This is a genomic window from Pseudomonas citronellolis, from assembly GCF_029335315.1.
Taxonomy (GTDB): domain Bacteria; phylum Pseudomonadota; class Gammaproteobacteria; order Pseudomonadales; family Pseudomonadaceae; genus Pseudomonas; species Pseudomonas citronellolis_A.
Genome location: NZ_JARJLT010000370.1, coordinates 1 through 57,671 on the forward strand (window position 1 = coordinate 1; position 57,671 = coordinate 57,671).

Annotated in this window: 47 protein-coding genes (1 of these 47 running past the window's edge); 18 read left to right on the plus strand and 29 right to left on the minus strand. The window is 67.2% G+C overall.

Annotated features, from left to right (window positions below; all coding sequences use genetic code 11):
* Nucleotides 1–833, minus strand: an 833-nt coding sequence (locus tag P3W75_RS27920; protein WP_276230560.1) for a 23S rRNA (adenine(2030)-N(6))-methyltransferase RlmJ, incomplete at its 3' end; no start/stop codon positions are given.
* 133 nt (nucleotides 834–966) lie between these two features.
* Between P3W75_RS27920 and P3W75_RS27925 the strand changes: the two genes are divergently transcribed.
* From P3W75_RS27925 to P3W75_RS27960, 8 genes are all read left to right on the plus strand, one after another.
* Nucleotides 967–2,769, plus strand: a complete 1,803-nt coding sequence (locus P3W75_RS27925; protein WP_276230561.1) for an acyl-CoA dehydrogenase — start codon at nucleotides 967–969, stop codon at nucleotides 2,767–2,769.
* A gap of 423 nt (nucleotides 2,770–3,192) precedes the next feature.
* Complete coding sequence (locus P3W75_RS27930) at nucleotides 3,193–4,935, plus strand: potassium/proton antiporter (protein WP_276230562.1); 1,743 nt, start codon at nucleotides 3,193–3,195, stop codon at nucleotides 4,933–4,935.
* A gap of 93 nt (nucleotides 4,936–5,028) precedes the next feature.
* Nucleotides 5,029–8,391, plus strand: a complete 3,363-nt coding sequence (gene mscK, locus P3W75_RS27935) for a mechanosensitive channel MscK (RefSeq protein WP_276230563.1) — start codon at nucleotides 5,029–5,031, stop codon at nucleotides 8,389–8,391.
* A 63-nt stretch (nucleotides 8,392–8,454) separates the two neighbouring features.
* Nucleotides 8,455–9,915, plus strand: a complete 1,461-nt coding sequence (gene selO, locus P3W75_RS27940) for a protein adenylyltransferase SelO (RefSeq protein WP_276230605.1) — start codon at nucleotides 8,455–8,457, stop codon at nucleotides 9,913–9,915.
* Nucleotides 9,916–10,038: 123 nt separating this feature from the next.
* Complete coding sequence (locus P3W75_RS27945) at nucleotides 10,039–11,316, plus strand: bifunctional O-acetylhomoserine aminocarboxypropyltransferase/cysteine synthase (RefSeq protein ID WP_276230564.1); 1,278 nt, start codon at nucleotides 10,039–10,041, stop codon at nucleotides 11,314–11,316.
* A gap of 52 nt (nucleotides 11,317–11,368) precedes the next feature.
* A complete protein-coding gene (gene trxC / locus P3W75_RS27950; protein WP_276230565.1) occupies nucleotides 11,369–11,803 on the plus strand; it encodes a thioredoxin TrxC in 435 nt (144 codons plus the stop codon).
* Nucleotides 11,804–11,905: 102 nt separating this feature from the next.
* Nucleotides 11,906–12,349 carry a YiiD C-terminal domain-containing protein gene (locus P3W75_RS27955; protein WP_276230566.1) on the plus strand — a complete coding sequence of 148 codons (444 nt, stop codon included), beginning with the start codon at nucleotides 11,906–11,908 and terminating at the stop codon, nucleotides 12,347–12,349.
* Nucleotides 12,350–12,424: 75 nt separating this feature from the next.
* Nucleotides 12,425–13,225, plus strand: coding sequence for a universal stress protein (locus P3W75_RS27960; RefSeq protein WP_276230567.1), 801 nt, complete (start codon nucleotides 12,425–12,427; stop codon nucleotides 13,223–13,225).
* Between the two features lie 60 nt (nucleotides 13,226–13,285).
* Here P3W75_RS27960 and P3W75_RS27965 read toward each other — a convergent pair whose 3' ends face one another.
* Together P3W75_RS27965 and P3W75_RS27970 are read right to left on the minus strand one after the other, a co-directional pair.
* Nucleotides 13,286–14,053, minus strand: coding sequence for a ParA family protein (locus P3W75_RS27965; protein ID WP_276230568.1), 768 nt, complete (start codon nucleotides 14,051–14,053; stop codon nucleotides 13,286–13,288).
* A 90-nt stretch (nucleotides 14,054–14,143) separates the two neighbouring features.
* On the minus strand, nucleotides 14,144–15,037 hold the full coding sequence (locus P3W75_RS27970; RefSeq protein ID WP_276230569.1) for a LysR family transcriptional regulator: 894 nt from the start codon (nucleotides 15,035–15,037) through the stop codon (nucleotides 14,144–14,146).
* Between the two features lie 182 nt (nucleotides 15,038–15,219).
* On the opposite strand from P3W75_RS27970, the gene P3W75_RS27975 reads away from it, so the two are divergent.
* Both P3W75_RS27975 and gabP read left to right on the plus strand, forming a co-directional pair.
* A complete protein-coding gene (locus tag P3W75_RS27975) occupies nucleotides 15,220–16,542 on the plus strand; it encodes an MFS transporter (RefSeq protein ID WP_276230570.1) in 1,323 nt (440 codons plus the stop codon).
* A gap of 261 nt (nucleotides 16,543–16,803) precedes the next feature.
* Entirely contained in the window at nucleotides 16,804–18,198 is a 1,395-nt protein-coding gene (gene gabP / locus P3W75_RS27980; protein ID WP_276230571.1) for a GABA permease, read from the plus strand.
* Between the two features lie 128 nt (nucleotides 18,199–18,326).
* Here the strand turns inward: gabP and hemE are convergent, their stop codons facing one another.
* From hemE to P3W75_RS28035, 11 genes are all read right to left on the minus strand, one after another.
* Nucleotides 18,327–19,391 (minus strand): uroporphyrinogen decarboxylase, encoded by a 1,065-nt coding sequence (gene hemE, locus P3W75_RS27985; protein ID WP_276230572.1) that lies wholly within the window; start codon nucleotides 19,389–19,391, stop codon nucleotides 18,327–18,329.
* Nucleotides 19,392–19,619: 228 nt separating this feature from the next.
* Complete coding sequence (locus tag P3W75_RS27990; RefSeq protein ID WP_276230573.1) at nucleotides 19,620–21,038, minus strand: FAD-dependent oxidoreductase; 1,419 nt, start codon at nucleotides 21,036–21,038, stop codon at nucleotides 19,620–19,622.
* A gap of 27 nt (nucleotides 21,039–21,065) precedes the next feature.
* The gene (gltB, locus tag P3W75_RS27995) at nucleotides 21,066–25,511 is read right to left on the minus strand and encodes a glutamate synthase large subunit (protein ID WP_276230574.1); all 4,446 of its coding nucleotides are present in this window, start codon (nucleotides 25,509–25,511) and stop codon (nucleotides 21,066–21,068) included.
* A 223-nt stretch (nucleotides 25,512–25,734) separates the two neighbouring features.
* Entirely contained in the window at nucleotides 25,735–27,417 is a 1,683-nt protein-coding gene (locus P3W75_RS28000) for an AAA family ATPase (protein ID WP_276230575.1), read from the minus strand.
* A 6-nt stretch (nucleotides 27,418–27,423) separates the two neighbouring features.
* A complete protein-coding gene (aroB, locus tag P3W75_RS28005; protein WP_276230576.1) occupies nucleotides 27,424–28,530 on the minus strand; it encodes a 3-dehydroquinate synthase in 1,107 nt (368 codons plus the stop codon).
* Between the two features lie 51 nt (nucleotides 28,531–28,581).
* Nucleotides 28,582–29,100, minus strand: a complete 519-nt coding sequence (gene aroK, locus P3W75_RS28010) for a shikimate kinase AroK (RefSeq protein WP_276230577.1) — start codon at nucleotides 29,098–29,100, stop codon at nucleotides 28,582–28,584.
* Between the two features lie 8 nt (nucleotides 29,101–29,108).
* A complete protein-coding gene (gene pilQ / locus P3W75_RS28015) occupies nucleotides 29,109–31,202 on the minus strand; it encodes a type IV pilus secretin PilQ (RefSeq protein WP_276230578.1) in 2,094 nt (697 codons plus the stop codon).
* 56 nt (nucleotides 31,203–31,258) lie between these two features.
* Nucleotides 31,259–31,783: a type 4a pilus biogenesis lipoprotein PilP gene (pilP, locus tag P3W75_RS28020; RefSeq protein WP_276230579.1), complete on the minus strand. Its 525-nt coding sequence runs from the start codon at nucleotides 31,781–31,783 to the stop codon at nucleotides 31,259–31,261.
* Entirely contained in the window at nucleotides 31,780–32,433 is a 654-nt protein-coding gene (gene pilO / locus P3W75_RS28025) for a type 4a pilus biogenesis protein PilO (protein WP_276230580.1), read from the minus strand. The genes pilP and pilO overlap by 4 nt, the downstream gene beginning before the upstream one ends.
* On the minus strand, nucleotides 32,430–33,029 hold the full coding sequence (gene pilN / locus P3W75_RS28030; protein WP_276230581.1) for a type 4a pilus biogenesis protein PilN: 600 nt from the start codon (nucleotides 33,027–33,029) through the stop codon (nucleotides 32,430–32,432). Before pilN ends, pilO begins: the two co-directional genes overlap by 4 nt.
* Complete coding sequence (locus P3W75_RS28035; protein WP_276230582.1) at nucleotides 33,029–34,093, minus strand: pilus assembly protein PilM; 1,065 nt, start codon at nucleotides 34,091–34,093, stop codon at nucleotides 33,029–33,031. The genes pilN and P3W75_RS28035 overlap by 1 nt, the downstream gene beginning before the upstream one ends.
* 185 nt (nucleotides 34,094–34,278) lie before the next feature.
* On the opposite strand from P3W75_RS28035, the gene P3W75_RS28040 reads away from it, so the two are divergent.
* Nucleotides 34,279–36,720, plus strand: coding sequence for a penicillin-binding protein 1A (locus tag P3W75_RS28040; RefSeq protein ID WP_276230583.1), 2,442 nt, complete (start codon nucleotides 34,279–34,281; stop codon nucleotides 36,718–36,720).
* A gap of 177 nt (nucleotides 36,721–36,897) precedes the next feature.
* Here P3W75_RS28040 and P3W75_RS28045 read toward each other — a convergent pair whose 3' ends face one another.
* From P3W75_RS28045 to tkt, 8 genes are all read right to left on the minus strand, one after another.
* Nucleotides 36,898–37,389, minus strand: a complete 492-nt coding sequence (locus P3W75_RS28045) for a M48 metallopeptidase family protein (protein WP_276230584.1) — start codon at nucleotides 37,387–37,389, stop codon at nucleotides 36,898–36,900.
* A 61-nt stretch (nucleotides 37,390–37,450) separates the two neighbouring features.
* Nucleotides 37,451–38,221 carry a class I SAM-dependent methyltransferase gene (locus tag P3W75_RS28050; RefSeq protein ID WP_276230585.1) on the minus strand — a complete coding sequence of 257 codons (771 nt, stop codon included), beginning with the start codon at nucleotides 38,219–38,221 and terminating at the stop codon, nucleotides 37,451–37,453.
* Nucleotides 38,222–38,264: 43 nt separating this feature from the next.
* A complete protein-coding gene (locus P3W75_RS28055; RefSeq protein WP_276230586.1) occupies nucleotides 38,265–38,690 on the minus strand; it encodes a hypothetical protein in 426 nt (141 codons plus the stop codon).
* Between the two features lie 68 nt (nucleotides 38,691–38,758).
* On the minus strand, nucleotides 38,759–39,823 hold the full coding sequence (gene fba / locus P3W75_RS28060; protein WP_208316674.1) for a class II fructose-bisphosphate aldolase: 1,065 nt from the start codon (nucleotides 39,821–39,823) through the stop codon (nucleotides 38,759–38,761).
* A gap of 93 nt (nucleotides 39,824–39,916) precedes the next feature.
* Nucleotides 39,917–40,258 (minus strand): MliC family protein, encoded by a 342-nt coding sequence (locus P3W75_RS28065; RefSeq protein WP_276230587.1) that lies wholly within the window; start codon nucleotides 40,256–40,258, stop codon nucleotides 39,917–39,919.
* A gap of 340 nt (nucleotides 40,259–40,598) precedes the next feature.
* Nucleotides 40,599–41,762, minus strand: a complete 1,164-nt coding sequence (locus tag P3W75_RS28070) for a phosphoglycerate kinase (protein WP_276230588.1) — start codon at nucleotides 41,760–41,762, stop codon at nucleotides 40,599–40,601.
* 27 nt (nucleotides 41,763–41,789) lie between these two features.
* Complete coding sequence (epd, locus tag P3W75_RS28075) at nucleotides 41,790–42,836, minus strand: erythrose-4-phosphate dehydrogenase (RefSeq protein WP_276230589.1); 1,047 nt, start codon at nucleotides 42,834–42,836, stop codon at nucleotides 41,790–41,792.
* 94 nt (nucleotides 42,837–42,930) lie between these two features.
* Entirely contained in the window at nucleotides 42,931–44,928 is a 1,998-nt protein-coding gene (gene tkt, locus P3W75_RS28080) for a transketolase (RefSeq protein WP_276230590.1), read from the minus strand.
* 242 nt (nucleotides 44,929–45,170) lie between these two features.
* Between tkt and P3W75_RS28085 the strand changes: the two genes are divergently transcribed.
* The 3 genes from P3W75_RS28085 to ligB all read left to right on the plus strand — a co-directional run bounded on the left by P3W75_RS28085 (nucleotide 45,171) and on the right by ligB (nucleotide 49,227).
* Nucleotides 45,171–46,172: an ArsR/SmtB family transcription factor gene (locus P3W75_RS28085; RefSeq protein WP_276230591.1), complete on the plus strand. Its 1,002-nt coding sequence runs from the start codon at nucleotides 45,171–45,173 to the stop codon at nucleotides 46,170–46,172.
* Between the two features lie 17 nt (nucleotides 46,173–46,189).
* Nucleotides 46,190–47,380 carry a methionine adenosyltransferase gene (gene metK / locus P3W75_RS28090; protein ID WP_276230592.1) on the plus strand — a complete coding sequence of 397 codons (1,191 nt, stop codon included), beginning with the start codon at nucleotides 46,190–46,192 and terminating at the stop codon, nucleotides 47,378–47,380.
* Nucleotides 47,381–47,562: 182 nt separating this feature from the next.
* Nucleotides 47,563–49,227 carry an NAD-dependent DNA ligase LigB gene (ligB, locus tag P3W75_RS28095; RefSeq protein ID WP_276230593.1) on the plus strand — a complete coding sequence of 555 codons (1,665 nt, stop codon included), beginning with the start codon at nucleotides 47,563–47,565 and terminating at the stop codon, nucleotides 49,225–49,227.
* A 4-nt stretch (nucleotides 49,228–49,231) separates the two neighbouring features.
* Here ligB and P3W75_RS28100 read toward each other — a convergent pair whose 3' ends face one another.
* On the minus strand, nucleotides 49,232–50,533 hold the full coding sequence (locus P3W75_RS28100) for a ferredoxin reductase family protein (RefSeq protein ID WP_276230594.1): 1,302 nt from the start codon (nucleotides 50,531–50,533) through the stop codon (nucleotides 49,232–49,234).
* Between the two features lie 177 nt (nucleotides 50,534–50,710).
* On the opposite strand from P3W75_RS28100, the gene P3W75_RS28105 reads away from it, so the two are divergent.
* Nucleotides 50,711–51,454 carry a metallophosphoesterase gene (locus P3W75_RS28105; RefSeq protein WP_276230595.1) on the plus strand — a complete coding sequence of 248 codons (744 nt, stop codon included), beginning with the start codon at nucleotides 50,711–50,713 and terminating at the stop codon, nucleotides 51,452–51,454.
* Here the strand turns inward: P3W75_RS28105 and P3W75_RS28110 are convergent.
* A complete protein-coding gene (locus P3W75_RS28110) occupies nucleotides 51,433–52,428 on the minus strand; it encodes an alpha/beta hydrolase family esterase (RefSeq protein WP_276230596.1) in 996 nt (331 codons plus the stop codon). The two genes, P3W75_RS28105 and P3W75_RS28110, sit on opposite strands and share 22 nt — an antisense overlap.
* Nucleotides 52,429–52,578: 150 nt before the next feature.
* Between P3W75_RS28110 and P3W75_RS28115 the strand changes: the two genes are divergently transcribed.
* Entirely contained in the window at nucleotides 52,579–52,965 is a 387-nt protein-coding gene (locus P3W75_RS28115; protein ID WP_276230597.1) for a DUF1090 domain-containing protein, read from the plus strand.
* Nucleotides 52,966–53,023: 58 nt separating this feature from the next.
* On the opposite strand, the gene P3W75_RS28120 is transcribed toward P3W75_RS28115, so the two are convergent.
* The 3 genes from P3W75_RS28120 to P3W75_RS28130 form a co-directional block, all read right to left on the minus strand.
* Nucleotides 53,024–53,482 carry a c-type cytochrome gene (locus P3W75_RS28120; RefSeq protein ID WP_276230598.1) on the minus strand — a complete coding sequence of 153 codons (459 nt, stop codon included), beginning with the start codon at nucleotides 53,480–53,482 and terminating at the stop codon, nucleotides 53,024–53,026.
* Nucleotides 53,483–53,626: 144 nt separating this feature from the next.
* Complete coding sequence (locus P3W75_RS28125; RefSeq protein WP_276230599.1) at nucleotides 53,627–54,013, minus strand: MAPEG family protein; 387 nt, start codon at nucleotides 54,011–54,013, stop codon at nucleotides 53,627–53,629.
* Nucleotides 54,014–54,110: 97 nt separating this feature from the next.
* Complete coding sequence (locus tag P3W75_RS28130; protein WP_276230600.1) at nucleotides 54,111–54,941, minus strand: EamA family transporter; 831 nt, start codon at nucleotides 54,939–54,941, stop codon at nucleotides 54,111–54,113.
* Between the two features lie 154 nt (nucleotides 54,942–55,095).
* Between P3W75_RS28130 and P3W75_RS28135 the strand changes: the two genes are divergently transcribed.
* Both P3W75_RS28135 and P3W75_RS28140 read left to right on the plus strand, forming a co-directional pair.
* Entirely contained in the window at nucleotides 55,096–55,710 is a 615-nt protein-coding gene (locus tag P3W75_RS28135) for a LemA family protein (RefSeq protein WP_276230601.1), read from the plus strand.
* A gap of 2 nt (nucleotides 55,711–55,712) precedes the next feature.
* Entirely contained in the window at nucleotides 55,713–56,603 is an 891-nt protein-coding gene (locus tag P3W75_RS28140) for a TPM domain-containing protein (RefSeq protein WP_430765419.1), read from the plus strand.
* Between the two features lie 3 nt (nucleotides 56,604–56,606).
* Here the strand turns inward: P3W75_RS28140 and P3W75_RS28145 are convergent, their stop codons facing one another.
* A complete protein-coding gene (locus P3W75_RS28145) occupies nucleotides 56,607–57,383 on the minus strand; it encodes an ABC transporter ATP-binding protein (protein ID WP_276230603.1) in 777 nt (258 codons plus the stop codon).
* The coding region annotated (locus P3W75_RS28150; RefSeq protein ID WP_276230604.1) for an ABC transporter permease crosses the window boundary (this coding region is incomplete at its 5' end): on the minus strand, nucleotides 57,383–57,671 show 289 of its 805 nt. 516 nt of the annotated region lie beyond the right edge of the window. The genes P3W75_RS28150 and P3W75_RS28145, both read right to left, overlap by 1 nt.

The following is a 57,671-nucleotide window of genomic DNA, read 5'->3' on the forward strand; positions in this document are numbered from 1 at the left end:
TCTTCGATCAGCCAATCCAGGCGCCAGCCGCCCTCGCTCTGCGCCAGCACCTCGGCCAGCCACGGCAGCAGCTCGCGCAGTTCGTCCTCCAGCGGCCACGGCGGGTTGACGATGGCCAGCCCGGAACCGTTCAGGCGCTCGGCGCTATCCGCCGGGTGCACCAGCAGCTCGGCGCGCAGCAGCTTCGGCGCCTTGCTGCGCTCCAGGCCCTGGTAGAAACGCTTGAGCTGGCGCTCGTCCTTGATCGGGTACCAGATCGCCACCACCGTCTGGCGCATCCGCCCGATGGCTTCCTCCAGCGCGGCGACGCAGCGCTCCAGCTCATCGGCCTGCTCGAAGGGCGGGTCGATCAGCATGACCCCGCGCTTCTCCTGCACCGGCAGCAGCGCCCGCGGCAGCAGCCAGCCGTCGCCCTGGTGCACGGCGATGCGCCGCTCGCCGCCCATGTTGGCCTTGAGCAGGCGGCCGTCCTCCGGGTGCAGTTCGTTCAGGTGCACGCGGTCCTGCGGGCGGGTCAGGCGCCGCGCCATCTCCGGCGAGCCGGGGTAGTACTGCAGCTCGCCGTCGGGGTTCATGGCGTCCACCACCGCCAGGTAGTCGGCCGCCAGTTCCGGCAGGTCGTCGCGCTGCCACAACCGGCCGATGCCCGATTCCCATTCGCCGGTGCGGCTCGCCTCGTCGCCCTGCAGGTCGTACAGGCCGATGCCGGAGTGGCTGTCGAGGTAGGCGTAGGGCGTGTCCTTGCGCGCCATCAGGGCGAAGATCCGCGACAGGACCAGGTGCTTGAAGACATCGGCGTGGTTGCCGGCGTGGTAGGCGTGACGGTAGTTCATGGACGGCAGGCTCCTTGGGGGCGTGCAGTTTATCCGCACGGGCATTGTTTTAGGCCTTTATCACGCTCATGGATGTTGCTGTGCTGCTTCTATTCACCAGACTAGACTGCGGCCATCTCCCTGGAGGCCGACCATGTCCGAGACCCTGCTCAGTTCCCGCAACCTCGCCTTCGAGCTCTACGAAGTGCTCGACGCCGAAGCCCTGACCCAGCGCGAGCGCTTCGCCGAGCACAACCGCGAGACCTTCGACGCCGCCCTGGCCACCGCCCGCGGCATCGCCGAAGAACTGTTCGCCCCGCACAACCGCAAGAACGACGAGCACGAGCCGCAATACGTGGACGGCGCCGCGGTGCTGATCCCCGAGGTCAAGCCGGCGGTGGACGCCTTCAACGAAGCCGGCTTCCACAACGCCACCCGCGACTTCGAGCAAGGCGGCATGCAGCTGCCGAACCTGCTCTCGCGGGCCTGCTTCGCGCACTTCCAGTCGGCCAACATCGCCACCTCGTCCTACCCGATGCTGAGCATGGGCGCCAGCCACCTGATCGAGTCCTTCGGCAGCGACGAGCAGAAGCGCCTGTACCTGCAGCCGATGATCGACGCGCGCTTCTTCGGCACCATGGCGCTCACCGAGCCGCACGCCGGCTCGTCGCTGTCCGACATCCGCAGCCGCGCCGAACCCCACGCCGACGGCAGCTACCGGATCAAGGGCAACAAGATCTTCATCTCCGGCGGCGACCACCCACTGTCGGAAAACATAGTCCACATGGTGCTGGCCAAGCTGCCGGACGCCCCCGCCGGGGTGAAGGGCATCTCGCTGTTCATCGTGCCGAAGTTCCTGGTCAACGAAGACGGCTCCCTCGGCAAGCGCAACGACGTGACCCTGGCCGGCCTGTTCCACAAGATGGGCTGGCGCGGCACCACCTCCACCGCGCTGAACTTCGGCGACAACGACGACTGCGTCGGCTACCTGGTGGGCAAGCCGCACCACGGCCTGGCCTACATGTTCCAGATGATGAACGAGGCGCGCATCGGCGTCGGCATGGGCGCCATCATGCTCGGCTACGCCGGCTACCTGTATTCCCTGGAATACGCCCGCGAACGCCCGCAGGGCCGCCCGGTGGACGCCAAGGACCCGACCTCGGCGCAGGTTTCGATCATCGAGCACACCGACGTCAAGCGCATGCTGCTGACCCAGAAGGCCTACGTCGAAGGCGCCTTCGACCTCGGCCTGTACGCCGCGCGCCTGGTCGACGACAGCGAGACCCTGGCCACCCCGGATGCGCGCAAGCAGGCCCACGAGCTGCTCGACCTGCTGACCCCGATCGTCAAGTCCTGGCCCTCGGAGTTCTGCCTGAAGGCCAACGAGCTGGCCATCCAGATCCTCGGCGGCCACGGCTACACCCGCGAATACCCGGTGGAACAGTACTACCGCGACAACCGCCTGAACCCGATCCACGAGGGTACCCACGGCATCCAGTCGCTGGACCTGCTGGGCCGCAAGCTGACGCAAAACGACGGCGCCGGCCTAAAGCAACTGACCCGGCTGATCCACCAGGCCTGCGAGCGCGCCCGCGCGCACGCCTCGCTGGACGCCCTGCGCCAGCCGCTGGAGCAACTGCTGACGCGCCTGTCGGAAGTCACCCTGGCGCTGCTCGGCGACCTGATGCAGGGCAAGGTGGCCCAGGGCCTGGCCAACTCGGCGCTGTACCTGAAGGTGTTCGGCCATACCGTGATCGGCTGGCGCTGGCTGGAGCAGGCGATCCGCGCCGAGGAAGGCCTGGCGGCCGGAAACACCGCCGACGAGGACTTCTACCGCGGCAAGCTGCAGGCCGCGCGCTACTTCCTGACCTGGGAAGTGCCGTCCTGCCACCACGAGCTGGCGCTGCTGGAAGGCCGCGACGATACCTGTTCGAGCATGCGCGACGCCTGGTTCTGAGTCCGCGTGCACTTTCGAGCCCCGGTCACGTCCGGGGCTTTTTTATGCGCCAAACCCTGGTGACAGGCTGCCTTTCGTAGGAGCGAGCTTGCTCGCGAACGGTGGGCCCTCTCACGAAGGTGCCAGGATGACATCTGGCTTCCCGCCATGCCAATCGGCCCCCTCTCCCTTCAGGGAGAGGGTTGGGGAGAGGGGCGGAGCCCTGCCCTGCACACCGATGCAATCGGGATACTCCGTTCGCGAGCAAGCTCGCTCCTACAGGGGATCCGGCATCGGTGAAAGGCCCTCTGAAAGCTCGCTGAAAGGCGCCGCAATTAGCCTTTGACAGCCTTGCAAATCCGCAGGTTAGAATCCCTTGGCATGCGGCCTGCATCCTTCCCGGTAGCGTCGCCCCTCCCCTTGCCCGCCAGGAGAACCCGCACCTTGGATGCCGTCTCGATCAATACCTATTTCCTGGTCGGCGCGGTGCTGGTGGGCATGAGCATCCTGGTCAGCTCGCTGTCTTCGCGACTGGGCATCCCGATCCTGGTCATTTTCCTCGCGGTGGGCATGTTCGCCGGCACCGACGGCCCCGGCGGCATCGGCTTCTCCAACTACCCCACGGCCTACCTGGTGGGCAACCTGGCGCTGGCGGTGATCCTCCTCGACGGCGGCCTGCGCACCCGCGTGGCGAGCTTCCGCGTGGCGCTCTGGCCGGCGTTGTCGCTGGCCACCGTGGGCGTGCTGGTCACCGCCGGGCTCACCGGCCTGGCCGCCGCCTGGCTGTTCAAGCTGACCTGGATGGAAGGCCTGCTGATCGGCGCCATCGTCGGCTCCACCGACGCCGCGGCGGTATTCTCGCTGCTCGGCGGCAAGGGCCTGAACGAGCGGGTCACCGCCACCCTGGAAATCGAGTCCGGCAGCAACGACCCCATGGCGGTGTTCCTCACCGTCACCCTGATCGACATGCTCGCCCACGGCCAGAACGAGCTGAGCTGGGGCTTCCTCGGCCACCTGCTGAGCGAGTTCGGCATCGGCGCCGTGCTCGGCCTGGGCGGCGGCTGGCTGTTGCTGCAGGTGATCAACCGCATGCACCTGGCCAGCGGCCTCTACCCGCTGCTGGCGATCAGCGGTGGCCTGCTGATCTTCGCCCTGGCCAACGCCGTGCACGGCAGCGGCATCCTCGCCATCTACCTGTGCGGGCTGGTGCTGGGCAACCAGCCGATCCGCTCGCGCCACGGCATCCTGCACATGCTCGACGGCATGGCCTGGCTGGCGCAGATCGGCATGTTCCTGGTCCTCGGCCTGCTGGTCACACCCCACGACCTGCTGCCCATCGCCGTGCCGGCGCTGGGCCTGGCGCTGTGGATGATCGTCTTCGCCCGGCCGCTCTCGGTGCTCCTGGGCCTGGCGCCGTTCCGCGCCTTCCATGGCCGCGAGAAGGTGTTCATCGCCTGGGTCGGCCTGCGCGGCGCGGTGCCGATCATCCTCGCGGTGTTCCCGCTGATGGCCGGCCTGCCCAACGCCCAGCTGTTCTTCAACGTGGCCTTCTTCATCGTCCTGGTCTCGCTGCTGGTGCAGGGCACCAGCCTGCCCTGGGCCGCCCGCCTGCTGCGGGTGGTGGTGCCGCCGGACCCGGCGCCGATCTCCCGCGCAGGCCTGGAAGTGCACCCGACCAGCGAGTGGGAGCTGTTCGTCTACCACCTGAGCAAGGAAAAGTGGTGCATCGGCGCGGCCCTGCGCGAGCTGAAGATGCCCGAAGGCACCCGCATCGCCGCGCTGTTCCGCGGCACCCAACTGCTCCACCCGTCCGGCAGTACCATCCTCGAAGCCGACGACATCCTCTGCGTGATCGGCCACGAACACGACCTGTCGGCCCTCGGCAAGCTGTTCAGCCAGGCCCCGGATCGCGGCCTGAGCGCACGCTTCTTCGGTGACTTCGTGCTCGAAGGCGACGCCCAACTGGCGGCGGTCGCCTCGCTCTACGGCCTCAAGCTCGAAGGCGTCGACGGCGAGCAGAGCCTGGGCCGCTTCATCGCCCACGAGATCGGCGGCCAGGCGATCATCGGCGACCAGGTCGAGTGGAATGGCCTGACCTGGACCGTGGCCGCCCTGGACGGGAACAAGATCCGCAAGGTGGGGGTCAAATTCCCCGAAGGTCGCCCGGGCCCCGGGCTGTTCCTCTAAGCCGCCCGCACGACTGACGGCGCCGGCCTCGCTTGCTGGCGCCGCCGGGCACACACTACGCTCACTGCAACTTACCGAAAGCCGCCCGCGACCATGCCATTTCCGCTGCGTAACCTGCTCGCCGCCGCCCTGCTGGGTGGCTGCCTCGCCGTCCTGCCCGTGCACGCCGAGGACACCAACCAGCCGCCGTCGGCCGACGCCGTCCAGCAGAGCCTCGACGGCCTGGCCGAACGCAAGCTGGCCGACGCCGACCTGAAGGTCACCAAAGCCAGCCTGGAGCACACCCTCAAGCTGCTCGGCGCCCGCGACGACAGCGAGAAGCAGTTGGCCGACCTCAAGGCCAACCTCGCCGATGCGCCGCGCCAGATCATCGAGAACCAGCGCAGCCTGGCGCGGCTGAAGGCCAGCAGCGAGAAGCCGGCGACCCAGCGCTACGCCGGCGAGAACCTCAGCCGCCTGGAAATGCTGCTCAACGACCGCTCGACCCAACTGGCCGACTGGCAGAAGCAACTGACCGACGCCAAGAGCCAGTACATCACCGCGCAGACCCGCCCGGAGCGCACCCAGTCCGACATCAGCGCCGCGCAATCGCGGCTGCTGGAAATCGGCAACCTGCTCAAGCTCGGCCGCGAGGCCGGCAAGCCAATCGCCGCCGAGCGGCGCAACGAGCTGCTCGCCGAACAGGCCTCGCTGAACGCGCAGATCCTCCTGCTGCGTCAGCAGCTGGCCGGCAACAACCTGTTGCAGGACCTGGCCAACAGCCAGCAGGACATGCTCAACGAGCAGATCGCCCGCGCCGAGCGCGAGACCCTCGAACTGCAGACCATGATCAGCGACAAGCGCCGCGAGCAGTCGGAGAAGACCGTCGCCGAGCTGGCCAAGGACAGCAGCCAGGGCTCCGGCAGCGACAGCCTGCTGAGCCAGGAAAGCGCCACCAACCTGAAGCTGTCCGACTACCTGCTGCGCACCACCGACCGCCTCAACGAGCTGACCCGGCGCAACCTCGAGGCCAAGCAGCACCTGGACAACCTGACCCAGCTCGACCAGACCCTCGACCAGCAGATCAACGTGCTGCGCGGCAGCCTGCTGCTGTCCAAGGTGCTCTACCAGCAGAAGCAGTCGCTGCCGAAGATCAAGACCGACCAGGAGCTGGCCGACGAGATCGCCGACCTGCGCCTGTACCAGTTCGAGCTGAACCAGAAGCGCGACGAGCTGGCCAATCCGCAGCTGTACATCGACAAGCAGCTGGCCCTGCAGCCGCAGGAAAGCCTCACCCCGCAGCTGCGCCAGGACCTGGCCAACCTGGTCGACACCCGTGGCGAGCTGATGGAGCGCCTGAACCACGAGCTCAACGCCGTGCTCAACGAGGCCATCACCCTGCAGCTGAACCAGAAGCAGCTCAAGGACACCAGCGACAACCTGCGCGCCACCCTCGACGAGCAGATGTTCTGGATTCCCAGCAACCGCCCGCTGGACCTGTCCTGGTTCAAGATGACCCCGACCCTGCTGCAACACCAGCTTTCCGAGGTGCCCTGGGGTTCGGCGGTGGTCGAGGTGGGTGAAGGCCTGATCGACCGCCCGCTGCTGTTCCTGCCGTTGCTGCTGCTGATCGCCGGGCTGCTGTGGAAGCGCCGCTTCCTCTACGACAAGCTGGCGTCGATCAACGACGACATCGGCCACTTCAAGCGCGACAGCCAGCTGCACACGCCGCTGGCCATCCTCCTGGCGCTGCTGCTGGCGCTGCCCGGCACCCTCACCCTGGCCATCGCCGGCCTGGCGCTGATGCTCGACGCCCGTGGGCAGAACGCCACCCTCGGCGCCGCGCTGCTGCAGATGGCCGAGGTCTGGCTGGTGTTCTACGCCGCGCACCGCATCCTCAGCCCCGGCGGCATCGCCGAACGGCATTTCCACTGGAGCCAGGCCCAGGTGCGCTTCAGCAGCAAGCTGATCCGCCGCCTCGGCGTGGTGGTCATGGCCCTGGCCGCGGTGGTCACCGTGGCCGAGCGCCAGCCCGGCAGCCTGGCCGACGACGTCATCGGCATCGCCGTGGTGCTCGGCAGCTTCGCGGTGATGACCTGGCTGATGGCCCGCATGCTCTTCGCCAGCCCCAGCACCAGCCGCCCCTCGGCGGTGAAGATGATCGTCGGCGTGCTGTTCACCGCGCTGCCGGTGATGCTCTTCGTCGCCGTCTGCTTCGGCTACTACTACACCGCCCTGCGCCTGAGCGACCGGCTGATCGACACCCTGTTCCTGCTGATGGTCTGGGTGGTCATCGAGGCCACCTTCGTCCGCGGCCTGAGCGTGGCGGCGCGGCGCCTGGCCTACCAGCGCGCCCTGGCCAAGCGACAGAACCCGGCCAAGGAGAGCGCCGACGGCGGCGAGGCGGCGGAAGAGCCGACCCTCGGCATCGAGGAAATCAACGAGCAGTCCCTGCGCCTGATCCGCCTGGGCCTGCTGATCGGCTTCGTGGTCGCGCTGTACTGGGTCTGGGCCGATCTCATCAGCGTCGCCGCCTACCTGGACAACGTCACCCTCTACCAGTACACCGGCGGCACCGGCGACAGCGCCACCAGCCTGCCGATCAGCCTCGGCGACGTGATCATGGCGCTGGTCATCGCGGCGGTGACCACGGCCCTGGCGCGCAACCTGCCGGGCCTGCTGGAGGTGCTGGTGCTGCAGCGCCTGAGCCTGGCCCAGGGCAGCGCCTACGCCATCACCACGCTGCTCTCCTACGCCATCAGCGGCGTCGGCATCGTCAGCGCGCTGTCGACCCTCGGGGTCAGCTGGGACAAGCTGCAATGGCTGGTGGCCGCCCTCTCGGTGGGCCTGGGCTTCGGCCTGCAGGCGATCTTCTCGAACTTCGTCTCCGGCCTGATCATCCTCTTCGAGCGCCCGGTGCGCATCGGCGACACCGTGACCATCGGCAACCTGTCCGGCACCGTCAGCCGCATCCGCATCCGCGCCACCACCATCACCGACTTCGACCGCAAGGAAATCATCGTCCCGAACCAGACCTTCATCACCGGGCAACTGGTGAACTGGTCGCTGAGCGACACCGTGACCCGCGTGACCATCAAGATCGGCCTGGCCTACGAAAGCGACCTGGCCCTGGCGCGCAAGCTCATGCTCGAAGCCGCCCGCGCCAACCCGCGGGTACTGCGCGACCCGGAGCCGTCGCTGTACTTCCTGGCGATCAGCGCCAGCACCTTCGACTACGAGCTGCGCTTCCACGTGCGCGAGCTGGGCGACCGCAACCCGGCGGTGGACGAGCTGCTCACCGCCATCGCCCTGAGCTTCCGCGACCACGGCGTGGAAATGGCCTTCAACCAGCTCGACGTGTTCGTCAAGAACGGCGAGGGCAAGGAAATCCACCTGGCGCAGAACATCGCCCAACTGCCGCTGGCCCTGCCCGGCGCGCCCGCCAAGGACCAGGACCCGCCCCTGCCCAAGCCCTGAGTCTGGACGGCCGCGGACAAGTCCGAGCACAATGCTCGGACTTACCGGAGCCCGCCTGTGACCGTGAAACAGCTCGACGAACTGACCTTCGACAACCGCTTCGCCCGCCTGGGCGACGCCTTCTCCACCGAAGTCCTCCCCGATCCCATCGAGAACCCGCGCCTGGTGGTGGCCAGCCCCGCCGCCATGGCCCTGCTCGACCTCGACCCGGCGCTGGCGGACGCGCCGGTGTTCGCCGAGATCTTCGCCGGGCACAAGCTGTGGTCAGAAGCCGAACCGCGGGCGATGGTCTACTCCGGCCACCAGTTCGGCTCCTACAACCCGCGCCTGGGCGACGGCCGCGGCCTGCTGCTGGGCGAAGTGCTCAACGACGCCGGCGAGCACTGGGACCTGCACCTCAAGGGCGCCGGGCAGACCCCCTACTCGCGCATGGGCGACGGCCGCGCGGTGCTGCGCAGCTCGATCCGCGAGTTCCTCGCCAGCGAGTACCTGCACGCCCTGGGCATCCCCAGCAGCCGCGCGCTGTGCGTCACCGGCTCGGACACCCCGGTGTGGCGCGAAACCCAGGAGCGCGCTGCCATGCTCCTGCGCCTGGCCCCCAGCCACGTGCGCTTCGGCCACTTCGAATACTTCTACTACACCCAGCAGCACGACAAGCTGAAGGAGCTGGGCGACTTCGTCCTGGCCAACCACTTCGCCGCCTGCCTGGAGCAGCCGCAGCCCTACGCCGCGTTCTTCCGCGAGGTGGTCGAGCGCAACGCCGAGCTGATCGCCCACTGGCAGGCCTACGGCTTCTGCCACGGGGTGATGAACACCGACAACATGTCGATCCTCGGCATCACCTTCGACTACGGCCCCTACGCCTTCCTCGACGACTTCGACGCCAAGCACATCTGCAACCACTCCGACGACGCCGGGCGCTACAGCTTCAACAACCAGGTACCCATCGCCCACTGGAACCTGGCGGCCCTGGCCCAGGCGCTGACGCCGTTCGTCGACGTGGACGAGCTGCGCGAGGCCCTCGGCCTGTTCCTGCCGCTGTACCAGGCCCACTACCTGGACCTGATGCGCCGCCGCCTGGGCTTCGTCACCGCCGAGGATGGCGACCTGGCGCTGGTGCAGAGCCTGCTGCAGGCCATGCAGAGCGGCGCGGTGGACTACCAGCTGTTCTTCCGCCGGCTCGGCGAGCAGGCGCCGGAGGCGGCGCTGGCGGTGGTCCGCGAGGACTTCGTCGACCTCGCCGGCTTCGACGCCTGGGCAGCCGAGTACCGCGCCCGCGCCGAACGCGAGGGCGGCGGCCAGGACGAGCGCCGCGCCCGCATGCACGCGGTGAACCCGCTGTACGTGCTGCGCAACTACCTGGCCCAGGAGGCCATCAGCGCTGCCGAGCAGGGCGACTACTCGGTGGTCCGCGAGCTGCACGACGCCCTCAGCCGCCCCTTCGAGGAACAACCGGGCCGCGAGCACCTCACCCGGCGCCCGCCGGACTGGGGCCGGCACCTGGAGATCAGTTGTTCTTCTTGAAGCAGTTATAAGCTCAAAAGAAAGCGATCTAGCGGCGCCGACCGGGCGTTGAGCCCGGTCATTGACCGGGCGCGGCGCCGCTCGCATCCTCAGGCTTTTCTGCCCACCAAGGATGCTCGAACAATGAAACTGGAAACCCTGGCCATCCACGCCGGCTACAGCCCCGACCCGACCACCAAGGCGGTGGCCGTGCCGATCTACCAGACCACTTCCTACGCCTTCGACGACACCCAGCACGGCGCCGACCTGTTCGACCTCAAGGTGGCGGGCAACATCTATTCGCGCATCATGAACCCCACCAACGACGTGCTCGAGCAGCGCGTCGCCGCCCTTGAGGGCGGGGTCGGCGCGCTGGCCGTGGCCTCGGGCATGGCCGCCATCACCTACGCCATCCAGACCGTGGCCGAAGCCGGCGACAACATCGTCTCGGTGGCCAAGCTCTACGGCGGCACCTACAACCTGCTGGCGCACACCCTGCCGCGCTTCGGCATCCAGACCCGCTTCGCCCCGCACGACGACGTGGCCGCGCTGGAAGCGCTGATCGACGAACGCACCAAAGCGGTGTTCTGCGAGTCCATCGGCAACCCGGCGGGCAACATCGTCGACCTCCAGGCCCTGGCCGACGCCGCGCACCGCCATGGCGTGCCGCTGATCGTCGACAACACCGTGGCCACGCCGATCCTCTGCCGCCCCTTCGAGCACGGCGCCGACATCGTGGTGCACTCGCTGACCAAGTACATCGGCGGCCACGGCACCAGCATCGGCGGCATCGTCGTCGACTCCGGCAAATTCCCCTGGGCACAGCACAAGGCGCGCTTCCCGCTGCTCAACACACCCGACCCGTCCTACCACGGCGTGACCTACACCGAGGCCTTCGGCCCGGCGGCGTTCATCGGCCGCTGCCGCGTGGTGCCGCTGCGCAACACCGGCGCGGCGCTGTCGCCGTTCAACGCCTTCCTCATCCTCCAGGGCCTGGAGACCCTGGCGCTGCGCATGGAGCGCCACTGCGACAACGCCCTGGCCGTCGCCCAGTACCTGGAACGGCATCCCCAGGTGGCCTGGGTGAAATACGCCGGCCTGGCCGAGCACCCCGAGCACGCCCTCGCCCAGCGCTACATGGGCGGCAAGCCGGCGGCGATCCTGTCGTTCGGCATCCAGGGCGGCGCCGAGGCCGGCGCGCGCTTCATCGACGCGCTGAAACTGGTGGTACGCCTGGTCAACATCGGCGACGCCAAGTCGCTGGCCTGCCACCCGGCCTCCACCACCCACCGCCAGCTCAACGCCGAGGAACTGGCGCGCGCCGGAGTGAGCCAGGACATGGTGCGGCTGTCGATCGGCATCGAGCACCGCGACGACATCATCGCCGACCTGGAACAGGCCCTGGCCGCCGCCGCGGCTTGATATCCGCCGGGCGCGGCTCCAGATAGGGGGAATCCCCTTCCGGAGCCGCGCCATGTCCGATCCCCTGCTGATTCCCTGCCCCCACTGCGGCGGCCTCAACCGCCTGCCGGCCGAGCGCCTGGGCGACCACCCGCGCTGCGGCCGCTGCAAGAACGACGTGCTGCCGGGCGCACCCTTCGCCGTCGACGAGGCCGGCTTCGCCGCCCAGCTCAAGGGCGACCTGCCGCTGCTGGTGGACGTCTGGGCCGACTGGTGCGGGCCGTGCAAGGCCTTCGCGCCGACCTTCGAGCAGGCCGCCGCGCGCCTCGCCGGGCGCTGCCGCCTGGCCAAGCTGGACAGCGAAGCCAACCCGCGCCTGGCCGGGCAGCTGGGCATTCGCTCGATCCCCAGCCTGATCCTGTTCAAGGACGGCCGCGAAGTGGCGCGGCAGAGCGGCGCCATGCCCTTGCCGCAACTCCTCGACTGGCTCGCCCGCCAGGGGTTGTAGCGCGCGCGACCGCTTCGGTCAGCGCGCCTGAGCGAAGCGGTCATTGCCCGCGCCGGTGGCCCGGCTAGGCTTGCTGTACTCCCAGCACAGCGAGACCAGCCCATGCTCTTTCCCGAAGAATTCGTCCGCCGGATGACCGAAGAGCACATCGCCTTCGTCAAGCGCACCGGGCTCAAGGCGGAAATCCTCGAACGCGGCCACGTGCGCCTGCGCATGCCCCTGAAGGGCAACGAGAACCACCTGGGCACCATGTACGCCGCCGCGCTCTTCACCCTGGCCGAAATCCCCGGCGGGGTGCTGCGCCTGACCTGCTTCGAGAGCCACAACTTCTACCCCATCGTCAAAGAGGCCAGTCTGCGCTTCCGCCGCCCGGCCACCAGCGACGTCTGGGTAGACGCGCGGCTGGGCGACGCCGAGATCGAGCGTATCGCCGAGGAAGCCACGCTCAACGGCAAGGCCGAGTACGTGCTGGACCTGCAGTTGAAGGACGACCAGGGCGAAGTGGTGGCCGAGAGCCATGCCGTCTATCAGTTGCGCAGCCGCTGAGTCGCAGGCTTGCCGTGGGTCAAGGCGCCCCGGCGGCGCTGAGTCAGAGTGGTGGGACCGCCGGAGGAGCCCACCATGCCCAAGCACATCCTGGTCGCCCACGACCTCAGCGTCGAAGCCGACGTCGCCGTGCGTCGCGCCGCGCAACTGGCCGCCGCGCACGACGCCAGCGTGACCCTGCTGCATGTCATCGAGGAATACTTCCCGCAACCGATGCTCGACACCGCCCGCGAGGCCGCCGAAATCGCGCTGCGCGACAGCGCCATCAGCGCCGGCCTGGAGCCGAACCGGCTGCTGGTGCGCCAGGGCCGCGCCGCCGCCGTGATAGTCGCCACCTGCGGCGAACTGAATGCCGACCTGCTGGTACTGGGCACGCACCACCAGCAACTGCTCGAGCGCTTCGAAGGCACCACCCTGGAACAGGTGATCCGCCATTGCCGGGTGCCGGCGCTGCTGGCCGTCGACCCGGCGATGCAACCCTACCAGCGTGCGCTGAGCGCCCTGGACTTCTCGGTCGGCGCCTGCAACGCCTGGCGCGGCGCCTGCGAGCTGCTCGACGCCGGGGCGCAACTGCTGAGCCTCCACGCCTACAGCCCGGGACGCGAGGCCAGCACGCATCTGGAAGAGCAGCAGGCACTGCTGGAACAGTTGATTCGCGACGAAGCCGGGCAATGCCCGGGGCCGCTGCCGCAGTGCCAGTGCCGGATCAGCCGCGAGCCGATCGGCGACGCCCTGCAGCGCGCCATCGAAGAATACCGGCCACAATTGCTGGTGCTTGGCAGCCGCGGACGCAACGCCCTGCAACGGGCGCTACTGGGCAGCACGGCGCGTTACTACCTGCGCCGGCCGCCCTGCGATCTCCTGGTCAGCGCCTGAGAGCCGGTCTGCGATCTGCTGCGCGTCGGCACAACTGCGTTAAAAACAGGCGCTGAAGGATCAGGCCTCCAGCAGGTTGTGCAGGTCGACGAACTGTTGCGTCAGCTTGTGCCGGGGGTCGAGGTAGATCAGCGGAGTGCAGGCCTGGTGCGACTCGCGCATCTTCACCGATGCCATCAGGTACACCGGCAGCACCGGCAGCTCTTCCTCCACCAGTTCGTCCAGCAACTGCTGCGGCAGGCTGGCGCGCGGCTGGAACTGGTTGACCACGATGCCCTCGACCTCCAGATCCTCGTTGTGGTCCTCCTTCAGCTCCTCGATCTCGCGCAGCAGGCCGTACAGCGCCTGGCGGGAGAAGCTGTCGCAATCGAAGGGGATCAGGCAGCGGTCGGCGGCGATCAGCGCGGAAACCGTGTAGAAGTTCAGCGCCGGCGGGGTGTCCAGGTAGATCCGGTCGTAATCCTCGGCCAGCTCATCGAGCAGTTTGCGCAGCTTGTTGATCTTGTGCTTGGCCTCCAGCTTGGGCTGCAGGTCGGCCAGCTCGGCGGTGGCGGTGACCACGTGGAGGTTGTCGAACGGGGTCTCGTAGATGTCCACCTTGCCCTTGCGCGTGAACGGGCCGCTGGCCAGGGTCTGCTTGAAGAAATCGGCGATGCCCATGGGCACGTCCTCGCCGGTCAGGCCGGTGAGGTAGTGGGTGGAGTTGCCTTGCGCATCAAGGTCCACCAGCAGCGTACGGTAGCCTTCGGCGGCGCTCACGGCGGCCAGGTTGCAGGCAATGCTCGACTTGCCAACCCCGCCCTTCTGATTGAAAACCACGCGACGCATTGAGCAACCCTCCAAGCCGTTCAAGAGACCCCGGATTCTATGCAATGCCCATGACGAGGGCGAGCACTTGCGCGTGCCATCCGGCGCTCTCTAGGCCGACGCGCCACGGGTCACCAGCTCGATGAAGGCCAGGGCCGCCGGCGAGCGCTCGCTGCGGCGTCGCACCAGCCATACCGAGCTGGTCGCGCCGGGGTCGAGCAAGGTGCGGTAGACCACCCCGTCCACCCGCGTGCGGCGGAACGAGCCGGGCAGCATGGACACCCCCAGCCCCGCCGCCACCAGGCCGATGATGGTCATCGCCTCGCCGGCTTCCTGGCTGATGCGCGGGGTGAAGCCGGCCTGCCGCGCCAACGCCTGCAGCTGATCGTAGAGCCCGGTGCCGTAGCTGCGCGGGAAGAACACGAAGGGCTCGTCGGCCAGCGCCGCCAGCTCCAGCCCCTCGACCGAGTCGCGGGCCAGCGGGTGGTCGGCGCGCAACACCGCCACCAGCGGCTCGCTGAACAGCTCCACGGCCTCCAGCGAGGCCGGCAGCTCGAAGGAACGGATCACCCCCACCTGCAGGCGCTCTTCCTGCAACGCCTCGACGATCTGCCGACTGCTCATCTCCTGCAGGTCCAGGTGCACCTCGGGGTAGGCCTGGCGGAAAGTGTGGATGCTGCGCGGAATGGCCGAGGTGAAGGGCGCCGAGGCGGTGAAACCGATGCGCAACTCGCCCAGTTCGCCCTGGTGCGCGCGGCGTGCCAGGAGCACCGCGCGGTCGACCTGGGCCAGCACCTGGCGGGCTTCGTCGAGAAACAGCCGGCCGGCCTCGGTCAGCGCCACCCGGCGATTGGTGCGCTCCAGCAGGCGCGCGCCTATCTCTTCTTCCAGCGCCTGTATCTGCTGGCTCAGCGGCGGCTGGGAGATCCCGAGGGATTCGGCGGCGCGGCCGAAGTGCAGCTCTTCGGCGACGGCGATGAAGTAGCGCAGGTGGCGCAATTCCATGGAAGCGGCCTCATTGAGTCGAATTACATATCAAATGGGTCGATCAATATATTGGAAATAATAAAAGCCGTTCCTTATCCTTTCCACACAAGCCCAATAACAACTTTCCACTCTCTGCCTGCCGGCCGTGTGAGCCCTTTCCGCTCGCCGCGCGGCACCCCCATCCAGATTCGAGGTGAGTTGTGAGTTCATCCGCCTTGCGGGCTTCGTCAGATTCCGAACCCGCGTTGCTGCAGGCCGCCGAAGCGGCCAACCGGTCGTTGGCCAGCGCCGTGAACGACATCGAAAGCTACATCGAGAAAGGCACCCCGGCCTTCATGCGCACCTCGCTTGCGCTGTTCTCCGGCGGTTTCGCCACCTTCGCCCTGCTCTACTGCGTGCAGCCGATGATGCCGGTGCTGTCGCAGACCTTCGCGCTCACCGCCGCGCAAAGCAGCCTGGTGCTGTCCATCGCGACCATCATGATGGCCCTCGGCTTGCTGGTTACCGGGCCGATCTCCGACGCCATCGGGCGCAAGCCGATCATGGTCGCCTCGCTGTTCTGCGCCGCCCTGTTCACCCTGGCCAGCGCGGTGATGCCGACCTGGCACGGGGTGCTGGCCATGCGCGCGCTGGTCGGCCTGTCGCTCAGCGGCCTGGCCGCGGTGGGCATGACCTACCTGAGCGAGGAAATCCACCCGCAGCACATCGGCCTGTCCATGGGGCTGTACATCAGCGGCAACGCCATCGGCGGCATGAGCGGGCGGCTGATCACCGGGGTGCTGGTGGACTTCATGTCCTGGCACGCCGCCATCGCCATCCTCGGCGGCCTGGCCCTGATCGCGGCACTGGTGTTCTGGCGCGTGCTGCCGGAATCGCGCAACTTCCGCCCGGCGGCGCTGAACCTCAGGCAACTGGCCGACGGCTTCGGCTCGCACCTGCGCGACGCCGGCCTGCCCTGGCTGTTCCTCGAAGGCTTCCTGCTGATGGGCGCCTTCGTCACCCTGTTCAACTACATCGGCTATCGCCTGCTGGCCGACCCTTACCACCTGAGCCAGGCCGTGGTCGGCGTGCTCTCGCTGGTCTACCTGGTGGGCATCTACAGCTCCGCCTGGGTCGGCTCCCTGGCCGACCGCCTGGGCCGGCGCAAGGTGCTCTGGGCGGTGATCGTGCTGATGCTCGGCGGCCTGCTGCTGACCCTGCTGCCGCCGTTGCCGCTGATCGTGCTCGGCATGCTGCTGTTCACCTTCGGCTTCTTCGCCGCGCACTCGGTGGCCAGCAGCTGGATCGGCCGCCGCGCCCTCAAGGCCAAGGGCCAGGCCTCGTCGCTGTACCTGTTCAGCTACTACCTGGGCTCCAGCGTGGCCGGCACCACCGGCGGGGTGTTCTGGCACCACTTCGGCTGGACCGGTGTGGGCCTGTTCATCGCCGCGCTGCTGAGCGTCGCCGTGCTGGTGGCGCTGCACCTGGCGCGCCTGGCGGTGTTACCGCGAACCCTTCCCGCCCTCACCACCCCGCACAACTGAGTAGTTTCTACACACTTATCATCAGCAATGTCGGTGATGAATACGCCAGCGTCGCCGACAGATATGACAAGACCATGACCACAACGCCTCTAGACCGGGGCGTTGTGGAACTTCTACCCAAAAATTTCGCGCCTACGACCAAGGTCGTAACAAAATATGGCGCGCATCTTGCGTTCAGCAAAAGGAACACCTCGTTGGATTATCAAAACAGCTTCGGCTGCGCAGGACGCAATTCCCTTCCTTTCTCGCTGTAGGTAACGCATGAGCAGTACCCCATCCGCCGGTCTGGCCCAGGGCCTGAAGAACCGTCACGTCACCATGCTGTCCATCGCCGGAGCCATCGGCGCCGGCCTCTTCGTCGGCTCCGGCCACGCCATCGCCGAAGCCGGCCCGGCCGTCATGATTTCCTACCTGGTCGCCGGCCTGCTGGTGGTCCTGGTGATGCGCATGCTGGCCGAAATGGCCGTCGCGCAGCCGGACAGCGGCTCCTTCTCCACCTACGCCGACCGCGCCATCGGCCACTGGGCCGGTTTCACCATCGGCTGGCTGTACTGGTGGTTCTGGGTCCTGGTGATCCCGCTGGAAGCCAACGCCGCCGCGGCAATCATCCACGCCTGGTTCCCCGGCGCGCCGATCTGGGTCCTGGCCTTCGTGATCACCTCCGCGCTGACCGTAACCAACCTGTTCAGCGTGAAGAACTACGGTGAGTTCGAATTCTGGCTGGCGCTGATCAAGGTCTGCTCGATCGTTGCCTTCCTGGTGCTGGGCTGCGCGGCCATCTTCGGCTTCTCGCCCAACAGCGAAGTCTCCGGCATCGGCCACCTGACCAGCGAAGGCTTCCTGCCCAAGGGCTGGGGCGCCGTGCTGGCCGCGCTGCTGACCACCATGTTCTCGTTCATGGGCTCGGAAATCGTCACCATCGCCGCCACCGAATCCAAGGACCCGGCGCAGCAGATCACCCGCGCCACCAACTCGGTGATCTGGCGTATCGCGCTGTTCTACCTGCTGTCGATCATGATCGTGGTCTGCCTGGTGCCATGGAACGACCCGCGCCTGGTGAGCATGGGCTCCTACCAGACCGTGCTGGAGCACCTGCACATCCCGTACGCCAAGCTGATCGTCGACATCATCGTCCTGGTCTCGGTGACCAGTTGCCTGAACTCGGCGCTCTACACCGCCTCGCGCATGATGTACTCGCTGAGCAAGCGCGGCGACGCGCCGAAGATCGCCCAGGTGACCAGCGTCAGCCGCACCCCGGTGTACGCCGTGCTGCTGTCCACCGCCATGGCCTTCCTGTGCACCTTCGCCAACTACCTGGCCCCGGCCGAAGTGTTCAACTTCCTGCTGGCCAGCTCCGGCGCCATCGCCCTGCTGGTGTACCTGGTGATCGCCATTTCGCAGCTGAACATGCGCAAGAAGCTGCTCGCCCAGGGCCACCAGCTGACCCTGAAGATGTGGCTGTTCCCCTGGCTGACCTGGGCGGTGATCATCTTCATCGTCGCCGCGCTGGTGATCATGATGATCCGCCCGGATCACCGCATGGAGGTGGTCGCCACCGCCCTGCTGACCATAGTGGTCGTCTGCTCCGGCCTGCTGGTGTCGAACCGTCGCAAGGCCCAGCAACGCGCCACCGGTGTCGTCGCCGACGCCGCCTGACGCACAGCACCCATGAAAAAGCCCCGCCATTGGCGGGGCTTTTTTGTTGGCCGGGGTTCGCGAGCAAGCTCGCTCCTACAGGAGACCCGCTCTTCGTAGGAGCGAGCTTGCTCGCGAATCAATCCGCCTTAGTGATACTGCGCCGACAACTCGTGCACCGCCTCGAAGAAGGCGCCAGCGTGGGCCGGGTCGACTTCCGGGGTGATGCCGTGGCCGAGGTTGAACACATGACCGCTGCCATTGCCGTAGGCACCGAGGATGCGCCCCACTTCACGGCGGATCGCCTCGGGGTTGGCGTACAGCACCGACGGGTCCATGTTGCCCTGCAGCGCGACCTTGTCGCCGACGCGGGCGCGGGCGCTGCCGATGTCGCAGGTCCAGTCCAGGCCCAGGGCCTCGGCGCCGACCTCGGCCATGGACTCCAGCCACAGGCCGCCGCCCTTGGTGAAGAGGATCACCGGCACGCGGCGACCGTCGTGTTCACGGATCAGGCCGTCGACGATCTTCTGCATGTAGGCCAGGGAGAACTCCTGGTAGGCCGCCGCCGACAGGCTGCCGCCCCAGGAGTCGAAGATCTGCACCGCCTGGGCGCCGGCCAGGATCTGCCCGTTGAGGTAGCTGGTCACCGACTGCGCCAGCTTGTCGAGCAGCGCATGCATGGCCTGCGGGTTGTCGTAGAGCATCGCCTTGGACTTGCGGAAGTCCTTGCTGGAGCCTCCTTCGACCATGTAGGTGGCCAGGGTCCAGGGGCTGCCGGAAAAACCGATCAGCGGCACCCGGCCGTTCAGCTCGCGGCGGATGGTGCGCACCGCATCCATCACGTAGCCCAGGTCCTTTTCCGGATCCGGAATCGGCAGCGCCTCGATATCGGCCAGGCTCGACACCACCTTCTTGAAGCGCGGGCCCTCGCCGGTCTCGAAGTACAGGCCCTGGCCCATGGCGTCGGGAATGGTGAGGATGTCGGAGAAGAGGATCGCCGCGTCCAGCTGCGGGTAACGCTCCAGCGGCTGCAGGGTGACCTCGCAGGCCAGCTGCGGGTTCATGCACAGGCTCATGAAGTCGCCGGCCTTGGCGCGGGTGGCGCGGTACTCCGGGAGGTAGCGGCCGGCCTGGCGCATCATCCACACCGGGGTGACGTCGACGGGCTGCTTGAGCAGGGCACGGAGGAAGCGATCGTTCTTCAGGGCGGTCATGGCGGCATCCGACAGAAAAGTGCAGGCATTTTCGCAAAGCCCAAAGCAAAAGGCACGGCGGGTGCCGTGCCTTTTGTCCATCGCGACAGTTTGTCGCTGCGACCCTCGGTGATTTAAGCGTCGCGAGCGACGCTCAGGCAAGGCGGAAACAGGTGAGGAAGCGGAGTTTGCTGCAGCAAATAAGCATTCCGAAGCTGTTTCCAACGCAGCCTGAGCTAGCGCAGCAGCTTAAACGCCGAGGTAGTCGAGGATGCCTTCGGCGGCCGTTCTGCCTTCGAAGATCGCCGTCACCACCAGGTCGGAACCACGGACCATGTCGCCACCGGCGAAGATCTTCGGGTTGCTGGTCTGGTGCTTGAACTGCGCGGCGGCCGGGGCGATGACGCGGCCCTGGCTGTCGATCTCGACCTGGTGCTGGTCGAACCAGGGCGCCGGGCTCGGGCGGAAGCCGAAGGCGATCAGCACGGCCTCGGCCGGGATGATCTCCTCGGAGCCCGGGATCGGCTCGGGGCTGCGACGGCCACGGGCGTCCGGCTCGCCGAGACGGGTCTCGACCACCTTCACGCCTTCCACCTTGTCCTCGCCGACAATGGCGATGGGCTGGCGGTTGAAGAGGAATTTCACGCCCTCTTCCTTGGCGTTCTTCACCTCTTTGCGCGAGCCGGGCATGTTCGCTTCGTCACGGCGGTAGGCACAGGTCACGGCCTTGGCGCCCTGGCGGATCGAGGTGCGGTTGCAGTCCATCGCGGTGTCGCCACCGCCCAGGACCACCACGCGCTTGCCCTTCATGTCGACGAAGTCCTCGGGGGACTTCTCGAAGCCCAGGTTGCGGTTCACGTTGGCGATCAGGAAGTCCAGCGCGTCGTGCACGCCGGGCAGGTCTTCGCCGGGGAAGCCACCCTTCATGTAGGTGTAGGTGCCCATGCCCATGAACACGGCATCGTACTCATCGAGCAGTTGCTCCATGGTGACGTCCTTGCCGATCTCGGTGTTCAGGCGGAACTCGATGCCCATGCCGGTGAAGACTTCGCGACGACGGCTCAGCACGGTCTTTTCCAGCTTGAACTCGGGGATGCCGAAGGTCAGCAGGCCGCCGATTTCCGGGTTCTTGTCGAACACCACCGGGGTCACCCCGTTGCGCACCAGCACGTCGGCGCAGCCCAGGCCGGCCGGGCCGGCGCCGATCACGGCGACACGCTTGCCGGTGGGCTTGACCTTGGACATGTCCGGGCGCCAGCCCATGGCGAAGGCGGTGTCGGTGATGTACTTCTCCACCGAGCCGATGGTCACCGCGCCGAAGCCGTCGTTGAGGGTGCAGGCACCCTCGCAGAGACGGTCCTGCGGGCACACCCGGCCGCAGACTTCCGGCAGGGTGTTGGTCTGGTGCGACAGCTCGGCGGCGGCCAGGATGTTGCCTTCGGAGACCAGCTTCAGCCAGTTGGGGATGAAGTTGTGGACCGGGCACTTCCATTCGCAGTACGGGTTGCCGCACCCCAGGCAGCGGTGCGCCTGGTCGGCGGCCTGCTGGGGTTTGAACAGATCGTGGATTTCCACGAACTCGCGCTTGCGCTGGCGCAGCAGTTTCTTCTTCGGATCCTTGCGCCCGACTTCGATGAACTGGAAGTCATTGTTGAGACGTTCAGACATTTCTAGACCTCTTCAGACTTCAGGCGCTTATTGCGGGTTGGCACGGGTGCTGGTCAGCAGGGAACCGAGGCTCGCGGCCTTCGGTTTCACCAGCCAGAACCGACGCAGGTAGTCGTCGAGGTTCTCCAGCAGGTTCGCGCCCCACTCGCTCGCCGTTTCCTCGACATATTCAACCAGGACCTTGCGCAGATGGCTGCGCTGGGCCTCCATCGCCTCGCCGCTGATCCGCTGGATTTCCACCAGCTCGTGGTTCACGCGGTCGACGAAGGTGTTGTCCATGTCCAGGACATAGGCGAAGCCCCCGGTCATGCCGGAGCCGAAGTTGTAGCCGGTCTTGCCCAGTACGCAGACGAAACCGCCGGTCATGTACTCGCAGCAGTGATCACCGGTGCCTTCCACCACGGCGTGGGCGCCGGAGTTGCGCACGCCGAAGCGCTCGCCCGCGGTGCCGGCGGCGAACAGCTTGCCGCCGGTGGCGCCGTACAGGCAGGTGTTGCCGATAATGGCCGACTCCTGGGTCTTGAACGGGCTGCCTTTCGGCGGGGTCACCACCAGCTTGCCGCCGGTCATGCCCTTGCCCACGTAGTCGTTGGCGTCGCCTTCCAGGTACAGGTGCAGGCCGCCGGCGTTCCACACGCCGAAGCTCTGCCCTGCGGTGCCCTTGAAGCGGAAGGTGATCGGCGCCTTGGCCATTCCCTGGTTGCCGTGGACGCGGGCGATTTCGCCGGACACGCGGGCACCGATGGAACGGTCACAGTTGCACACGTCCAGCGCGTACTCGCCACCCTTGGCGCCCTCGATGGCGCCACGGGCCAGCTCGACCATCTTCTCGGCCAGCAGGCCCTGGTCGAACGGCGGGTTCTTCTCGACTTCGCAGAACTGCGGCTTCTCGGCCGGGATCAGGTCGCTACCCAGCAGCGGGGTGAGGTCGAGGTTGCCCTGCTTGGCGGTCTCGCCGGGCAGGACTTCCAGCAGGTCGGTACGCCCGATCAGCTCCTGCAGGCTGCGCACGCCCAGGCGCGCCAGCCACTCGCGGGTTTCGCTGGCGATGAAGGTGAAGAAGTTCACCACCATCTCCACGGTGCCGATGAAGTGATCCTTGCGCAGCTTGTCGTTCTGGGTGGCCACGCCGGTGGCGCAGTTGTTCAGGTGGCAGATGCGCAGGTACTTGCAGCCCAGGGCGATCATCGGCGCGGTGCCGAAGCCGAAGCTCTCGGCGCCGAGGATGGCCGCCTTGATCACGTCCAGGCCGGTTTTCAGGCCGCCATCGGTCTGCACCCGCACCTTGCCGCGCAGGTCGTTGCCGCGCAGGGTCTGGTGCGCCTCGGCGAGGCCCAGCTCCCACGGGCTACCGGCGTACTTGATGGAGGTGATCGGCGATGCGCCGGTGCCACCATCGTAGCCGGAGATGGTGATCAAGTCGGCGTAGGCCTTGGCCACGCCGGCGGCGATGGTGCCGACGCCCGGCTCGGACACCAGCTTCACCGAAACCAGCGCCTGCGGGTTGACCTGCTTGAGGTCGAAGATCAGCTGCGCCAGGTCCTCGATGGAGTAGATGTCGTGGTGCGGCGGCGGCGAGATCAGGGTCACACCGGGCACCGCGTAGCGCAGGCGGGCGATCAGGCCGTTGACCTTGCCGCCGGGCAGCTGGCCGCCCTCGCCGGGCTTGGCGCCCTGGGCCACCTTGATCTGCAGGACCTCGGCGTTGACCAGGTATTCCGGGGTCACGCCGAAGCGGCCGGTGGCCACCTGCTTGATCTTCGAGCTCTTCAGCGTGCCGTAGCGCGCCGGGTCCTCGCCACCCTCACCGGAGTTGGAGCGCCCGCCCAGGCGGTTCATTGCCTCGGCCAGGGCCTCGTGGGCTTCCGGCGACAGTGCACCGAGGGAGATGCCGGCGGCGTCGAAGCGCTTGAAGATGGACTCCAGCGGCTCGATGTCGTCGAGGCTCAGCGGTTGCGTGCTGGGCTTGACCTTGAGCAGGTCGCGGATCATCGACACCGGACGGTTGTCCACCAGCGCGGTGTATTCCTTGAACTTCTCGTAGTCACCCTGCTGCACGGCGGCCTGCAGGGTGTTCACCACGTCCGGGTTGTAGGCGTGGTACTCGCCGCCGTAGACGAACTTCAGCAGGCCACCCTGCTGGATCGCCTTGCGGTTGTTCCAGGCCTCGCCGGCGAGCAGCTTCTGCTCGTTCTCGAGATCGAGGAAGCGCGCGCCCTGGATGCGGCTCGGTACGCCCGGGAAGCACAGGCCGGTGACCTCGTCGGCCAGGCCGATGGCTTCGAACAGCTGGGCGCCACGGTAGGAGGCGACGGTGGAGATACCCATCTTCGACAGGATCTTCATCAGGCCCTTGGAGATGCCCTTGCGGTAGTACTTGAACACCTCATAGAGGTCGCCCAGCACTTCGCCGGTGCGGATCAGGTCGGCCAGCACCTCGTAGGCGAGGAACGGGTAGACCGCCGAGGCGCCGAAGCCCACCAGCACTGCGAAGTGGTGCGGGTCACGGGCGGTGGCGGTTTCCACCAGGATGTTCGAGTCGCAGCGCAGGCCGGTCTGCACCAGGCGGTGGTGCACGGCGCCGACGGCCAGGGCCGCGTGCACCGGCAGCTTGCCGGGGGCGATGTGGCGGTCGGAAAGCACCAGCAGCACCTTACCGGCGCGCACGGCTTCCTCGGCCTGGTCGGCGATGTTGCGCACGGCCGCTTCGAGGCCGACGGACTCGTCGTAGTTCAGGTCGATGTGATGGCGGTCGAAGCCCGGACGCTCCAGGTTCATCAGGGTCCGCCACTTCGCCGGGGAGATCACCGGGGTGGTCAGGATCGCCTGGTTGGCGTGGTGCGGCGACTCTTCGAAGATGTTCTGCTCGACGCCCAGGCAGGTTTCCAGGGACATCACGATGGCTTCGCGCAGCGGGTCGATCGGCGGGTTGGTGACCTGCGCGAAGACCTGGCGGAAGTAATCGTAGGGCGAGCGGATGCGCTTGGAGAGCACCGCCATCGGGGTGTCGTCGCCCATCGAGCCGACCGCTTCCTGGCCCTGCTCGGCCAGCGGGCGCAGTACCTGGTCACGCTCCTCGAAGGTGACCTGGAACATCTTCATGTACTGCTTGAGCTGGTCGCTGTCGTAGCTGGCCACGCCCTGGTCGTCTTCCAGGGTCGCCTGGATGCGCAGCGCGCTCTGGCGCAGCCACTGCTTGTACGGGTGGCGCGACTTCAGGCGGTTGTCGATGTCCTCGGTCTGCAGCAGCTGACCGGTCTCGGTGTCGACCGCGAGGATCTGCCCCGGGCCGACCCGGCCCTTGGCCAGCACGTCTTCGGGCTGGTAGTCCCAGACGCCGATTTCCGAAGCCAGGGTGATGTAGCCGTTCTTGGTGGTGACCCAGCGGGCCGGGCGCAGGCCGTTGCGGTCGAGCAGGCAGACGGCGTAGCGGCCGTCGGTCAGCACGACGCCGGCGGGACCGTCCCACGGCTCCATGTGCAGCGAGTTGAATTCATAGAACGCGCGCAGGTCGGCGTCCATGGTCTCGACGTTCTGCCAGGCCGGCGGAATGATCATGCGCAGGCCACGGAACATGTCCATGCCGCCGGTGACCATCAGTTCGAGCATGTTGTCCATGCTCGAGGAGTCGGAACCCACGCGGTTCACCAGCGGGCCAAGCTCGTCGAGGTTCGGCATGAACTCGTTGACGAACTTGCTGCGCCGGGCCTGGGCCCAGTTGCGGTTGCCGGTGATGGTGTTGATCTCACCGTTGTGCGCCAGCAGGCGGAACGGCTGGGCCAGCGGCCACTTCGGCAGGGTGTTGGTGGAGAAGCGCTGGTGGAAGACGCAGATGGCGGTCTTCAGGCGCTCGTCGGAAAGGTCCGGATAGAAGGCGGCGAGGTCCGCCGGCATCATCAGGCCCTTATAGATGATGGTCTTGTGCGAGAAGCTGCAGACGTAGTGGTCGGCGTCGGCGGCGTTGGCCACCGAGGAGCGCCGACGGGCGCAGAACAGCTTCACGGCGAAGTCCTGGTCGGACAGCCCTTCGCCGCCGACGAACACCTGCTCGATCTGCGGCAGGCGCTCCAGGGCCAGGCGGCCGAGCACGCTGGTGTCGATCGGCACCTTGCGCCAGCCGACCAACTGCAGGCCTTCGGCCTCGATCTCGCGATTCATGTTCGCGCGAGCGGCCTCGGCTTTCACCGGGTCCTGGTTGAAGAAGACCATGCCCACCGCGTACTGGGTGGGCAGATCGGTCGCGAATTCGGCCTTGGCCACCGCACGCAGGAACTCATCGGGCTTCTGGATCAGCAGCCCGCAGCCGTCCCCGGTTTTCCCGTCCGCGTTGATCCCACCTCGGTGGGTCATGCAGGTCAGTGCTTCGATGGCGGTTTGCAGAAGCTCATGGCTCGGCTCGCCCTGCATATGGGCGATCAGGCCGAATCCGCAGTTATCCTTGAACGTCTCAGGATGGTACAGACCTGCTTTCATAGGGAACTCTCACCGGCAAAACTTTTTTTAATTCAGCGACTTCACCTGGCTTCTCGCTCAAGCGGCAAGTTTCCGACAGGCAAAGGGAGGCCATTGTACATAGGTACAAGGCGGGTCACAAATTTTTGGCGAGAGGCTGAAAGCGGATGTCGCATTTCTGAAAGAAAAAACCCGCCAGTCGTGCTTGTGACTGGCGGGTTCTTTCAATTTCGCAACATGTAGATCAATGCGCGCCGGCGATTTCCTGCTGGATGCTGGCGAAGGTGCGCGGCCACGGTTTGGACGCCTGCACCTTGGCCGACAGGCCTTTCACCGCGGACTGGGCGGCGCTGCGGCTGGGGAAGCTGCCGTAGGTCACCACGTAGAACGGCTTGCCCTGCAGGGTCTTGCGGAAGTAGCGGTAGTCGCCACCACCCTGCTGGCGGATGAACGCCTGGGCGCTGGCTTCGGAGCCGGTACCCAGCACCTGCACAGCATAATGCGCCGCCGGCTGCGAACGATACCACTGACTGCCGGCGCCGCCAGCACTGGCGGCTTTCGCCGGAGCGGCCGCAGGCTTGCTTGCCGCGGCCTTGGCCACGACCTTGGTCTCGGCGGCCTTGGTGGCAGGCTTGGCGACGGGCTTCACCGGCTCGGCCTTGGCCACTGGCTTGCTCACCGGAGCCGGGGTCGGCACCGGAGCGGAAACCACCGGCTGCGCCGGAGCGCTCGCCAGGCTCGGCGCCGGCGGCACCGGATTCAGCGGCTGCGGCGCGGTCCTGCCGGCCAACGGGGCAACCGGCGGGGCCGAGGTGGTCACGGTCGGCGGCACGCCCGGCACAGGCATGGCGCCTTCATCGGCGTCTTCCTGACCGCCAGCCTGGGCCATCGGCTCGCGAATCACCGGCTGCGCTTCACCCACCAGCGGCAGCGGCACCGGCTGGTTGGAGCCAGCGAACTCGACCGAGGGCGCGGAACCCGGAGCCGGCGCCTGGGCGGCGCCCGGCTGCGCGGCGGAGCCCAGCGGCAGCTGCGCGGAAGCCTGGGTGGCGGCGCTGTCGGGCTTGCTGGTACGGCCCTGCATGAACCAGGCGGCGACCACGCCGATGGCGACCACGCCGAGGATCAGCAGGTGCTTCTTCGGCAGACGCAGGCCGGCGCCGGGCGCCGCCTTGCGGGCGCCGCCACGGTCGGCCAGCATCGCCTCGATCAGGGCGTCGCGGGCCACCTGGTTGATCGACCCCGGCCAGCCGCCGGATTGTTCGTGGATGTCGGCCAGCAGATCATCGGAAATCAGTTCGCCGCCCTGGCCGGCGCCTTCCAGGCGCTGCCCCAGGTACTCGCGGGTCTCTTCTTCGGAATAAGGCGCCAGCTCGATGGCGTGGAAGCGCTCTTCGCCTTCGGACAATGCCTCCAGGCGCGGCAGCAGCGCCGGCTCGCCGAACAGGAAGACATGCAGGCGCGCCTCGCTGTTGCCAGCCGCCAGCAGCAGGAGCACTTCAAGGGCGCCATCGCGCAACTGCTCGGCGTCGTCGACCAGCAGGTAGACGTCCTGCCCGGTGATCGCCAGTTGCGCGACCTTGGCCAGGATCGCCTCGATGCTCACCTGGGTGATGCCCAGGCCCTGGGCCAGTTGGCGCATCAGGGTCGCCTCGTCGGCCGCCGAACGGCCGGAAATGACCACGCTGGACACCGCATCCTTGTTGGTGCTGGCCACCAGCGCCTGGCGCAGCAGCGTCTTGCCGCTGCCCAGGGGGCCGGTCACCGCCAGCAGCAGGTGGCTGTAGCGCGCCAGGTGGTGCAGCTGGCCCAGCACCGGCTTGCGCTGTGCCGGGAAGAACTTGAAGCCAGGCACCCGGGGAGCGAAGGGGTCGTGGCTGAACTGGTAGTGGGCCAGGAAGGCCTCATCGGCATGCAAGCTGGACATGGGACCTCAATGTTTTCCCAACTGATCGACCAGGGCCTGGTAATCAGTACGCAGGGTTTCTTCCAGAATTTCACGAGGGAAGTCCGCAGTCACCACCGCATCCCCCAGCCCTTTGAGCAACACCAGGCGCAGACGGCCGTCGAGCACTTTCTTGTCCACCGCCATGTGCTCGAGGAAGTCCTCGGCACGCATTTCCTTCGGCGGCACGACCGGCAGCTTCGCCCGCTGCAGCAGGCGGATACCGCGATCACGCTCGGCGGCGCTCAGCCAGCCCAACAGATGCGACATCTGAAGTGCCATCACGGTTCCCGCCCCAACCGCCTCGCCGTGCAGCCAGACACCGTAGCCCATGTGGGTCTCGATGGCGTGACCGAAGGTATGGCCGAGGTTGAGGGTGGCGCGCACGCCGGATTCCCGCTCGTCGGCACCGACCACGCGGGCCTTGGCCGCGCAGGAGCGCTCGATGGCTTCAGCGAGGGCGGCGGAATCGAGCGCCAGCAGCGCTTCGACATGGGCTTCCAGCCAGGCCAGGAAGGGCTCGTCGCAGATCAGGCCGTACTTGATCACCTCGGCCAGGCCGGCCGACAGCTCGCGGGCCGGTAACGTGTGCAGCGAGGCCGCGTCTATCACCACCGCCTGCGGCTGGTAGAAGGCGCCCACCATGTTCTTGCCCAGCGGGTGGTTGATCCCGGTCTTGCCGCCAACCGAGGAGTCCACCTGGGACAATAGTGTGGTCGGCACCTGGATGAAGTCGACGCCGCGCTGGTAGCAGGCGGCGGCGAAGCCGGTCATGTCGCCGATCACCCCGCCGCCGAGGGCGATCAGGGTGGTCTTGCGGTCATGCCGGGCCTGCAGCAGGGCGTCGAAGATCAACTGCAGCGTTTCCCACTGCTTGAAGGCCTCGCCATCGGGCAGGACCACGGCGATCTGCGCGTAGTCGGCCAGCGTCTTCTGCAGGCGCCCGAGGTAGAGCGGTGCGATGGTCTCGTTGGTGACGATGGCCACCTGGCGCCCGCGGATGTGCGGCGCGAAGTGGCGCGGATCGTCCAGCAGCCCTTCGCCGATATGGATCGGGTAGCTGCGGTCGCCGAGATCGACAGTGAGTGTGCGCATGAAGCCCCCAGGCAGGAAAGGGCACTAGGATACCGCAGAACCGGGCGCCCTTTAATGGCGCTCCAGCCTGCGCAGGCGATCGAGTATTTCCAGCACCACCATACGCGGCGGGCGCTCGTCGGTCTCCACCACTACGTCGGCGACTTCCCGGTAGAGCGGATCGCGCAGAGCCATGAGGTCACGCAGGATCTGCCCCGGGTTGGGCTTCTGCAGCAGCGGCCGATTCTTGTCGCGGGCGGTGCGGGCGATCTGCTGGTCAACCGAGGCGTGCAGGTAGACCACCTTGCCGCCAGCCTTCAGCGCGGCGCGATTGGCCTCGCGCATCACCGCGCCGCCGCCGGTGGCGATCACCACGCCATCGCCGTCGCAAAGCTCGACGAGCATGGCGGTTTCCCGCTCACGAAAGCCGCCCTCCCCCTCGACATCGAATATCCAGGGGATGTTGGCTCCGCAGCGCTGTTCGATCTCCTTGTCGGAGTCCTTGAATTCGAGATGCAGCTCTTTGGCGAGAAGACGCCCGATGGTGCTCTTTCCAGCCCCCATCGGGCCTACCAGGATCAGGTTGGGCACGGCATTGATCAACGATCGATAGCAATGGCCTGATTATTCATGATCCGCGGGGTAAGGAAAACCAGAAGCTCGTTCTTGGTGTCCGTCACATAGTCATTCTTGAACAGGCGGCCGACGACCGGCACGTCACCAAGGAACGGCACCTTGGAGGTGGTCTTGGTCTGGGTGTTGGAGAACACCCCACCGATGACGATGGTTTCGCCGTCGTTGACCAGTACCTTGGCGTTGACCTCGTTCTTCTTGATCGGCGGAACGCCGAGCAGCGCGTTCTGGTAGTCCGGCTCGTCCTTGTTCACCTTGACCTGCATGATGATGCGGTTGTCCGGGGTGATCTGCGGGGTCACTTCCAGGGACAGCGCGGCCTCCTTGAAGGATACCGAGGTGGCGCCGCTGGAGCTGGCCTCCTGGTATGGAATCTCCGAACCCTTCAGGATCTTCGCGGTTTCCTTGTCCGAGGTGACCACCTTCGGCTGCGACACCACTTCACCGTTGCCGGTCTTCTCCATGGCGTTGAGCTGCAGGTCCAGGGTGGTGTTGTCGGTGACGAAGCCGATACCGATGCCCGAGGTCGGGGTCGCGGTGCTCACGCCCAGGTCGACGAAGGTGTTGCCAGTACCATCGGAATTAGTGCCGCCAGAGATGTTGAAGTTGCCGCGGTTGTTCAGCGACCCGCCCCACTGCACACCCAGTTCCTTGGTGTAGTCGACGCTGGCTTCGACGATGCGCGCTTCGATCATCACCTGGCGCACCGGAATGTCCAGTTGCGAGACGATACGGCGCAGTTCATCCAGGCGATCCTGGGTCTGGTAGGCGATGATGGCGTTGGTGCGATCATCCACCGTGATCGAGCCACGATTGTCACTACCCGCAGCCGCGACGGCGCCCGGCGCGGAGCTGATGCCGGTGACCGACTGGAACAGCTTGGCGATATCCGAAGCCTTGGCGTAGTTCACCTGGATAAGCTCGCGACGCAGCGGTGCCAGTTCGGCGATCTGCTTCTGCGCTTCCAACTCCTGGCGCTCGCGCGCGGCGATCTCGTCGGCCGGCGCCACCAGCAGCACGTTGCCGACCTTGCGCTTGTCCAGACCCTTGGTCTTCAGCACCAGATCCAGCGCCTGGTCCCAGGGCACGTTCTGCAGGCGCAGGGTGATGTTGCCCTGCACGGTGTCGGACGCCACCAGGTTGAGGTCGGTGAAGTCGGCGATCAACTGCAGCACCGAGCGCACATCGATGTCCTGGAAGTTCAGCGACAGCTTCTCCCCGGTGTAGGCGAAGGTGTCCTTCTTGCGCTTCTCGGCATCGCTGGCAGTCATCGGCTTGATGCTGACGGTCATGCGGTTATCGGTCTGGAATACCAGGTAGTCGTACAGACCGCTCGGTTCGATGACCACGCTGGCCTTGTCGCCGGCGGCCGAGGCGTTGACGAACTGCACCGGAGTGGCGAAGTCCTTCACGTCCAGGCGCACGCGCAGGCTATCCGGCAGCTGGGTACGCGGGAAGTCCAGGCGGATCTTGCCACCTTGCTCCTGGATATCCGGGCTGACGCTCGGGTCGGACAGGTCGATGACCACATTGCCTTCGCCCTGCTCACCACGCTGGAAGTCGATATTGCGAATCGCCTTGCCCGCCGGGATGTACGGTTTGGCCTGGGCCGGACGCGGGCTGGCCGCGTAGCTCGGCGCCGCAGCCGGCATCGCACCAGCTACCGACGGCGACGCGGCGGCACCCTGGCCCACCACGATGAACAGGTTATTGCCCTGGGCACGCGTGGAATAAGGCACCAGGGTGCTCAGATTGATGATCAACCGGGTGCGATCCTTGGCCTCGACCACGGTCAGGCTGCGCGCGTTGCCCACGCCCAGCTCGCGATTCTTGCTGCCCAGCTTGTTCTGCACACCCGGCAGGTCCAGCGCGATGCGCGCCGGTTGCTCGATGGTGTAGCCGCGCGGCGCGCCCACCGGCTCGTCGAAGCCCAGCTTGAGCTCCACACGATCTCCGGGCAACGAGGCCACGTCGACGCTCTGCAGGTTGGCGGCGAGCAGGCTCGGCGCGAAAAAGCCGGCCAGCAGGGCGAAGCCAAGGCGGGTCATAGTTCTGTTCATCGTCGTCTGTATCCGTCGTGCAGACAGCAGTTTGTTCTTCATGGTCATCCCCGCCCTTAGGAGCGTTCCTTGAGGGTCAGGCTGCGCGGACGCTCCAGCCAACCACCCTCACCGTCAGGAACGATCTCGACTACATCGATCTTGGCTTCGCTGATGGAAACGATCTTCCCATCGTTGCGCCCCAGGTAATCCCCGACTTTCACGCGGTGCACCCCTCCCGCACCGCGCACGAGGGCGAAGGTGCCCTCCTGGTTGGACAGGGTCCCCACCATTTCGAAGGTCTCGATATTGAAGCCTTCGAGGAACTGCTTGACCCGGGTCTCGTCGGGCTTGACCACCTTGGAGCCCTTCTGCTTGACCGCCAGGTCGATTTTCACCGGCGGCTGGAAGGGGCTGCGCAGGGTCGAGGCGTTATAGGTGAACGCCTCATACGGCTGGAATTTCGGCAACGGTTCGATTGCGCCCTTAGGCCGAGCCCGAACCTCGTCCATGTAGGCCTGTAGATCGGCGAAGTCACCCCCAGAGCCACAACCATTCAAGCTCAGCAATACAAGGGCACAGAGTGTCAGGCGAGTCTTCATTTCTTCGCCCCCGCCTTGGTGGCCGGCTTGGCCTGCACACCACTGTCGTTATAGCGGTAGGTCTTTGCCAGGATAGTCATGCGCAGCTTGGTCGTACTGTCCGCACTCACGGGCTTGATCTCGAAGTCGTGCAGGGTAACGATCCGCGGCAGGCTGGAAACACCGCTGACGAAAGTCGCCAGGTCGTGGTAGCCACCGACCACGCTGATCTGTATCGGCAGCTCGATGTAGAACTGCTGGGTCGCTTCCGGCAGCAGCTTGATCTCTTCGAACTCCAGGCCGCTACCCAGGCCGGTACGAGTGATGTCCTCGAGCAGCCCGGGCACCTCGGTATCGCTGGGCAGCTGACGCAGCAGGGCGCCGAAGGACTCTTCCATCTCCTTCATCTGGGTCTTGTAGGCGTCCAGGTTGGCGGCCTGGAACGCCTTGGTGGCGAACTGCTGCTTGAGCGTATCCTCTTCCGCACGACGCTGGTCCAGTTCGCTGCGCAGGTCGCTCAGGTGGAACTGGTAGCCAAGCACCAGGACCAGGACCATCAGCAGGGCGCCAGCGACAACCTTGACCGCTGCCGGCCATGAACCGACGTTGCTGAAGTCGAGATCGTTGATATCGATCTTGCGCAGGCCTTCCAGGGATTCGGCCAGACTCATTTCTTGGCTCCTTGCGCGACTGCCTTCTTGTCCTGCTCCTTCGCCTTGTCAGCTGGCTGCGTCTGCTGCACGGTCAGCTGGAAGGTGTTGGCCTGGTCCACCGCCCCCTGGGTGACGGCCTTCACCTCGGTGAGGGTGGGTGCGGTCAGCCAGTCGGAAGCGTCCAGGTTGCGCATCAGGTTGGAAACCCGGTTGTTGGACTCGGCGGCGCCGGCAATGGAAATGCTGTGACCGGTCATCTTCAGCCCGGTGAAGTACACGCCGTCGGGCAGGGTGCGCGCCAACTGGTCGAACACCCGACCGATGATCGGACGGTTGCCCTGCAGGTCCTGAATGATCTTCATCCGTTCCAGCAACTGCTGGCGACGGGTCTTCAGCTCGCTGATCTCCTTGATGCGCGCGTCCAGCACGGTGATTTCCTTGCGCAGGAAGTCGTTGCGCGCGCTCTGGTTCTCGATCGCCGAGCTGAAGTACTGGTCACCCAGGAACACCAGCGCGCCGGATACCAGCAGCACGCCGCCCAGTGCGACCAGGAAGCGCTGCTTGCGCTCCTCGCGCAGCTGCTCGCGCCATGGCAGTAGGTTGATGCGTGCCATCAGTCGAAACTCCTCATCGCCAGACCGCAGGCAATCATCAGCGCCGGCGCGTCACTGGCCAGCGCTCCCGCATTCACCTTGTTGCTCAGCACCATGTCGGCGAAGGGGTTGGCCACCAGCGTCGGAGTGCCGATCTTCTGCTGGATCAGCCGGTCCAGGTCGGGGATCGACGCCGTACCGCCGGCGAGCAGGATGTAGTCGACGTCGTTGAACTGGCCGGCGGCGAAGAAGAACTGCAGGGAACGGGAAACCTGTTGCACCACCGCGTCCTTGAACGGTTGCAGGACTTCGCTGTCGTAGTCATCCGGAAGACCGCCCTGCTTCTTGGCCAGGCCGGCTTCTTCCACCGACAGGCCGTAGCGGCGCTGGATTTCTTCCGTGAGCTGACGCCCGCCGAACAGTTGCTCGCGGGTATAGATGGTGCGGCCGTGGTGGAGGACGCTGAGGGTGGTCATGGTGGCGCCGATGTCGACCACCGCCACGGTCAGCTCGTCGGCGTTGCCGCCCAGCTGGTCACCGAGCAGCTCGAAGGCGCGTTCCAGGGCGTAGGCCTCGACGTCGACCACCTTGGCGGTGATCCCGGCCAGCGCCAGCGCCGCCTCGCGGACCTCGACGTTCTCCTTGCGGCAAGCCGCCAGCAGGACGTCGACCCGCTCGGCGTTGCGCGAGGACACGCCCTGCACCTCGAAGTCGATGGCGACTTCCTCGAGGGGATAGGGAATGTACTGGTCGGCTTCGATCTTCAGCTGGTTTTCCAGCTCGTCGTCGGAAAGTCCGCCGTCCATCTCGATGGTCTTGGTGATGACCGCCGAGCCGGCGACCGCCACGGCAGCCGTCTTCACGCCGGTGCGCGCCTTGGCGACCACCCGCGACAGCGCCTGGCCGACCCCCTCCAGTTCGGCGATGTTTTTCTCGACCACCGCGTTCGGCGGGAGCGGCTCGACGGCGTAGGCCTCTACCTTGTAGCGCCCGCCCGAGCGGCTCAATTCGAGAAGTTTGACCGAAGTCGAACTGATGTCGATCCCCAGCAGTGTATTCGCTTTCTTGTTGAAGAGCCCTAGCACGACTGATTTCCTATCAGCATCCGAGACTTACGGACGATTTATGTTTTTTGACATTAGATACCAGACTTGACACCTGCGCAAATAGCTCGCCGGCAAAAAAACTGCTTATAATGTGAACAGCTTTTCCCTTTTTACCGCGCCTTTCGTTTAACTCTTTCTTTTCTCTGGAAATCCAAGACCTTCCAATGCGCCTGCTGAAGTTTCTGTGGTGGACTTGCGTCACCATTTTTTGTGGAGTGCTACTCGGTTTAAGTGGCGCCTACCTGTATCTCAGCCCCAGCCTGCCTTCGGTCGACGCCCTGCGCAACGTGCAGCTGCAGATTCCGCTCCGGGTCTACAGCAGTGATAACAAATTGATAGCAGAGTTCGGCGAGATGCGCCGGACGCCCATTCGCTTCGCGGAAATCCCCCCGGATTTCATCCACGCGTTGCTGTCCGCCGAGGACGACAATTTCGCCAACCATTATGGCGTGGACGTGAAGAGCCTGATGCGCGCTGCCGCGCAATTATTGTCGACCGGGCACATCCAGACCGGTGGTAGCACCATCACCATGCAGGTGGCGAAGAACTACTTCCTCACCAACGAGCGCAGCTTCTCGCGCAAGATCACCGAGATCCTCCTGGCCCTGCAGATCGAGCGCTCCCTGACCAAGGACGAGATCCTCGAGCTGTACGTCAACAAGATCTACCTGGGCAACCGCGCCTACGGCATCGAGGCCGCGGCGCAGGTCTACTACGGCAAGTCGATCAAGGAGCTGAGCCTGGCGCAGATGGCGATGATCGCCGGCCTGCCCAAGGCGCCCTCGCGCTACAACCCGCTGGCCAACGCCACCCGCAGCATGGAGCGGCGCAACTGGATTCTCGAGCGGATGACCAAGCTCGGCTTCATCGACCAGGCCCGCTACCAGGCCGCCATCGCCGAGCCGGTGGGCGCGTCGTACCACGTCGCCAGCCCGGAACTCGCCGCCCCCTACATCGCCGAGATGGCTCGCGCCGAGTTGGTCGGCCGCTTCGGCAGCAACGCCTACACCGAAGGCTATCGGGTCTACACCACGGTGCGCAGCGATCTCCAGGAGAACGCCAACAGCGCCCTGCGCGACGGCCTCCAGGAATACGACCAGCGCCACGGCTACCGCGGCCCCGAGGCGCGCCTGCCGGGCAAGGGCCTGGACGCCTGGCGCATCGCCGTGACCCAGCAGCGCCCGATCGGCGGCCTGGAACCGGCCATCGTCACCAGCGTCGAGAAGAGCGGCGTCATGGTGGTGCTGCGCGACGGCAAGGAAGAGACCATCGGCTGGGACGACATGAAGTGGGCCCGCCCCTTCCTCAGCAGCAACAGCATGGGGCCGGCGCCGCGCCAGCCCGGCGACGTGCTCCACGCCGGCGACGTGATCCGCGTGCAGCGCAAGGACGACGGCGCCCTGCGCCTGAGCCAGGTGCCGGCGGCGCAGAGCGCACTGGTCTCGCTGAACCCCGACAACGGCGCCATCATGGCCCTGGTCGGCGGCTTCTCCTTCGAGCAGAGCAGCTACAACCGCGCCACCCAGGCCAAGCGCCAGCCCGGCTCGAGCTTCAAGCCGTTCATCTACAGCTGCGCGCTGGACAACGGCTTCACCGCCGCCAGCCTGGTCAACGACGCGCCCATCGTGTTCGTCGACGAGTACCTGGACAAGGTCTGGCGGCCGAAGAACGACACCAACACCTTCCTCGGCCCGATCCCGCTGCGCGAGGCGCTGTACAAGTCGCGCAACATGGTCTCGATCCGCACCCTGCAGGCCCTCGGCGTGGAGCGCGCGCGCCAGTACATCAGCCGCTTCGGCTTCGATGTCCAGGAACTGCCGCCGAACCTGTCCATGGCGCTGGGCACCGCGACCCTGACGCCGATGGAGATCGCCGGCGCGTGGAGCACCTTCGCCAACGGCGGCTACAAGATCAGCCCCTACGTGGTCGACCGCATCGAGAGCCGCGACGGCCAGCTGCTGTACCAGGCCACCCCGCCCAGCGTGCCGGTGCAGGATGACGCCCAGCTCGCCAACAAGGACGCCACCGCCCAGCCGGCGGCCGCCCCGGTTGCCGCGGACGACGATCCGGCCCACGCCAGAACCACCTTCGAACCGACCCCGGCCGAGCGCATCATCGACGCCCGCACCGCGTACATCATGACCAGCATGCTGCAGGACGTGATCAAGCGCGGCACCGGTCGCCGCGCCCTGGCGCTCAAGCGCGACGACCTGGCGGGCAAGACCGGCACCACCAACGACTCCAAGGACGCCTGGTTCTCCGGCTTCAACGCCGACTACATGACCACCGTCTGGGTCGGCTTCGACCAGCCGGAAAGCCTCGGTCGCCGCGAGTTCGGCGGCAACGTGGCGCTGCCGATCTGGATGCGCTACATGGGCGCGGCGCTCAAGGACAAGCCTTCGCACACCCTGCCCGAGCCGGCCGGGCTGGTCAGCCTGCGCATCGACCCGGTCAGCGGTCGCGCCGCGCCGCCGGGCACGCCGGGCGCCTACTTCGAGCTGTTCAAGAGCGAGGACACCCCGCCGCCGATGAGCGAGCTGGGTAGCGGTGGCACGCCGGGCACGCCCTTGCCGGCGGACGAAGGCACACCGATGGACCTGTTCTGACCCTGAAAGCCCCTCACCAGAGGGGCTTTCAGTTTCTGTGTGAAAACTCTGTAAAGACTAATGGCAATACGCCAAGTATTTGATTAGTCTGGAAACGCGGCGGAGAGAAGCGCCTGCGCGATCGACCCCATCCGATTGCCGGGCGCTTCCCGCGGCAACCCCTTCAGCGCTGCGCGCTCAGCCCAGCTCGCGCCAGGTCAGGTACACCCGCAGGTCGAATTCCAGCTGGTGGTAGCCCGGCAGCATGTATTCGCACAGCTGGTAGAACGCCTTGTTGTGATCACGCTCGCGCAGGTGCGCCAGTTCGTGCACCAGGATCATCTTGAGGAACTCCGGCGCCGCCTCCTTGAACAGCGACGCCACGCGGATCTCCTTCTTCGCCTTCAGCTTGCCGCCCTGCACCCGCGAGATCGCCGTGTTCAGCCCGAGGGCGCGCTGCACCACATCCAGCTTGCTGTCGTAGAGCACCTTGTCCACCGCCGGAGCGTTGCGCATGTGCTCCTGTTTGAGCTGCATGGCGTAGGCGTACAGCGCCTTGTCGCTCTGCACCTCGTGGCGCCCGGGGTAGCGGCGCTGCAGGTAGTCGCCCAGGCGCTGCTCGGCGATCAACTGGCGGATCTGCTCCTGCAGCTGCTGCGGGTAGGCCTGGAGGTAACGAAGCGGTTGCATGGCGGAAGGATCGCGAACGGGGGCGCGCAGTCTAGCCGATCCGCGCGCCCCGGGGCATGGCTCAGTCCAGCACCGCCGCCGAATAGGCCTCGGTGCGATAGGGGAAGGCCACCTCGGCCTGACCCTTGAGCGTCGGGTGGGTGGCGATCAGTTCCTGCAGACGCTGCTCGACCCGCGCCTTCTGCTCCGCCGGCAGCGCCGCGATGAAGCTGATCGACAGGGTGCGCGCGATGATCACCTGTTCCGGCGGGCCGACATGCCGGTAGCTGAACTCGCGCAGCTGCAGCGGGCCGAAGGGCGCACCGGCAAAGGCGCGGCGCCATTCGCCGGTATGGAAGCGCGGCGTGCTGCCCTCGTAGGGCGCGACTATGTGCGTCAGCTCGGCGACCCAGTCGACGCGCTCGTCGCGCACGTTCCAGACCAGCCCCAGATGACCGCGCGGGCGCAGTACGCGGTGGATCTCGCGCAGCGCCGCCGGGGTAGCGAACCAGTGGAACGCCTGGGCGCAGAGCACGGCGTCGAGGCTGGCGTCGGCCAGCGGGATGCCTTGGGCGGTGCCTTCCAGCACACGCACGCCCGGCAGTTCGTCACGCAGTCGCTCGCGCATCGCCGCTACCGGCTCGACCGCGGCGACCTCGGCGCCGGTACGCAACAACAGGCGGGTGAACTTGCCGGTGCCCGCACCGAGGTCGGCCACCTGGCTGGCGGCGTTGATGTGCAGGTTGCCGTCGAGCCAGCCGAGCAGCTCGTCGGGATAGTCGGGACGCCCGTGGGCGTAGGTCTGGGCTTCCTGGCCGAAGCCCTGCTGGGCGCTGGCGTGAACGCTGTCCATGGTACGGCTCTCCGAGACGGGATCGCCCTCCGGTATAGCACACTCAGCGCAGGCGGCAGGCCTTGCCGTCAAGGTAGTCGCGGTAGCAGGCGAGCAACCGGGCGTCGCTGATCTTGCAGCGCTTCTGCCGGCACTGGCTGTGGAACTCGAAACGCCCGCCGTCAGGCTCGGCGAGCTGGATGCGCAAGGCCGGCCAACCCTTGCTCGACGCCTTTTCCGGCGTCGTCAGCAGGCGACCTTCGCTGACCACCAGCGGCGCACCGGCCTCGGCGTAGTCGAAGACGAACAGCAGCGAGCGCGAGGTCTTCAGCGTGCATTCGGTGTGGCTGAGGCAGTTCTGCGCATCCACCGGCAGGCTCACCAGCGGCGCTCGTGGCGCAGGGGCCTCGCCGGGCGCGGGCGGGCTCGGCGGCTGCGCCGCGCAACCGGCGAGCAGGGCCATCAGCAGGGGAATCAGCCAACGCGACATGGCGGTTTCTCGCTCCGTGGATACGAAAGAGCCCCGCCGGGGCGGGGCTCTTCAGAGGTGGCGCCAGGTCAGTTGACCTTCGGCTCCAGCTCGCCCTTGGCGTAGCGCTGGAACATGCCTTCCAGGGAGATCGGCTTGATCTTGGAGGCGTGGCCGGCGGTACCGAAGGCTTCGTAGCGGGCGATGCACACGTCGCGCATGGCTTCGATGGTCTTGGCGAAGTACTTGCGCGGGTCGAACTCGCTCTTGTTCTGCGCCAGGAAGCGACGGATGGCACCGGTGGAGGCCAGGCGCAGGTCGGTGTCGATGTTGACCTTGCGTACGCCGTACTTGATGCCTTCGACGATTTCCTCGACCGGAACGCCGTAGGTTTCCGGGATTTCGCCGCCGAATTCGTTGATGATCGCCAGCCAGTCCTGCGGTACCGAGGACGAGCCGTGCATCACCAGGTGGGTGCCGGGAATGCGCGCATGGATCGCCTTGATGCGATCGATGGCGAGGATGTCGCCGGTCGGCGGCTTGGTGAACTTGTAGGCGCCGTGACTGGTGCCGATGGCGATGGCCAGGGCGTCGACCTTGGTTTTCTTGACGAAGTCGGCGGCCTCTTCCGGGTCGGTCAGCAGTTGACTGTGGTCCAGCACGCCTTCGGCGCCGACGCCATCTTCCTCGCCGGCCATGCCGGTTTCCAGGGAGCCCAGGCAGCCCAGCTCGCCTTCCACGGACACGCCGCAGGCGTGGGCGAACGCCACGGTCTGCTGGGTCACGCGGACGTTGTAGTCGTAGTCGGCCGGGGTCTTGCCATCTTCCTTCAGCGAGCCGTCCATCATCACCGAGCTGAAGCCCAGCTGGATGGAGCGCTGGCAGACGTCAGGGCTGGTGCCGTGGTCCTGGTGCATGCACACCGGGATGTGCGGGAATTCTTCGATGGCCGCCAGGATCAGGTGGCGCAGGAAGGGCGCGCCGGCGTATTTGCGGGCGCCAGCCGAAGCCTGCACGATCACCGGGGAGTCGGTCTTGTCGGCCGCTTCCATGATGGCGCGCATCTGCTCGAGGTTGTTGACGTTGAAAGCCGGGACGCCGTAGCCGAACTCGGCGGCGTGGTCCAGCATTTGGCGCATGCTGATGAGTGCCATGTTTTCACTTCTCCCAGGAAGTTGGGCTCGTTCTATGGTTCGACAGCCTGCCGCAGGGACAGGCCGCATTCAAGTCTGTTACGCCGCGCGGTGCTAGCGTGCGCGGCAGCCGCGGCCGATCAGGTCGTTGCTTTCCACCCAGTAGATCAGCCCCTGGTCGCCGGTAACGCTGAAGCCGACCAGCCCGTCGCTATAGAAAGCGCCGGAGCCGCCGGGTTCCTCCTCCAGGTGGTGGACAACGTCGTCCTCACCCAGGCGCAGGTCCAGCACCGACGAACGGGTGCCCTCGACGTAGCGCCAGATCACCACCGCGCCGCTGTCGCAGGTCCAGTGGTTCCAGCCGCCGGCCTTGGCGGAACCCGCGCCGCTGCCGGCGGGATGGCTGGAGCAACCGGCCAGCGAGGCGCACAGGGCCAGGGCGAGATAACGCTTCATCGGGCAATTCTCCCTCTCGGCGGCAATGCCGCAACTCCATTCAGCCCCGCGCCGGCGCCCCGCTGTTCAAGGGCAGTCCACCGGTTTATCGGCAGGGGTCGGATCGCCGGTGCTCAGGCTCTCCACTCGCTCGCGGTTCTGGTCGCTCGGGACCATCACCGCGGGCGGGCTGACCATCTCGCAGGTAGCGGGGCGATCCCCGCCAGCGCTGCATCCGGCCAGTATCAGGCAAATCGCAAGACCAGGGGCGACATGGGGCATGCTTGCTCTCCTTTCTTCCGGTTCCCTGGGTTGTGACCCACGAAACCGGCGAGAGGTTTGCCCCAAATCGCCCGCGGCCTCACTGCTTGGCGCGCTGCTCCAGCACTTCGACCGCCGGCAGGACCTTGCCCTCGACGAACTCGAGGAAGGCGCCGCCACCGGTGGAGATGTAGGAAATCTGCTCGCCGATACCGTATTTGTCGATGGCCGCGAGGGTGTCGCCGCCACCGGCGATGGAGAATGCCGGGCTTTCGGCGATGGCCTTGGCCAGGGTCTTGGTGCCTTCACCGAACTGGTCGAACTCGAAGACGCCCACCGGGCCATTCCACAGGATGGTCTTCGAGGATTTCAGCAGTTCGGCGAATTGCGCGGCGGTCTGCGGGCCGATGTCGAGGATCATGTCGTCATCGGCGACGTCGGCGATGGCCTTGATGGTCGCGACGGCGCTTTCGGCGAACTCCTTGGCGACCACCACGTCGACCGGCAGCGGCACGCTGACCTTGGCCGCGATGGCCTTGGCGGTGTCGACCAGGTCGGCTTCGTACAGCGACTTGCCGACCTTGTAGCCGGCCGCGGCGAGGAAGGTATTGGCGATGCCGCCGCCGACGATCAGTTGGTCGCAGATCTGCGCCAGGCTATTGAGCACGTCGAGCTTGGTCGACACCTTGGAGCCGGCGACGATCGCCGCCATCGGGCGGGCCGGGTTGCCCAGGGCCTTGCCCAGCGCGTCCAGCTCGGCAGCCAGCAGCGGGCCGGCCGCGGCGACCTTGGCGAACTTGGCCACGCCGTGGGTCGAGCCCTCGGCGCGGTGGGCGGTGCCGAAGGCGTCCATGACGAAGACGTCGCACAGCGCGGCGTACTTCTGCGCCAGCTCGTCGGCGTTCTTCTTCTCGCCCTTGTTGAAGCGTACGTTCTCGAACAGCACCAGCTCGCCCGGCTTGACCTCGACGCCGTCAAGATAGTCGCGCACCAGCGGCACGTCACGACCCAGCGCCTTGCTCAGGTAGGCGGCGACCGGCTGCAGGCTGTTCTCCTCGGAGAACTCGCCCTCGGTCGGGCGGCCCAGGTGCGAGCAGACCATCAGCGCCGCGCCCTTCTCCAGGGCCAGCTTGATGGTGGGCAGCGCGGCCAGGATGCGCGCGTCGCTCTTCACCACGCCGTCCTTCACCGGCACGTTGAGGTCCTCGCGGATCAGCACGCGCTTACCTTGGAGGTCGAGGTCGGTCATTTTCAAAACGGTCATGACATCAGTCCTGTCTGGGCTGTTTGTTTAACGTTCACTGGCGGCGACCCGCAGGAAATGCCCCGCGGTGTCGAGCATACGGTTGGCGAAGCCCCACTCGTTGTCGAACCAGGCCAGCAGGTTCACCAGGCGCGGGCCGGAAACCCGGGTCTGGCTGCCGTCGACTATCGCCGAGTGCGGGTCATGGTTGAAATCACAACTGGCGTGGGGCAATTCGGTGTAATCCAGCAGACCTTTCAGCGGCCCGCTGGTGGCGGCCTCGCGCAGCACCCGGTTGATTTCCGTGGCGGTGGTGTCGCGGGAAACCTGCAGGGTGATATCCAGCGCCGAGACGTTCACCGTCGGCACCCGAATGGCTTTGGCCTGGATGCGCCCGGCAAGTTCCGGCAGCAGGCGTTCGATACCGCGCGCGAGCCCCGTGGAAACCGGAATCACCGACTGGAAGGCCGAGCGCGTGCGGCGCAGGTCCTCGTGGTGGTAGGCGTCGATCACCGGCTGGTCGTTCATCGCCGAGTGGATGGTGGTGATCGACACGTACTCGATGCCCACCGCCTCGTTCAGCAGCTTGAGCAGCGGCACGCTGCAGTTGGTGGTGCAGGAGGCGTTAGAGACCAGCCTCTCGGCGCCACTGAGCTGCTGCTGGTTGATGCCGAAGACCACGGTGGCGTCGATGTCCGCCTCGCTGGCCATCGGCTGCGAGAACAGCACGCGCGGCGCGCCGGCGGCGAGGAAGCGCTCGCCATCGGCACGGCTGTGGTAGACCCCGGAGCATTCCAGCACCAGGTCGATGTCCAGCGCCGCCCAGTCGATCGCCTCGGGCTCGGCCTGGCGCAGCACCTTCACGCAGTCGCCGCCGACGTGCAGGCAGCCATCGGCCACGCTCACCTCGCCGGGGAAGCGGCCGTGGGTGGAGTCGAAACGGGTCAGGTATTCCAGGCTCGGCAGGTCGGCCAAATCGTTCAGCGCGACGATGGAAAAGCCGGCGCTGGCACCGCGCTCGTGGAGGGCACGGAACACGCAACGGCCAATGCGGCCATAGCCATTGAGGGCGACACGGTAAGGGCGCTTGGACATTGTTATCCCTTGGAGCCGGACCATGCAGGAGCGAGCTTGCTCGCGAAGCGAACCCGAATGTTCGCGAGCAAGCTCGCTCCTACGAAGAGCCTGTTCAGGCGTCGAGCAGCTCGGCGGCCACTTCCAGCACGTTGTCGACGGTGAAGCCGAAGTGCTCGAACAGCGCCGGGGCCGGGGCCGACTCGCCGAAGGTGGTCATGCCGATCACGCGGCCTTCCAGGCCCACATACTTGTACCAGTAGTCGGCGTGGGCGGCTTCGATGGCGATACGCGCGCCGACCTGCACCGGCAGCACGCTCTGCTTGTAGCCGGCGTCCTGCTGCTCGAAGACGCTGGTGGACGGCATGGAAACCACGCGCACCTGGCGGCCTTCGGCGCTCAGCTTGTCGTAGGCCTGCACGGCCAGGCCGACTTCCGAGCCGGTGGCGATCAGGATCAGTTCCGGCTCGCCGGCGCAGTCCTTGAGCACGTAGCCGCCACGGGCGACGTTGGCCAGCTGCTCGGCGTCGCGCGCCTGGTGCGGCAGGTTCTGGCGGCTGAAGATCAGCGCCGACGGGCCGTCGTTGCGTTCGATCGAGTACTTCCAGGCAATCGCCGACTCGACCGCGTCGGCCGGGCGCCAGGTGTCCAGGTTCGGGGTCAGGCGCAGGCTGGCCAGCTGCTCGATCGGCTGGTGGGTCGGACCGTCCTCGCCCAGGCCGATGGAGTCATGGGTGAACACGTAGAGCACGCGTTGCTTCATCAGGGCGGACATGCGCACCGCGTTGCGAGCGTATTCCATGAAGATCAGGAAGGTCGCGCCGTAGGGGATGAAACCGCCGTGCAGGGCCACGCCGTTCATGATGGCGCTCATGCCGAACTCGCGCACGCCGTAGAACACGTAGTTGCCCGAGGCGTCCTCCGGGGTCACGCCCTTGCAGCCCTTCCACAGGGTCAGGTTGGAACCGGCCAGGTCGGCGGAGCCACCCAGCAGTTCCGGCAGCAGCGGGCCGAAGGCGTTCAGCGTGTTCTGGCTGGCCTTGCGGCTGGCGATGGTCTCGCCCTTGGCGACGACGTCGGCGACATAGGCGGCGGCCTTCTCGGCGAAGTCGGCCGGCAGCTCGCCGGCGACGCGGCGCTTGAACTCGGCGGCCAGTTGCGGGTGGGCGGCCTCGTAGGCGGCGAAGCGCTTGTTCCACTCGGCCTCGCGGCTGGCGCCGGTTTCCTTGGCGCTCCACTCGGCGTAGATGTCGGCGGGGATTTCGAAGGGTGCGTGCTTCCAGCCCAGCGCGGCGCGGGTGGCGGCCACTTCGTCGACGCCCAGGGCAGCGCCGTGGCTCTCTTCCTTGCCCTGCTTGTTCGGCGAGCCGAAGCCGATGATGGTCTTGCAGCAGATCAGGGTCGGCGCGTCGCTCTTGCGCGCGGTGTCGATGGCGGTCTTGATCTCGTCGGCGTCATGCCCGTCGACGTTGCGGATCACCTGCCAGCCGTAGGCTTCGAAGCGCTTCGGGGTGTCGTCGGTGAACCAGCCGTGGACTTCGCCGTCGATGGAGATGCCGTTGTCGTCGTAGAAGGCGATCAGCTTGTTCAGGCGCAGGGTGCCGGCCAGGGAGGCGACTTCGTGGGAAATGCCTTCCATCATGCAGCCATCACCGAGGAAAGCGTAGGTGAAGTGGTCGACCACGGCGTGACCTTCGCGGTTGAACTGCGCGGCCAGCACCTTCTCCGCCAGGGCCATGCCCACGGCGTTGGCGATGCCCTGGCCGAGCGGGCCGGTGGTGGTCTCGACGCCGGCGGTGTAGCCGTACTCCGGGTGGCCCGGGGTGCGCGAGTTCAGCTGGCGGAAGTTCTTCAGGTCCTCGATGCCCAGGTCGTAGCCGGTCAGGTGCAGCAGCGAGTAGATCAGCATCGAGCCGTGGCCGTTGGACAGCACGAAGCGGTCGCGGTCGGCCCACTGCGGGTTGCTCGGGTTGTGCTTCAGGTAGTCGCGCCACAGCACTTCGGCGATGTCCGCCATCCCCATGGGGGCGCCGGGGTGGCCGCTGTTGGCTTTCTGCACGGCATCCATGCTCAGTGCACGGATGGCATTGGCTCGCTCACGACGGCTGGGCATCGCTGAATCTCCTGCGGGGGCTGCTTCGAATGAACGAAGGGGATGAAAAAAGGCGACCATTTTCGCCCAGCCGGCCACCGCGGGGCAATGACGATCGACAAGCTGCAGGCGCGAGCGCGATTCCCCGGCACCCGGGCGGGCAAGCGGTGGCGTCCGTGGCGGAGGCTATCCGTCGGGCAATATCAAAACTTTTTGATACAGCTGTTGCCGGCTCCGGACGCAATGTCTAGACTCGGCCACCTATGAACCTGCGCCTGCCCCAGATCCGCCACGACGCCTGCGACGAGCTGGCCGCCCTGTGCAAGGCCGGCGGCGACCCGCTGCGGCTGAACGTGCTGCGGGTGCTGGCGAACGATTCGTTCGGCGTGCTGGAGCTGGCACAGATCTTCGCCATTCGTCAGTCGGGCATGAGCCACCACCTCAAGGTGCTGGCCCAGGCCGGGCTGGTGGCGACCCGCCGCGAAGGCAACGCGATCTTCTACCGCCGCGCCCTGCCCCAGGCCGACAGCCTGGGCGGCCAGTTGCACGGCGCGCTGCTGGCGGAAGTGGACGAGCTGGACCTGCCGGTCGAGGTCGCCGCCCGCGTCGACGCGGTGCACGCCCAGCGCGCCACCGTCAGCCGCGACTACTTCGCGCGCAGCGCGGAGAAGTTCCAGGCCACGCAGGACCTGATCGCGGGACTGCCGCAATACCGCGAGAGCGTGCTGGCACTGCTCGACGCGCTGAGTTTCGCCCCCGGCGCCACGGCGCTGGAAGTCGGCCCCGGCGACGGTGGATTCCTCCCCGAGCTGGCCCGGCGTTTCGCGCGGGTGACCGCGCTGGACAACAGCGTGGCCATGCTCGACCTGGCCCGCCGGCGCTGCCTGGAAGCCGGGCTGACGAACGTCCGCCTGGACCTTGGCGACGCCCTGCAGGACGCCGCCGAAGCGGCCGACTGCGTGGTGCTGAACATGGTCCTGCACCATTTCGCCGCGCCGGCCGAGGCCATGCGCCAGCTGGCGCGCCTGGTGAAGGACGGCGGCAGCCTGCTGGTGACCGAACTGTGCAGCCACGACCAGAGTTGGGCCCGCGAAGCCTGCGGGGATCTCTGGCTGGGGTTCGAACAGGAAGACCTGGCCCGTTGGGCCGACGCCGCGGGGCTCGCTCCCGGCGAAAGTTTGTACATTGGTTTACGAAATGGCTTTCAGATCCAGGTGCGGCATTTCGCCAAGCCGGATTCGCGAAGCGTCCTCACCCACCGGTAAAGAATGGGAACCGTTAGATGAGCGAATACTCTGTTTTCACCTCCGAATCCGTATCCGAAGGCCATCCCGACAAGATCGCCGACCAGATCTCCGATGCGGTGCTGGACGCCATCATCGCCAAGGACAAATACGCCCGCGTGGCCTGCGAGACCCTGGTGAAGACCGGCGTCGCGATCATCGCCGGTGAAGTCACCACCTCCGCCTGGGTCGACCTGGAAGAGCTGGTGCGCAAGGTCATCATCGACATCGGCTACAACAGCTCCGACGTCGGCTTCGACGGCGCCACCTGCGGCGTGCTGAACATCATCGGCAAGCAGTCCGTGGACATCAACCAGGGCGTCGACCGCGCCAAGCCGGAAGACCAGGGCGCCGGCGACCAGGGCCTGATGTTCGGCTACGCCAGCAACGAAACCGACGTGCTGATGCCGGCGCCGATCTGCTTCTCCCACCGCCTGGTCGAGCGCCAGGCCGAAGCGCGCAAGTCCGGCCTGCTGCCGTGGCTGCGCCCGGACGCCAAGTCCCAGGTCACCTGCCGCTACGAAGGTGGCAAGGTGGTCGGCATCGACGCCATCGTGCTGTCCACCCAGCACAACCCGGAAGTGTCCTACAAGGACCTGCGTGAAGGCGTGATGGAGCTGATCATCAAGCAGGTGCTGCCGGCCGAGCTGCTGCACAAGGACACCCAGTTCCACATCAACCCGACCGGCAACTTCGTCATCGGTGGCCCGGTGGGCGACTGCGGCCTGACCGGGCGCAAGATCATCGTCGACTCCTACGGCGGCATGGCCCGTCACGGCGGCGGCGCCTTCTCCGGCAAGGACCCGTCCAAGGTCGACCGTTCCGCCGCCTACGCCGGCCGCTACGTGGCCAAGAACATCGTCGCCGCGGGCCTGGCCGAGCGTTGCGAGATCCAGGTGTCCTACGCCATCGGCGTGGCCCAGCCGACCTCCATCTCGATCAACACCTTCGGCACCGGCAAGATCAGCGATGACAAGATCATCCAGCTGGTTCGCGAGCACTTCGACCTGCGCCCGTACGCCATCACCAAGATGCTCGACCTGCTGCACCCGATGTACCAGCCCACCGCGGCCTACGGTCACTTCGGCCGCAACCCGTTCGAGCTGACCTACGACGGCGACACCTTCACCGCCTTCACCTGGGAGCGCACCGACAAGGCCGCCGCCCTGCGTGACGCCGCCGGCCTGTAAGGTCCGCCCGACGAAAAAGCCCCGCACCTGCGGGGCTTTTTCTTTTCGTGGGGCGGATAACCACGAACGGCTATTCAATCGACGATTCGGCCATTCCGGAAGCCTCCCACACCCGGGCCGGCCCCTTCATCGTCTCGGCGCACCTAGCCTGGAACCCCCTTCAGGCGCAAGGAAGCCCGCCGATGCACGCCTCGCTCGCCGCAGCCCTGTTGCTGCTCCCCGCCCTCGCCACGGCCTGCCCCGACTGGCCCGAACAACGCGCCCGCGAAGAACTGCTGGGCCTGCGCCAGCAACTGGAAGCCTGGGACCAGGCCTACCACCTGCGCGGCGAAAGCCCGCTCGCCGACGAACTCTACGACCAGGCCCGGCAGCGCCTCGGGGAGTGGCAAGGGTGTTATCCACAGCTCGCCGAGGCGCCAGCCGATCCACTGCGCGGTGCCGCCGGCCAGCTGCGTCATCCCCAGGCCCATACCGGCCTGGACAAGGCCGCCGACAGCGAGGCGGCGCGCCGTTGGCTGGCCGGCCGCGACGACCTGTGGGTACAACCCAAGGTCGATGGCGTCGCCGTCACCCTGATCTACGAAGCCGGCGCGTTGCGCCAGGCGATCAGCCGTGGCAACGGCCTGAACGGCCAGGACTGGACGCGCAACGCCCGCCGCCTGCCCGGCATTCCCCGGCGCCTGGCGGACGCCGGCCGGGTGGTCCTGCAGGGCGAGCTGTACTGGCGCCTGCCGGGCCACGTGCAGGCGCAGCGCGGCGGCCTGGGCGCGCGCGGCAAGGTGGCCGGGGTAATGGCGCGCGACGACCCCGGCGCGGACGCCGCGCAAGTGGGCCTGTTCGTCTGGGAGCTGCCCGACGGCCCACGGGACATGCCGGGGCGCCTGCAACGCCTGCGCGAACTGGGCTTCGTCGACAGCGTCGAGCTGACCCAGGCGGCGCGCGGCTTCGAGGATGTCCGCCGGCTTCGCGAACACTGGTATCGCAGCGCCCTGCCCTTCGCCACCGACGGCATTGTCATCCGCCAGGGTCGCCGACCGCCGCCCCATGCCTGGCAGGCCGGCGGCGCCAGTTGGGCGCTGGCCTGGAAATACCCCTACCGGCAGGCGCTGGCCGAGGTACGCGCGGTGGACTTCCGCGTCGGCCGCACCGGCCGGGTGACGCCGGTCCTGCAACTGCGGCCGGTGGAACTGGACGAGCGGCGCATCGCCCAGGTTGGCCTGGGTTCGCTGCAACGCTGGCGCGAGCTGGACATCCGCCCCGGCGACCAGGTGGCCGTCGCCCTCGCCGGCCTGACCATCCCGCGGGTGGAAGGTGTGGTCTGGCGCTCGCCACAACGCCTCGTGGTGCAGGCGCCAGCCGCAGGACTTCATCACCCGCTCAGTTGCTGGCGGGCCACGCCCGGTTGCGAGGAACAGTTCCTCGCCCGCCTCGCCTGGCTGGGCGGCGACCAGGGCCTGGCGCTGCGTGGCGTCGGTCCGGGCGTGTGGCGAACCCTGCTTGAGGCGCGGCGGCTGGAAGGTCTGCTGGACTGGCTGGAATTACCGGCGGACGACCTGCGCCGTCTGCCCGGCTTCGCCGAACGCAGCGCCGACGCGTTGCACGAGCAGTTCCGACTGGCCCGGACGCGCCCTTTCGCGCACTGGCTAAGCGCCCTTGGCACGCCTTACGCCGACAGCTTTCCGGCCAACGAGCGCTGGGCCGAACTGAGCGCCCGGCGCGCCATCGACTGGCGTCAGCTACCGGGAATCGGCCCGAGCCGCGCCCGACAGCTTGAAGCCTTCTTCAGCGACGCCGAGGTGCGGCGCCTGGGCTCTCAACTCGGCGCCGCCGGCATCGAGGGCTTCTGAGCCCTCAGCGCATGCGGAAGGCTTCCTGGTGGAAGTTGCCCGAAGGCATGCCGCGCCGGCCGAGGTCGCGGCGCAGCAGGTCGGCCAGGCCCTGCGGGCCGCAGAACCACAGGCTCGGCCAGCGGCCACGGGCGTCCGGGGCCATGCCCAGGTCGTCGCCGCGCAGGTAGCCTTCCTCGGCGCTGTAGTGGACCTTGAGCGTCACGCTCGGCAGGGCATCGCACAGATCGCGCAGGTGGCCGGCGTAGATGGCGTCCGCCGGGCTGCGCACGCAGTAGTGCAGTTCCACCTCGGGCGCGTCGGCCGGATGCCGCTGCAGTGCTTCCAGCCAGGCCAGGAAGGGCGTGATGCCGATGCCGCCGGCGATCCACACCTGGCGCCCGCCACCCCGGCGGAAGTCAAAGCAGCCGTAGGGGCCCTCGACCTTCACCGGGTCGCCGACCGCCAGGCTGGTTTGCAGGCGCCGCGTGTAGTCGCCCAGCGCCTTGATGCTGAAGCGCACTTCGCCGTTGCCGCGATCGGCGCTGGAAATGGTGAACGGGTGCTGGCCCTCCAGGCGCTCGCAGGTGAGGAAGGCGAACTGCCCGGCCTTGTGCGTCCAGGCGCGGTCGAGGCGGCAGGTGACTTCCAGCAGGCGCTCGTCCGGGCGCGCCACCGCAACCACCACGCCCCGGTGCGTGCGCCGCCGGCCGATGCGCCCGCTCAGGGCGATCAGCGCGCAGGCCGAACCCAGCGCCGCGCACAGCGCCACCAGCCAGCCGACCGGCTGCGTCCAGTAACCGGCCGGGGCCAGCACCACGGCATGGAAGGCCAGCACCAGGTAGACCAGCGCCAGCGTCTTGTGCACGTAGCGCCACACGCGATAGGGGAAACGTTGCCAAAGGGTCAGCACCAGCATCGCCGCCAGCAGCCAGGCCGACCACTCACCCAGCTCCTTGGCCGAGCCGCGGAAGACGTCGAGGAAGGTCTCCACCCGCGGCCCTTTCGCCGGCTTGGCGATGAACTCGGCGAGCAACGGCCCGCCCAGCTCCAGCAGGTAGTGCAGCAGGCCCAGGCTGATGGCCAGGATGCCCGCCCACTTGTGCGCGCGATACATGCGGTCGAGCCCGCCCAGCGGCCGCTCCAGCCATACCGGGCGTACCGCCAGGAGCATGATCAGTGACATCAGGGCGAAGGCGGCCACGCCGGTGAGCAGGATCGCCTGCTTGCGCAGCACCCAGATGTCGAACGTGGCTGGCGGATCGAGGACCAGCGCCAAGCCGAAGGTCGCCAGAACGGCGGCCAGGACAATCCAAACGAGTTTCATGCGGCCTCCCGGACATTCAGTGTCTCGATCGTGAAGCTGGGGGCTTCCGCTTAATTATCCCTGAATACCTTGTGGGATTATTCAGATCGCTGGCCTTGCCATGACTCAGGTCAAGCGCTGGGCAAGCTTGCCAGGGCTGACGCACAATGCCGGGGCCAAAAGGGAGCCCGAACCGCCATGCGCATCCGCGTCCTTTCCGACCTGCACCACGAACACTTCGGCGGTCGCCGCGAGCTGCCCGAGGTCGAAGCCGACCTGGTGGTGCTGGCTGGCGACATCCATGAACACCTCCAGGGGCTGCACTGGGCCCGCGAAGCCTTCCCCGACACGCCGTTGGTCTACGTCGCCGGCAATCACGAGTTCTACAACGCCGACCTGCCCGAGCTGACCCAGGCCATGCGCAACCTGGCGCGCGCCCTGGACATCCATTTCCTGGAGAACGACGCGCTGGTGCTCGACGGCGTGCGCATCCTCGGCGCCACTCTGTGGACCGACTTCCAGCTCTACGGCGACGCCAACCTGGAGCTGACCCTGCAGCGCGCGCGACGCCTGATGCCGGACTTCAGCTGCATCGACTGGTTCACCGCGCCCTTCACCCCGGCGCACTGCCAGGAACTGTGCCGCGCGTCGAGCCAATGGCTGGCGGAGCAGCTCGACGAACCCTTCGCCGGGCCGACGGTGGTGGTCACCCACCACGCGCCCAGCGCCCGCTCGATTCCGCCGCAGTACGTCGGCGACAGCCTGTCACCGGCCTTCGCCTCGAACCTGGATGCGCTGGTGGAACGTTGCGACCTGTGGATCCACGGTCACGTGCACGATGCCCTCGACTACCGCATCGGCACCGCCCGGGTGGTGGCCAACCCGGGCGGCTATCCGGGCGAACGGGGCGGCTTCGACCCCTACGGCACCGTGGATGTCTGAGTCGCCGGGGCCTGCAGGGCGCTGAAGAAACGCCAGATCTCCGCCGGCCCGTCCAGCTCCGGGTCGGCCGCACCGAGCAGGCGCGGCGGCCGATAGCCAGGCTGCGACAGCAGATGGCCGCCGCCGTGGACGGTGACCAGTTCCACCGGCGGCGCTCCGTCACCTTGCCACTGCCGGCGCTCCGACCAGATCGGTCCCGGCCGCGTCAGCGGCTCGCGTCGCGCCTCGCCGGCGATTCCATTGCGCCGCGCCAGCTCGCCGGCCGAGGCCTCGCTGGAGAGCACCTGGCCACGGTCGCCGAAGCCGAACAGCTTGACCCGGCCACCGAGGTAGGGGTTGATCGGGTCGCGCGTGCCGTTCATCAACAGCGCCGCCACGCCGCGCTGTTGCTCGGCGCAGGCGTAGTTGTCGGCGCTCGGCAGGCTGGCCGCGACCACCGCGATGCCGGCCAGCGGCAGCTTCGACTCGGCCGCCATGCGCAGGGCCATCTGCCCGCCATTGGAATAGCCGGCGATGAACACCCGCTGCGGGTCGACCTGGCGCTCGCGCTGGATGCGCCGGATCAGCCGCCCGAGGAAGGCCACGTCGTCGATGTTGCGGGCCCGCGCGCTGTAGCTGGCGGCTTTGCGGCAATCGTTCCAGTGGCCTTCGAAGCCGTCCGGGTAGAGCACCAGGAAGCCGTCGCGCTCGGCCAGGGCGTCGAAGCCGAAGCCACTGTCGCGGCGCATCGCCTGGCCGTTGCCGCGCGAAGCATGCAGCACCACCAGCAGCGCCGGGTTCGCCGCCAGCTTCTGCGGCACATAGAGCAGGTAGCCACGGCGCATGCCGCCGGCGCGCAGCGAACTGTCCTCGCTGACCCCGCTGAGCATCGGCGGGCGCAGCTGCTCGCCGGGCAGCAGGTACCAGCCCCCCCACAGCAGCGCCGCCAGCAGCAGGAAGATCAGCGCCTGCAGAATACGAATCGCGATACGCATCCAGCCTCCCCCGCCCCGTCGGACGGAGCGCGCTAAACGGATCGGACCAGCCCGCGCACTGTCACGGAGCAATTCGCGGCGGTACGCTTAATGGCAAACTCTAGACGTTCGCCAGCGTCGATATCCCATTTGGTAACGCAGGACCCGAGAATGTTCCGACCCATTTTCCTCAGCGCCGCCCTTCTGCTGACCGGCAGCGCCCTCGCCGCCGAGCAGGCGCAACCCCTGACCGGCTGTGCCGCCAAGCAGGCAGCCATCGAAGCCAAACTCGCCGAGGCCCGCGCCCACGGCAACAGCGGCGCCGTGTCCGGCCTGGAAACCGCCCTGGAACAGACCCGCGCGCATTGCACCGACGGCAACCTGGCCAAGCAGCGCACCCAGCGCGTGATCGACGCCGAGCGCGAGGTGAGTACCCGCGAGAACGACCTGCGCAAGGCCATGAGCAAGGGCGACGCGGAAAAGATCGAGAAGCGCAAGGCCAAGCTGGCCGAGGCGCGCGCGGAGCTGGATCAGGCCAAGCGCGAGTTGGAGGAATGAGCAGCGCGGGCTACCTGTAGGAGCGAGCTTGCTCGCTCCTACGAAAGCGGGGCGGGCGTCAGAGCGCGCGGAATTTCTTGTGGCAGGCCTCACAGGCGTCTTCCACCGCGGCCAGGTCCTTGCGCACGCCTTCGGCGGTCGGCGGGGTCTGGCGGGTGTTGGCCTCCAGCGCCGCGGCGGCCTGCTGGAAGGTCTTGGCGTCGGCCTGGAACTCCAGTTGGCGCTGCCACAGCTCGTCCTTCGCGCGGCTGTCGCCGCCTTCGTCGGTCGGCTTGCTGGTGGGGAAGTACTGCCAGGGCTGGCCGGCCAGCTCGTTGAGCTTCAGCGAGTCGGCGCGGAACTTGTCGGCGTCGAAGACGACGCGGCCGCGCAGCATGCCGCCCATGTCTTCGCTGGCGTGCAGCATCTGCTTGAAGATCGCCTGGCGCTTGGCCAGCGGGGAATTCGGATCGAGGCGGTGACAGCCGGCCAGGGCGGCGCCAGCCAGCAGCAGAACGAACAGGGTCTTCAGCTTCATCGAGCGGACTCTTATGGGGACGGGCCAGACACGGGAGCGGCGGATTATCCGCCGCCGCCAGCCATTGATCCAGAGCCCGGCGGGCCCGCTGCGGCCATCCGCCGCAGCGATCCGCGCGCCGTTCAGCCGCCGTTCAGCAAGCGTCTACGCAGAGACCACGAAGAACGCGGCGATCAGCGCCATGCCGACGAACCACACCAGCGAGCGCAGCAGGGCCAGGTCGGCGAGGTAGAAGATCAGGTAGAGCAGGCGGCTGGTGACCCAGGCGATGGCCAGGGTATCGATGGTCGACGGCTCCGCGTTACCCACCACATAGGCCACCAGCACCGCGATGGCGAAGGCCGGGGTGACTTCGAAGCTGTTCAGCTGGAAAGCGTTGGCGCGCTTGCGGTAGCCCTCCAGCGAGGCGAGGAAGCTGCGCGGGTCGTGGTTCTGCCGGGGGCCGAAGCCGCCGCCGGTGAACTTGGCGACGCCGGTGCCCAGGTAGGGCAGGAACAGAGCAACGAGAATGCACCAGAAGGCGATGGACATGGATGGGGTCTCGACGGTCAGGGAAGGGACAAGGTGCGCCAAGCATAGGCCAGCGTCCTTGGCCGCCAGGCGCGAAGTGGCGCCCGTGCGGCCAATCTCACAACTTCATCACCAGCATGCCCGCCAGCACCAGGCTGCAGGCCAGCAGGCGCGGCAGGCCGAAGGGCTCCTTGAGGAAGCGCATGCCGAACAGCACCACCAGCACCACGCTGATTTCGCGCAGCGCCGCGGCCTCGGCCACCGAGCCCAGCTGCATGGCCCAGAGCACCAGGCCATAGCTGGCCATCACGCAGACGCCGACGCTCAGGCCGAGCTTCCACTGGGTCTGCCAGAAGCGCGCGAAGGCGCGGGTGCGGGTGCTCACGGCGAGCAGCGGGAAAGGCACGCCGGAAAGCAGGGTCAGCCACACCAGGTAGTCCAGCGGCTGCGGCCAGCGCTTCAGGGCGTGGCCGTCGGTCCAGGTGTAGCTGCCGATGCACAGGCCCATCAGCAGCACGATGGGAAAGGCGATCCAGGGTAGCCGCGAGCCGCCGCCGCCCTTGAGCAGGAACAGCATGCCCAGCGGGATCAGCAGGATGCCGAGCACCTGGCGGTCGCTGAGCTGCTCGCCACCGACCAGCAGGGTCAGCCCCAGCACCACCAGCGGCGACAGGCCGCGCATCAGCGGGTAGACCAGGCCCAGGTCGCCGACCTTGTAGGCCTGGATCAGCAGCACCCGGTAGACCAGCTGCAAGGCCACGGCGCTGCCCAGCCAGGGCCAGACCTCGGCCGGCGGCAGGCTGATCCACGGCAGCAGCGCCAGCCCCACGAGCAGGCCGACGAGGTCCATGCAGGCCACCACCAGCAGGCGGTCGGCGCTGAATTTGACGAGGGTGTTCCAGGCCGCGTGAAGCACGGCGGCGAGCAGCACCAGGGTGGTGGCGAACACGAGGGGATACCTTCTGGTATAGACCAGTTGCGATTCTACCGCCCCGGCGTGACGCCCCGGAAGCCCCGTCGCAGGGCAGGCGCCCCTGAAAACGCCGCACACCCGCATGGCGCTGGTCTAGACTGGGGTTTTCGCGACTGCCAGAGCCCTCGCCATGACCCGTCTGCTCAAGTTCCTGACCGGCTACCTCCTCGTCTCCCTGCTCACCGGCTGCGGCTACAACGCCATGCAGGCCGGCGACGAACAGGTCAAGGCGGCCTGGTCGGAAGTGCTCAACCAGTACCAGCGCCGCGCTGACCTGGTGCCCAACCTGGTCAACACGGTGAAAGGCTACGCCGCCCACGAGGCCGCGGTGCTCACCCAGGTGACCGAGGCCCGCGCCCGGGTCGGCAGCACCACGCTGAACGCCGACCAGCTCGGCGACGAGGCGGCGGTGAAGCGCTTCCAGCAGGCCCAGGGCGAGCTGAGTTCGGCGCTCTCGCGGCTGCTGGTGGTGACCGAGAACTACCCGCAGCTCAAGGCTGACGGCCTGTTCAAGGACCTGCTGACCCAGCTCGAAGGCACCGAGAACCGCATTACCGTGGCGCGCGGCCGCTACGTGAAGGCGGTGCAGGAATACAACGTGATGATCCGCCAGTTCCCGCAGGTGATCACCGCGAAGATCTTCGGCTACCAGCCCAAGGCCAACTTCAGCGTGGAAAACGAGGCGGCCATTTCCACCGCGCCCAAGGTCGACTTCGGCACCGCGCAGCCGCAACCGGCGCAATGACCATGCGCGGCTGGCTGCTGGCGCTCCTGCTGCTCTGCGGCTGGGGCGCCGTGGCGCAGGCCGAGCCGACCGCCATCCCGGCGCTGAGCGCCCGCGTCACCGACCTCACCGGCACCCTCGACGCCCAGCAGCGCGGCCAGCTGGAACAGCAACTGGCCGCGCTGGAGCAACGCAAGGGCGCACAGCTGGCGGTGCTGATGATCCCCAGCACCGGCGAGGACAGCATCGAGCAGTACGCGGTACGCGCCTTCGAGCAGTGGAAGCTGGGCCGCAAGGGCGTCGACGACGGCGCGCTGCTGGTGGTGGCCAAGGACGACCGCGCCTTGCGCATCGAGGTCGGCTACGGCCTGGAGGGCGCGGTCACCGACGCCCTGGCCGGGCGCATCATCCGCGAGCAGATGGTGCCGCGCTTCCAGCAGGGCGACTTCGCCGGCGGCGTGCAGGCCGGGGTCGACAGCCTGGAGAAACTGATCGACGGCGAAGCGCTGCCGGAGCCCAGCCACACGGCCAACGGCGGCCAGCCGGACGTACCCGGCGACCCGCTGGCCTGGCTGTTCGTGCTGACCATCGGCGTGCCGGTGCTCGGCAATCTCTTCGGCGCGCGGCGCACGCCCGGCGCCAAGGTCGGGCGCTCGCTGCTGTACAGCCTGGTGGTCGGCGCGCTGGCCGGCGTCGGCAGCCTGGCATTCGGCGGCGGCGCCGCCCAGGCCCTGGTCAACGGCGGCATCGGCGTGGGCTTCGCGCTGATGGTCTACCTGTTCCTGGCCTTCGGCGGCCGCGGCGGTGGCGGCGGTTTCGGTGGCGGACGCGGCGGTGGCTTCGGCGGCGGCGGTGGCGGCTTCAGCGGCGGCGGCGGTTCCAGCGGCGGTGGCGGGGCCTCCGGCCGCTGGTGAGCCTCAGAGCACGGCGGCGCCGGCCTCTTCCTCGCGAATCGAGCGCAGCACCTGGCGCTGCAGCTCGATGAACGCGGCGCTGCCGGCCATTTCCTCGCGGCGGGGGCGAGGCAGGCCGACGTCGAAGGTGGTCTTGATCCGCCCCGGCCCCAGGCCCATGACCACGATGCGGTCGGACAGGTAGACCGCCTCCTCGACGTCGTGGGTGACGAACATCACCGTCAGCCGGTGGGTTTCCCAGATGCGCGTGAGCAGCTCCTGCATCTGGTGCCGGGTCATCGCGTCCAGCGCGCCGAAGGGTTCGTCCATCAGCAGGATCTTCGGCCGGTAGGACAGCGCCCGGGCGATCGCCACGCGCTGCTTCATGCCGCCGGACAGCTCGCTGGGGTAGGCCTCGGCGAACTTCTCCAGCTTCACCAGCGCCAGGTGCTCGGCGGCGATCTCGCGGCATTCGGCGCGCGAACGGCCGGCGGCCTTGAGGGCGAACTCGACGTTCTCCCGCGCGGTCAGCCACGGCAGCAGGGTGTAGGCCTGGAACACCACGCCGCGATCCAGGCCGGGGCCGGTGATGGGCGCGCCGTCGACCTTGACGCTGCCGCTGTCGAAGTCTTCCAGCCCGGCGGCGATCGACAGCAGGGTGCTCTTGCCGCAGCCGGAGGTGCCGACGATGGAGACGAACTCGTTGTCCGCCAGGGTCAGGTCGATGTTGCGCAGCACCTCGCGGCGCTCCTTGCCGACCGCGAAGCTCTTGTTCAGGCCGGTGATTTCCAGGGTGGCCATCAGCCGCGCCTCCGGTTGTAGCGGAACAGGACGCGCTCGGCGGCGCGCATGGCCTGGTCGGTGACCAGCCCGAGCAGACCGAGCAGCAGGATGTAGCCGATGATGGTGTCGGTCTGGAAGAAACGCTGCGAGACCACGATGCGGTAGCCCAGGCCAGAGGTGGCGGCCACCAGCTCGGCCAGCACCAGCCAGGTCCAGGCCCAGCCGAGGCTGATCCGCAGGGCGTCCCAGATGCCCGGCAGGGCGCTGGGCAGGACGATCTTCAGGAGGATGCGCCGATCCGGCATG

Excerpts from the sequence above, each read along its gene's own strand:
- tkt (WP_276230590.1), bottom strand. The coding sequence starts at position 44,928 with ATGCCCAGCCGTCGTGAGCGAGCCAATGCCATCCGTGCACTGAGCATG.
- P3W75_RS28055 (WP_276230586.1), bottom strand. The coding sequence starts at position 38,690 with ATGTCGCGTTGGCTGATTCCCCTGCTGATGGCCCTGCTCGCCGGTTGC.
- pilP (WP_276230579.1), bottom strand. The coding sequence starts at position 31,783 with ATGAAGACTCGCCTGACACTCTGTGCCCTTGTATTGCTGAGCTTGAAT.
- P3W75_RS28115 (WP_276230597.1), top strand. The coding sequence starts at position 52,579 with ATGTTCCGACCCATTTTCCTCAGCGCCGCCCTTCTGCTGACCGGCAGC.
- pilQ (WP_276230578.1), bottom strand. The coding sequence starts at position 31,202 with ATGAACAGAACTATGACCCGCCTTGGCTTCGCCCTGCTGGCCGGCTTT.
- P3W75_RS28145 (WP_276230603.1), bottom strand. The coding sequence starts at position 57,383 with ATGGCCACCCTGGAAATCACCGGCCTGAACAAGAGCTTCGCGGTCGGC.
- P3W75_RS27990 (WP_276230573.1), bottom strand. The coding sequence starts at position 21,038 with ATGTCTGAACGTCTCAACAATGACTTCCAGTTCATCGAAGTCGGGCGC.
- P3W75_RS27925 (WP_276230561.1), top strand. The coding sequence starts at position 967 with ATGTCCGAGACCCTGCTCAGTTCCCGCAACCTCGCCTTCGAGCTCTAC.
- P3W75_RS27955 (WP_276230566.1), top strand. The coding sequence starts at position 11,906 with ATGCTCTTTCCCGAAGAATTCGTCCGCCGGATGACCGAAGAGCACATC.
- pilN (WP_276230581.1), bottom strand. The coding sequence starts at position 33,029 with ATGGCACGCATCAACCTACTGCCATGGCGCGAGCAGCTGCGCGAGGAG.
- P3W75_RS28120 (WP_276230598.1), bottom strand. The coding sequence starts at position 53,482 with ATGAAGCTGAAGACCCTGTTCGTTCTGCTGCTGGCTGGCGCCGCCCTG.
- gabP (WP_276230571.1), top strand. The coding sequence starts at position 16,804 with ATGAGCAGTACCCCATCCGCCGGTCTGGCCCAGGGCCTGAAGAACCGT.
- gltB (WP_276230574.1), bottom strand. The coding sequence starts at position 25,511 with ATGAAAGCAGGTCTGTACCATCCTGAGACGTTCAAGGATAACTGCGGA.
- pilO (WP_276230580.1), bottom strand. The coding sequence starts at position 32,433 with ATGAGTCTGGCCGAATCCCTGGAAGGCCTGCGCAAGATCGATATCAAC.
- P3W75_RS27965 (WP_276230568.1), bottom strand. The coding sequence starts at position 14,053 with ATGCGTCGCGTGGTTTTCAATCAGAAGGGCGGGGTTGGCAAGTCGAGC.
- P3W75_RS28110 (WP_276230596.1), bottom strand. The coding sequence starts at position 52,428 with ATGCGTATCGCGATTCGTATTCTGCAGGCGCTGATCTTCCTGCTGCTG.
- mscK (WP_276230563.1), top strand. The coding sequence starts at position 5,029 with ATGCCATTTCCGCTGCGTAACCTGCTCGCCGCCGCCCTGCTGGGTGGC.
- P3W75_RS28085 (WP_276230591.1), top strand. The coding sequence starts at position 45,171 with ATGAACCTGCGCCTGCCCCAGATCCGCCACGACGCCTGCGACGAGCTG.
- ligB (WP_276230593.1), top strand. The coding sequence starts at position 47,563 with ATGCACGCCTCGCTCGCCGCAGCCCTGTTGCTGCTCCCCGCCCTCGCC.
- P3W75_RS27945 (WP_276230564.1), top strand. The coding sequence starts at position 10,039 with ATGAAACTGGAAACCCTGGCCATCCACGCCGGCTACAGCCCCGACCCG.
- P3W75_RS28140 (WP_430765419.1), top strand. The coding sequence starts at position 55,713 with ATGCGCGGCTGGCTGCTGGCGCTCCTGCTGCTCTGCGGCTGGGGCGCC.
- epd (WP_276230589.1), bottom strand. The coding sequence starts at position 42,836 with ATGTCCAAGCGCCCTTACCGTGTCGCCCTCAATGGCTATGGCCGCATT.
- P3W75_RS28045 (WP_276230584.1), bottom strand. The coding sequence starts at position 37,389 with ATGCAACCGCTTCGTTACCTCCAGGCCTACCCGCAGCAGCTGCAGGAG.
- P3W75_RS28135 (WP_276230601.1), top strand. The coding sequence starts at position 55,096 with ATGACCCGTCTGCTCAAGTTCCTGACCGGCTACCTCCTCGTCTCCCTG.
- P3W75_RS28000 (WP_276230575.1), bottom strand. The coding sequence starts at position 27,417 with ATGTCCAGCTTGCATGCCGATGAGGCCTTCCTGGCCCACTACCAGTTC.
- trxC (WP_276230565.1), top strand. The coding sequence starts at position 11,369 with ATGTCCGATCCCCTGCTGATTCCCTGCCCCCACTGCGGCGGCCTCAAC.
- P3W75_RS28065 (WP_276230587.1), bottom strand. The coding sequence starts at position 40,258 with ATGAAGCGTTATCTCGCCCTGGCCCTGTGCGCCTCGCTGGCCGGTTGC.
- P3W75_RS27960 (WP_276230567.1), top strand. The coding sequence starts at position 12,425 with ATGCCCAAGCACATCCTGGTCGCCCACGACCTCAGCGTCGAAGCCGAC.
- P3W75_RS28040 (WP_276230583.1), top strand. The coding sequence starts at position 34,279 with ATGCGCCTGCTGAAGTTTCTGTGGTGGACTTGCGTCACCATTTTTTGT.
- P3W75_RS28070 (WP_276230588.1), bottom strand. The coding sequence starts at position 41,762 with ATGACCGTTTTGAAAATGACCGACCTCGACCTCCAAGGTAAGCGCGTG.
- P3W75_RS28050 (WP_276230585.1), bottom strand. The coding sequence starts at position 38,221 with ATGGACAGCGTTCACGCCAGCGCCCAGCAGGGCTTCGGCCAGGAAGCC.
- P3W75_RS27970 (WP_276230569.1), bottom strand. The coding sequence starts at position 15,037 with ATGGAATTGCGCCACCTGCGCTACTTCATCGCCGTCGCCGAAGAGCTG.
- P3W75_RS28105 (WP_276230595.1), top strand. The coding sequence starts at position 50,711 with ATGCGCATCCGCGTCCTTTCCGACCTGCACCACGAACACTTCGGCGGT.
- P3W75_RS28100 (WP_276230594.1), bottom strand. The coding sequence starts at position 50,533 with ATGAAACTCGTTTGGATTGTCCTGGCCGCCGTTCTGGCGACCTTCGGC.
- hemE (WP_276230572.1), bottom strand. The coding sequence starts at position 19,391 with ATGACCGCCCTGAAGAACGATCGCTTCCTCCGTGCCCTGCTCAAGCAG.
- aroB (WP_276230576.1), bottom strand. The coding sequence starts at position 28,530 with ATGCGCACACTCACTGTCGATCTCGGCGACCGCAGCTACCCGATCCAT.
- metK (WP_276230592.1), top strand. The coding sequence starts at position 46,190 with ATGAGCGAATACTCTGTTTTCACCTCCGAATCCGTATCCGAAGGCCAT.
- fba (WP_208316674.1), bottom strand. The coding sequence starts at position 39,823 with ATGGCACTCATCAGCATGCGCCAAATGCTGGACCACGCCGCCGAGTTC.
- P3W75_RS28125 (WP_276230599.1), bottom strand. The coding sequence starts at position 54,013 with ATGTCCATCGCCTTCTGGTGCATTCTCGTTGCTCTGTTCCTGCCCTAC.